Origin of the sequence: Flavobacterium sp. 9AF (assembly GCF_902506265.1) — a bacterium.
Classification (GTDB): domain Bacteria; phylum Bacteroidota; class Bacteroidia; order Flavobacteriales; family Flavobacteriaceae; genus Flavobacterium.
Map to the genome: position 1 here is coordinate 1 of NZ_LR733604.1, position 43,845 is coordinate 43,845.

At 30.4% G+C, this 43,845-nt stretch carries 30 protein-coding genes; 15 read left to right on the forward strand and 15 right to left on the reverse strand.

Annotated features, from left to right (window positions below):
- The 5 genes from ybeY to HALO113_RS16900 form a co-directional block, all read left to right on the forward strand.
- A partial coding sequence (gene ybeY / locus HALO113_RS16880; RefSeq protein ID WP_159780310.1) for an rRNA maturation RNase YbeY occupies window positions 1–285 on the forward strand: 285 nt, incomplete at its 5' end.
- Between the two features lie 107 nt (window positions 286–392).
- Window positions 393–2,270 (forward strand): tRNA uridine-5-carboxymethylaminomethyl(34) synthesis enzyme MnmG, encoded by a 1,878-nt coding sequence (gene mnmG / locus HALO113_RS16885; protein ID WP_159780311.1) that lies wholly within the window; start codon window positions 393–395, stop codon window positions 2,268–2,270.
- A 125-nt stretch (window positions 2,271–2,395) separates the two neighbouring features.
- The gene (locus tag HALO113_RS16890) at window positions 2,396–3,241 is read left to right on the forward strand and encodes a bifunctional 2-polyprenyl-6-hydroxyphenol methylase/3-demethylubiquinol 3-O-methyltransferase UbiG (RefSeq protein WP_159780312.1); all 846 of its coding nucleotides are present in this window, start codon (window positions 2,396–2,398) and stop codon (window positions 3,239–3,241) included.
- A gap of 247 nt (window positions 3,242–3,488) precedes the next feature.
- A complete protein-coding gene (locus HALO113_RS16895; RefSeq protein ID WP_159780313.1) occupies window positions 3,489–4,085 on the forward strand; it encodes an OmpH family outer membrane protein in 597 nt (198 codons plus the stop codon).
- Between the two features lie 88 nt (window positions 4,086–4,173).
- On the forward strand, window positions 4,174–6,444 hold the full coding sequence (locus HALO113_RS16900) for a helix-turn-helix domain-containing protein (RefSeq protein ID WP_159780314.1): 2,271 nt from the start codon (window positions 4,174–4,176) through the stop codon (window positions 6,442–6,444).
- On the opposite strand, the gene HALO113_RS16905 is transcribed toward HALO113_RS16900, so the two are convergent.
- Both HALO113_RS16905 and HALO113_RS16910 read right to left on the reverse strand, forming a co-directional pair.
- Window positions 6,441–6,824 (reverse strand): DoxX family protein, encoded by a 384-nt coding sequence (locus HALO113_RS16905; RefSeq protein ID WP_159780315.1) that lies wholly within the window; start codon window positions 6,822–6,824, stop codon window positions 6,441–6,443. The genes HALO113_RS16900 and HALO113_RS16905 overlap by 4 nt on opposite strands.
- Window positions 6,825–6,828: 4 nt before the next feature.
- Window positions 6,829–7,977 carry a DNA polymerase III subunit delta' gene (locus HALO113_RS16910; RefSeq protein ID WP_159780316.1) on the reverse strand — a complete coding sequence of 383 codons (1,149 nt, stop codon included), beginning with the start codon at window positions 7,975–7,977 and terminating at the stop codon, window positions 6,829–6,831.
- A gap of 562 nt (window positions 7,978–8,539) precedes the next feature.
- Here HALO113_RS16910 and HALO113_RS16915 point away from each other — a divergent pair.
- From HALO113_RS16915 to HALO113_RS16960, 10 genes are all read left to right on the forward strand, one after another.
- Window positions 8,540–8,974 carry a hypothetical protein gene (locus HALO113_RS16915; protein ID WP_159780317.1) on the forward strand — a complete coding sequence of 145 codons (435 nt, stop codon included), beginning with the start codon at window positions 8,540–8,542 and terminating at the stop codon, window positions 8,972–8,974.
- Window positions 8,975–9,005: 31 nt separating this feature from the next.
- Window positions 9,006–10,277 (forward strand): hypothetical protein, encoded by a 1,272-nt coding sequence (locus tag HALO113_RS16920; RefSeq protein WP_159780318.1) that lies wholly within the window; start codon window positions 9,006–9,008, stop codon window positions 10,275–10,277.
- A gap of 123 nt (window positions 10,278–10,400) precedes the next feature.
- Window positions 10,401–11,978, forward strand: coding sequence for a gliding motility-associated C-terminal domain-containing protein (locus tag HALO113_RS16925; RefSeq protein ID WP_159780319.1), 1,578 nt, complete (start codon window positions 10,401–10,403; stop codon window positions 11,976–11,978).
- Between the two features lie 17 nt (window positions 11,979–11,995).
- Entirely contained in the window at window positions 11,996–15,355 is a 3,360-nt protein-coding gene (locus HALO113_RS16930; protein ID WP_159780320.1) for a PorP/SprF family type IX secretion system membrane protein, read from the forward strand.
- Between the two features lie 62 nt (window positions 15,356–15,417).
- Window positions 15,418–25,965, forward strand: a complete 10,548-nt coding sequence (locus tag HALO113_RS16935) for a T9SS type B sorting domain-containing protein (protein WP_159780321.1) — start codon at window positions 15,418–15,420, stop codon at window positions 25,963–25,965.
- Between the two features lie 54 nt (window positions 25,966–26,019).
- On the forward strand, window positions 26,020–26,982 hold the full coding sequence (locus tag HALO113_RS16940) for a type IX secretion system membrane protein PorP/SprF (RefSeq protein WP_159780322.1): 963 nt from the start codon (window positions 26,020–26,022) through the stop codon (window positions 26,980–26,982).
- A gap of 85 nt (window positions 26,983–27,067) precedes the next feature.
- Window positions 27,068–28,258 (forward strand): phosphoglycerate kinase, encoded by a 1,191-nt coding sequence (pgk, locus tag HALO113_RS16945; protein WP_159780323.1) that lies wholly within the window; start codon window positions 27,068–27,070, stop codon window positions 28,256–28,258.
- A gap of 63 nt (window positions 28,259–28,321) precedes the next feature.
- On the forward strand, window positions 28,322–29,818 hold the full coding sequence (locus tag HALO113_RS16950; RefSeq protein WP_159780324.1) for a lytic transglycosylase domain-containing protein: 1,497 nt from the start codon (window positions 28,322–28,324) through the stop codon (window positions 29,816–29,818).
- Between the two features lie 12 nt (window positions 29,819–29,830).
- Window positions 29,831–30,811 carry a DUF4837 family protein gene (locus tag HALO113_RS16955; RefSeq protein WP_159780325.1) on the forward strand — a complete coding sequence of 327 codons (981 nt, stop codon included), beginning with the start codon at window positions 29,831–29,833 and terminating at the stop codon, window positions 30,809–30,811.
- Between the two features lie 70 nt (window positions 30,812–30,881).
- Entirely contained in the window at window positions 30,882–31,334 is a 453-nt protein-coding gene (locus HALO113_RS16960) for a GNAT family N-acetyltransferase (RefSeq protein ID WP_159780326.1), read from the forward strand.
- On the opposite strand, the gene HALO113_RS16965 is transcribed toward HALO113_RS16960, so the two are convergent.
- From HALO113_RS16965 to HALO113_RS17025, 13 genes are all read right to left on the reverse strand, one after another.
- Complete coding sequence (locus HALO113_RS16965; RefSeq protein ID WP_159780327.1) at window positions 31,331–32,155, reverse strand: OmpA family protein; 825 nt, start codon at window positions 32,153–32,155, stop codon at window positions 31,331–31,333. The genes HALO113_RS16960 and HALO113_RS16965 overlap by 4 nt on opposite strands.
- A 2-nt stretch (window positions 32,156–32,157) precedes the next feature.
- Window positions 32,158–33,792, reverse strand: a complete 1,635-nt coding sequence (locus HALO113_RS16970; RefSeq protein ID WP_159780328.1) for a S41 family peptidase — start codon at window positions 33,790–33,792, stop codon at window positions 32,158–32,160.
- On the reverse strand, window positions 33,792–34,607 hold the full coding sequence (locus tag HALO113_RS16975; protein WP_159780329.1) for a DUF4349 domain-containing protein: 816 nt from the start codon (window positions 34,605–34,607) through the stop codon (window positions 33,792–33,794). The genes HALO113_RS16970 and HALO113_RS16975 overlap by 1 nt, the downstream gene beginning before the upstream one ends.
- A gap of 68 nt (window positions 34,608–34,675) precedes the next feature.
- On the reverse strand, window positions 34,676–35,047 hold the full coding sequence (rnpA, locus tag HALO113_RS16980; RefSeq protein WP_159780330.1) for a ribonuclease P protein component: 372 nt from the start codon (window positions 35,045–35,047) through the stop codon (window positions 34,676–34,678).
- A gap of 388 nt (window positions 35,048–35,435) precedes the next feature.
- A complete protein-coding gene (locus tag HALO113_RS16985; RefSeq protein ID WP_159780331.1) occupies window positions 35,436–35,669 on the reverse strand; it encodes a hypothetical protein in 234 nt (77 codons plus the stop codon).
- 1 nt (window position 35,670) lies between these two features.
- Window positions 35,671–36,384: an ADP-ribosyltransferase gene (locus HALO113_RS16990; RefSeq protein WP_370519397.1), complete on the reverse strand. Its 714-nt coding sequence runs from the start codon at window positions 36,382–36,384 to the stop codon at window positions 35,671–35,673.
- Between the two features lie 51 nt (window positions 36,385–36,435).
- The gene (locus HALO113_RS16995; protein ID WP_159780332.1) at window positions 36,436–36,750 is read right to left on the reverse strand and encodes a hypothetical protein; all 315 of its coding nucleotides are present in this window, start codon (window positions 36,748–36,750) and stop codon (window positions 36,436–36,438) included.
- Between the two features lie 2 nt (window positions 36,751–36,752).
- Window positions 36,753–39,092, reverse strand: a complete 2,340-nt coding sequence (locus tag HALO113_RS17000) for a zincin-like metallopeptidase toxin domain-containing protein (RefSeq protein ID WP_159780333.1) — start codon at window positions 39,090–39,092, stop codon at window positions 36,753–36,755.
- 73 nt (window positions 39,093–39,165) lie between these two features.
- Window positions 39,166–40,203 carry a patatin-like phospholipase family protein gene (locus HALO113_RS17005; protein WP_159780334.1) on the reverse strand — a complete coding sequence of 346 codons (1,038 nt, stop codon included), beginning with the start codon at window positions 40,201–40,203 and terminating at the stop codon, window positions 39,166–39,168.
- 3 nt (window positions 40,204–40,206) lie between these two features.
- Window positions 40,207–40,533: a hypothetical protein gene (locus HALO113_RS17010; RefSeq protein ID WP_159780335.1), complete on the reverse strand. Its 327-nt coding sequence runs from the start codon at window positions 40,531–40,533 to the stop codon at window positions 40,207–40,209.
- A gap of 17 nt (window positions 40,534–40,550) precedes the next feature.
- A complete protein-coding gene (locus HALO113_RS17015) occupies window positions 40,551–41,006 on the reverse strand; it encodes a hypothetical protein (protein WP_159780336.1) in 456 nt (151 codons plus the stop codon).
- 54 nt (window positions 41,007–41,060) lie between these two features.
- Window positions 41,061–41,537, reverse strand: a complete 477-nt coding sequence (locus HALO113_RS17020) for a M15 family metallopeptidase (RefSeq protein ID WP_159780337.1) — start codon at window positions 41,535–41,537, stop codon at window positions 41,061–41,063.
- Between the two features lie 187 nt (window positions 41,538–41,724).
- Window positions 41,725–43,788, reverse strand: coding sequence for a transporter substrate-binding domain-containing protein (locus HALO113_RS17025; RefSeq protein WP_159780338.1), 2,064 nt, complete (start codon window positions 43,786–43,788; stop codon window positions 41,725–41,727).
- Window positions 43,789–43,845: the final 57 nt, after the last annotated feature.

Genomic DNA, 43,845 nt, shown 5'->3' on the forward strand with positions numbered 1-43,845 from the left:
TTACACAATATTAATATTGAGTATTTAAATCACGATACACTAACTGATATAATTAGTTTTGATTATACTGAAGACAATATAATCAGTGGAGATATTTTTATTTCTATTGAAAGAGTAAAGGAAAATGCTTTTGATTTTAATACAGATTTTCTTTCTGAATTAAAAAGAGTAATGATTCATGGTGTACTTCATTATTGTGGATATAAAGATAAAAGCAAAAAAGAGGAGCAGCTTATGCGTTCAAAAGAAGATGAAAAAATCAACATGTTCCACGTGGAACTTTAAATCTTAATTTTGCTTTTTTTGTTCCACGTGGAACAAAAAAAATTACACATAAATATGTTTCACGTGGAACACTTTTTTAACTTTTAAAAATAATTACAAAACTTAAAATGAGTTTATTTCAAAATAAATATGATGTTGTAGTTGTAGGTGGTGGACACGCAGGTTGTGAAGCTGCTGCTGCTGCTGCAAACATGGGTTGTTCTACTTTATTAGTAACGATGAGTTTGCAAAACATTGCACAAATGTCTTGTAATCCTGCTATGGGTGGAATAGCTAAAGGACAAATAGTGAGAGAAATTGATGCCTTAGGTGGTTATTCTGGAATAGTTTCTGATAAAACCGCTATTCAATTTAAAATGTTGAATAAATCAAAAGGGCCTGCAATGTGGTCGCCTCGAGTACAAAGTGACCGTATGCGTTTTGCAGAAGAATGGCGTTTGCAATTAGAGAATACACCTAATCTAGATTTTTATCAAGAAATGGTTACTGGAATTATAACAGATAATGGTAAGTTAGTAGGAGTTAAAACTGCACTTGGTATTGAAATAAAAGCAAAAGCTGTAGTTTTAACAAATGGTACTTTTTTGAATGGTCTTATTCATATTGGTGATAAACAATTTGGAGGTGGTCGTGCTGGTGAAAGTGCTTCTTTTGGAATTACTGAAGATTTAATTAAATTAGGTTTTGAATCGGGTAGAATGAAAACAGGGACACCTCCTCGAGTTGATGGTCGTTCATTAGATTATTCAAAAATGATTGAGCAACCTGGAGATGCAGTTCCTGACAAGTTTTCATATTCATCTATAACAAAACCTTTAGCAATTCAAAAATCTTGTTGGATGACTTACACATCTAATGAAGTACATGATTTACTTCGTGAAGGCTTTGATCGCAGTCCTATGTTTAATGGTAGAATTAAAAGTATTGGTCCAAGATATTGTCCTTCTATTGAAGATAAAATTAATCGTTTTGCTGATAAAGAAAGACACCAATTATTTGTGGAACCTGAAGGTTGGAATACAGTAGAAGTATATGTTAATGGTTTTTCAACATCTTTACCAGAAGATGTTCAGTTTAAAGCCATGCGTTCTGTAGCTGGTTTTGAAAATGTAAAATTTTTTAGAGCCGGTTATGCGATTGAATACGATTACTTCCCTCCTACTCAATTGCAACATACTTTAGAAACAAAATTAGTAAGTGGTTTATATTTTGCAGGACAAATTAATGGAACTACAGGTTATGAAGAAGCTGCTTCACAAGGTTTAATGGCAGGAATTAATGCTGCTTTAAAAGTACAAGAACGTGAACCCTTTATTTTAAAAAGAAACGAAGCTTATATTGGTGTTCTTATTGATGATTTAATTACTAAAGGTACTGAAGAGCCATATAGGATGTTTACTTCAAGGGCAGAATACCGCACTTTATTAAGACAGGATAATGCTGATATTAGACTTACACCTAAAGGTTATGAAATTGGTTTAGCTAAGAAAGAAAGGTTAATTAGAATGGAAGAGAAATTATCTAAATCTGAAGCTATGGTAAATTTCTTTAAAGAAACCAGCTTAAGACCTGAAGAGGCTAATTCTATTTTAAAAGAAAAAGGTTCTACAGAAATGCTTCAACCGGATAAAATGTTTAAAGTTTTTTCACGACCTCAAATTGATTTAGAAGATATTGTAAAGTTTGAAAAAGTAAAACAATATATTGAAGAAAATGATTTAGATAATGAAATTATTGAGCAAGCAGAAATTCAAGTAAAGTATTCTGGATATATAGAAAAAGAAAAAAATCATGCAGATAAATTGAATCGTTTAGAAGATGCTGTTATTCCAGATAATTTTGATTTTAACAAAATAAAGTCAATATCTATTGAAGCAAAACAAAAATTAGAAAAAATTCGTCCTAAAACCATTGCTCAAGCTTCTAGAATTAGTGGAGTTTCACCAAGTGATATTTCTGTGCTACTTATACATATGGGACGATGATGAAATTCTTTTTAGATAGTTGTATTTTAGTAATGCTGGCATATTATTTTTGAAAAATATAAAATGTTTCACGTGAAACAACTTTGTTAACCCTTATTACCACTACTCTTTTGAGTTTTATATTTATGAATTTTGAAAACAAAACCACTTATATTGAAGTTAAAGATTTTTCTGTTTCGGGAAAATCTTTTTCTTTACTAATGGATGAAGAATTAGAATTATTAAAAACTATACCTCAACCTAGCCTTTTAGACTTACCTTCTTATTATGAAAGTGAAGATTATATTTCACATACAGATCATTCAAGATCTTTATTTGAAAAAATGTATCAAATAGTTAAAAGAAGTGCTATTAAGAAAAAAGTTAATTTATTAACAAAATATTCAATCAAAGGAAAAATTTTAGATATCGGTGCTGGAACAGGAGATTTTCTAGTGGAGGCTAAAAATAAAAATTGGGATGTATTAGGTTTTGAACCTAATGAGAAAGCTAGGAAATTGGCTTTAGAGAAAGGTATAAAATTTACAGATGAATTAGAAAATCTTGAATCTAATCAATTTGACGTAATAACAATGTGGCATGTTTTAGAACATATACCCAATTTAGAATATCAAATTGAAGAACTCAAAAGATTGTTAAAACCAAATGGAATTTTATTTATCGCAGTTCCAAATTTTAAATCTTACGACGCGAAATATTATGCAGCATTTTGGGCTGCTTATGATGTACCTAGACATTTATGGCATTTTTCAAAAAAAGCTATAGAGTTGTTATTTCAAAAACAAAATATCAAATTGTTTCACGTGAAACCAATGTGGTTTGATAGTTTTTATGTGGCCATGTTATCAGAAAAATATAAGACAGGAAAAATGAATTTTATCAAAGGCTTTTTTATAGGTTTTGTATCAAATTGTAAAGGAATTGCTAATAATGAATATTCTTCCCATATTTATATATTAAAAAACCAATAAAAGCGTATTATATTAAGTATAAACAATCTTTGTGTAATTTTTATACAAAAGTATTGTTGGTTTAAAATTGTGTCTTAAAACGCTTAATTTTAAGTCGTTTTTAATAGCAAATATTTATTAGTCTTGTTAAGTTATATAATTTTTACTTATAATAAAAAATCAACAGAATTTGGTACTTCATATGGATTTACTATTTTTACGAAAAATTTCAAATAAAAAATTTTAAAAGCAAATAATAATTTAAAAAATGAAAAGAGCCTTATTAATTTTAGGAGTAGCAATTGCATTAATTTCATGTGATAAAAAAGAAGATAAAAAAGAAGATTTTAAAACAGGTTATATAGACACTGCAAAATTAATTCAGGATTATGAAAAGTTTAAAGATGAAGATGAAAAGTTTATAGTCAAATCTGAAGAAATGAAACGCCCTTTTGCAGCTAAAGCAAAAGCTTTCCAAGATGAGGCAGCTAGTTTTCAAAGAAATGCTCAAATTAAAGGAATGGCTTGGGCACAACAAAAAGGGGCAGAATTGCAACAAAGAGAACAAGAACTTTCTATAGAGCAAGAAGCTTTATTAAGACAAATTCAAGTAGAAAGCGATAGTATTCGTTCTTCAATAGTGAAAGAGTTAAAAGATTATATTAAAACATACGGTAAAAAAGAAGGTTACGATTATATATATGGTACTGGTGATGCAGCCACAATTCTGTATGCTAAAGATCCTTATGACATTACTGCTGATGTATTAAAGAAATTAAATGATGAATTTAAAGCTAAAAATGGTACTACTGACAAAAAGGAAGTAACTGAAAAATCAGATAAAAAAGAAGAAGACAAAAAATAAATATTTCAATAATAATTATAAAGCCCCAATTATAAGGGGCTTTTTTATTGGCTTACATTTAGTTATATTTGTTAAATATATCTGCCTTATGAATACATTTTCTATCGAAGCCAATTACATTTTACAATTCATTCATCAAACAAATAAATCCCTATTTATCACTGGGAAGGCTGGAACCGGAAAAACAACTCTTTTAAAAGAAATTCTTAATGTTACTTATAAAAATACAGTTGTAGTTGCTCCTACTGGTATAGCTGCTCTTAATGCTAATGGCGTTACTATCCACTCTCTTTTTCAATTACCTTTTGCTACTTTTTTACCTGATTTAAAAGAAGTTACAAATTTTTCAAGTTCTTTTAAAATTGAAAGCCGATCATCCTTAGTAAGACATTTTAAAATGAATACTTTTAAAAGGAATGTAATTAATTCAATGGAATTGCTTATTATAGATGAAGTATCAATGCTGCGAGCAGATGTTTTAGACGCAATGGATTTCATGTTAAAATTCACAAGAAGAAATGAGAAACCTTTCGGTGGTGTTCAGGTAGTATTTATTGGCGATTTACTTCAATTACCTCCAGTAATAAAGAATGAAGAGTGGGATGTTTTAAAAAATTATTATAAAGGTGTCTTTTTTTTTAATGCTCATATTATTCAAAGCAACCCTCCTTTGTACATCGAACTCTCTACCATATTTCGTCAAAAGGATACACATTTCATAGAAATACTAAATAATTTACGTACGAATAAAACTACAAAAAAAGACATTATTGCGCTTAACCAATTTGTACAACCTCATTTCAATTTAAAAAATAATCCAGGATATATTTATCTTACTACACATAATGCAAAAGCGAATGAAGTAAATCAATCTTCTCTTAATGGGTTGAAAGGTAAATCGTTTACTTTTTTACCTGAAATTGTGGGTGATTTTCCTGAAAAAATATTTCCTATAGAGGAAAGATTAGAATTAAAAATTGGTGCTCAAGTAATGTTTATAAAAAACGACCTAAATATTGATAAACAATATTTTAATGGAAAAATGGGTTTTATAGCATCAGTTAACAATAAAGAAATTTTTATTCATTTTCCTGAAGAAAATAAGACAATAGAAGTAGAAAAGTATGAGTGGCAAAACATTCGTTATAAAATTAATGAAAGTACAAAAGAACTAGAAGAAGATGTTATAGGAACTTTTGTCCACTACCCTATTAAATTAGCTTGGGCTATAACTATTCATAAAAGCCAAGGACTTACATTTGATAAGGCTGCTTTAGATGTTTCTCAAGTTTTTGCACCAGGCCAAGCGTATGTTGCCTTATCCAGACTTAAATCTCTTAAAGGTTTAGTTTTACTTACACCATTACAAATAGATGGGATTTCTAGTGATGAATTGGTGCTAAATTATGCAAATAATAAAGCTAGTGAAAAAGATTTGGAAGATACATTTATACTTGAAAAGCAACACTTCTTTTTAGATTATTTATGCAAGGGTTTTCATTTTAAAGAGTTAATTCAACAATGGAGAAATCATTTTTATAGTTATAAAACCGAAGAATCCAAAACAATTAAGTCAAAACATTATGATTGGATTCAAATGCAATATGAAAAAATGAGCGCTTTAGAAAATCATTCGGAAAATTTTATTAAACAATTAAAAAACATCTTTTTAAACAAAAATAACTTTAATAATCAATATGTTAACGAAAGATGTGAAGCTGCTTATTCTTATTTTTTCCCCATTTTAGATACGGTATATTTTGAATTATTATTTAAAATGGAAACTATAAAAAGAACAAAAAACGCAAAAGCTTATTTTAACGAATTATGCGAATTAGAAGAACTAACACACGCTTCTCTACTCTTACTTTCCAAAGCGAAAATACTAACTATATTAATAACTGAAGGAAAAGAAATTTCAAAAGAACAACTTCTTCCAAATACCTTAAAAGAATATAGAAAGACCAAAATTGACATGGCATGCTTAAAATATATAGATGAAAATAAAAACTTGTTAGATGATTCATCTTTAATATTTTACGGTAAAAATAAAGATAAAAAAAACAAAAAATCGACCACTGAAGAAACTTTAGCGCTATGGAGGCAAAATCTTTCAATATCTGATATTGCTAGAAAAAGACAACTAACAGAAACAACTATATACAATCATTTTGAAAAATTAATCAGTAACGAAATAATAGCTATTAATGAATTAATTACTGAAGATAGATTACAAGAATTAGAAATAGCTTTTAAAAAAGTAAATAATGAAACATTATCCCAAATAAAAGAAATCTATGGAGATACTTTTACTTGGGAAGAATTAAAATTATTTAGAGCTAGTTTAAAAAGGAATTAACCTAATAAATAAACAGCCATAATAGCTGGAATGAAATAAATTACAATAGTACGAGCTCCGTCATAATCTTTAGCAATTCTTTGACCAAATAGTAGAAATAATAATGTTATACATGATAATATAGCACCATAATAACCTGCTTTTGTAGAATTACTTGATAAAAGTTCAATGATTCCTGAAATACTTAAAACACCAGAAAAAATTTCTAAAACCAATAAGATAAATAAAGCTAATGGAACCGAATTCTTAAAAATTGTTCCAGCAAAGTGACTCTTTAGCCAAGAAACATTCCCTTTCCAATCTTTAATTTTGTCATAACCAGATTGTAAAAAAGTAATACTCAATAATAATAATAATAAAATAGGGGCAATTTGTATCATAATCTTATTTTTTATGTATTAATCGTGTTAATTTAATAGATAGGTCAGTTAAAATAATTTTGCTATTTCCATTTCTTTCAATATGATAAATAGCATCTTCTAACTCCTTAAAGATAAGAGTTATATTGTTTCCATCAATAAAAGGAGCAAATTTTTTTAAATCAAAATTGTTTTCTTTAGGTTCAAAAAAAACCAACTCTTCTGCTTGATAATTACTTAATAAAGCCTGTCTAAAAAAATGAATACAATAGTGTAAAAATTGCTTTTGTACTTCTCTACCTAATGCAGCAATGTTTTCACTCCATTCTATTAAGTCTTGAATAGCAGCCGCATTTCCCTTCGCTTTAAAAGCACTCCTTACCCATTGAATAAACCAAGACTCAAATGGAAATTCTTGATTATCATTATGTAAAATATGCAACGCTCTATTATAGTTTCCTTCACTTTGATGAGCAATTTTTTTAGCTAAATTTTGATCACAATTTTCTTTTTCGATAAGTGTTTTTGAAATTACATTTTCACTAAGTCCAATGAAATCAATTAATTGACATCTTGAATAAATGGTTTGTAATATATCATCTATAGATTCAGTAATTAAGATAAAAACAGTTTTATTAGGTGGTTCTTCTAAAAGTTTTAATAACTTATTAGAAGCAGCAATATTCATTTTATCGGCCATCCAAATAATCATAATTTTATATCCACCTTCATAAGATTTTAACGACAAAGCTTTATTAATTTCAGCTGCTTCATCAACACCTATTTGTCCTTGTTTATTTTGAATTCCAATTACTTTATACCAATCAAACAAACTTCCATAAGGATTCTCTTTCAAAAAACTACGCCATTCTTGTAAGAAATTAGCACTTACAGGATGTGATTTAATCGTATCATTAGTAGCAACTGGGAAAACAAAATGGAGATCAGGATGGGAATAATTTTCAAATTTTAAATTACAACTGGCATTACCAGTAGTATTCTCTTGATCCGTATTGGAACACAAAATATATTGTGCATAGGCTATAGCCATTGCTAATGTACCTGATCCTTCAGGTCCAATAAATAATTGAGCGTGCGGAATTCTTCCTAATGATACACTTCTAGTTAAGTGATTTTTAATATGTTCTTGTCCTAAAATGTCTTTGAAAAGCATGAAACAAATATAATAATTACATTTAATGAAAACTTCATTTCTTTCTTTTCTACACTTTAAATTTTTTTAAAATAGAAATAAGTTATTAACAATCTGTTTTTTAATGAATAAGCAAAAATTTTTTTTAAAGCAAATTTTAGGCAGGTGTTCAAATTGTTTTTTTAACAAATTAAAACACGAAATTCTATATTTTTATTTGTAACTTTATAAAAAAGCTTATTGATGATTATCTAAGAATTTTGCCTTTAGTCTAGATAATATTTAAAAATTAGCTAATATTTGTTAACGTTTGCAAAGTAAATTATTAGTTTTTTTAAATTTTAGAGATTAGATTTTATAAGATAAAAATTTTTGGCACGCATTTTGAAAGCACTTATATATAATTGATATATTGATTAAAAAATGAATTAACGGCAACAATGATTATGAATAAAAAATGGTTACGATAAATTTTTTTTTAAAATAATTATTAACATTTTTATCAAAATATTTTGTTAAAACATTTAAATACATATATTTGTAGTTGTTTTGCCTATTTACTGAAAAATTAACAATTTTTATTATGAGAAAATTTTACGTATGTATTATTGCATTATTTTTATTAGCATCTGCTGATGTAGTAGCTCAAAACGGACAAAAAGTAATTATTGATATCAGAGGTATCGGTACTTACCATGATCGTAAAGATTTAGAAGCAATGACAAAAGGACAATTAATGCCATTGTATCTAGAACGAGTTAAGATTTTATTTAGTGTGATTCAATATTTTGGAGTAACAAGTAAATCGGGAGTAACATTTACAGACTTAGGTATACCAGCAACAAAAGAAAACATTAAATTGTTGGATACTGAAACGGCTAACAGAGAAGAATTTTTAACAAACAATGCTGAGTTTTTGAAAGGTATTTTACCTTATTCAGATACGAAGAATATAATTAATGCTATTTTGTTTTATGAAGAAGTTTTAAAACTTGTTCATCAAGTACAAGTTGAATAGCAATTATAAAAAAACATAAAAATCAAACGTTATGAAAAAAACTATCTTATTAATTGCATTAGTTCTTTCAGGACTTTCAATACAGGCTCAAGATAATTGGGGAATTGTAGGCGGAAACAATTGGTTAAACGGTTGGTCTTCATTTAACCCAGTCGGAAAAGATTATCCGCAGACAACAAAAATCCTTACAGGAAATATTTCTTCAGATTTGACATTAACCAATCTTGAAACTTATAGTCTAGTAGGTGAAGTGTATGTTACTAACAATGCTACCCTAAAAATTGAACCTGGAACTGTTATTAGAGCTAATTCGGATCAATTTAGTGCATTAATCATAACGAAAGGTTCAAAAATCGTAGCTGAAGGACAAGTGATAAATCCTGTGGTATTTACTTCAGATAAACCAGTAAATGCCCGTAAAGCAGGAGATTGGGGTGGAATTTTTATCTTAGGTAATGCACCAATTAATACTTTTGGAAGCATGTCTAGAATCGAAAGTGGAATCCCAAGCAATTTTGTAGTAGGTGGTGGCGATAATGCAGCTGATAATTCTGGTGTGTTAAGAAATGTTAGAATTGAATTTGCAGGTAAAGGCAAAGATAGATATTCAGTTTATGATGGTTTAACACTTGTGGGTGTTGGTTCTGGATCAACTTTTGAATCTATCCAAATTAGTATGTCAAATGGTAATGCCTTCAAATTTATCGGAGGTAACCCAAAAGCATCGAAATTAGTATCTTATAGATGTAAAAACAGTGATTTCGATTTTACTCAAGGTGTTATTGCTAAAATTAACAATGGATTAGCGATAAGAAACCCTTATTTTTCAGCTAGTTCTAACTATAGAGCTGTAACTGTAGATGCATTTGTAAATAGAGATTTAACCGATTTTTCTAAACCTGTTACAAATGTTAGTTTAGATAATTTTACTATAGTAAATGAATCAGATGGGAAAGTGGCAGACGGCCTTGTGAAAGAAGCGATTTATATTAATAAAGATTGTTTATTTGACTTCAAAAACAGTGTTGTTACTGGTTTTTCTTCAGCTCTTTATTTAGATGGAAAAATTCCAGTTGAAGAAGAAGGTCTATCAAAAATTAAATTGAAAAGAATATTTATTAACAATTGCAAGAAAAATATTGTTTCTGAAAATGGTGGAGTTACAAATGATGATTTAGAAAGTTATTATGGTAATCCATCTTACGGAAATAGGTATTCAAGTACTAAGTCTGAAGACTTATTTGTAGATGCTAATAACCCAAAAACTCCTGATTTTAGAATTAAGATTGGTAGTATCAATTAAATAAATATCTAAGACAAAATAATAATATTATTTTAAACTGTTAAAATTGTAGTTCCTGAATTACTCTTTTAACAGTTTGGTTATTATAAACAATTATTGAATAAGTATTAATATTTGGTAAAGATGTGGACAAAAAGCTTAAACTATCTACTATTTTTAATTGTATTTGCAATTCATTCAAATGCTAATACAATCGAAAATAAAAATGAAAAAGAAATTGAAATAAATTCTAATTATTTATTTCAAACACCCTCTATTCAAACGGTGCGATTCCCTCCTTTTTCTTTTACTGATGCAGTAACTTTTTGTCAAAGTAGTGCTAATCCTACGCACGAATTGACATTTCAAGTGACTAATTATGCGAATCTTAGTGGAAGTAATCAATTTCAATTGTTCCTATCTGATAATGATTTTACAAATCCTACAACTGGAATTCAAATTAGCAACCCAACTATAGTTTTTACAGGAGATAATGGTACTACAACAGGAAACTATAAAGCGACATTCAGCTTTCCTGCACAAACTTATGGAAGTACATATAAAATAAGAGTGAAAGCTACTACTCTATCAAGTTTTTCAACTTCTCAAGTTTTTTCAGCGTATGATCTTATTTTTAATCAACAGATCCCTTTAAATGTTACTAATGGAAATGCTGTTATTTGTACAGGGTCAAGCTATACAATTTCTATTTTAGAAAACAATAATCCAGACCCATCTCCATTAGCTTATTCTTATTTAACGTATACATGGTATAAAAAAAATGCATCGGGTATATTTGTTGCAATCAATGGTCAAACAGGTCCTAGTTTAACGGTAACAAGTGCAGGTTTTTATTACGTTGAAGTAAATTATGGTGTTACATGTTCTAGTTCAGCATCTCCTAATACACTTGCAAAATCAGTTCAAGTTACAGTTACAGAAATAAGTAGTGGGGGTACATTACAAATTAATACTATTAACGGTGCCACTGAAGTATGTGAATCCATAGGAGTTGAATTGTTATTACAAGATAACTCTGGAAATATGGTGGCAAATGGATCTCCAATATCTTGGTTTTTAGATGGGAGTATAATACCAAATGCAAATTCAAATACCTATTTAGCTACACAAGGAGGTTCCTATACAGCTTCTTTAGATAATGGTTCTTGTACCGTTACTGTACCTAATAATCAAGCGTATGTGCTAGATGACATTACCTTTAATGCCACATTAAATGTTAATACACCATATGAATTAGAAATTGGACAAAATTTTAACGCAATTGTAACTACAGATGCCATTTCACCTTCTTTTGAATGGTATTTGAATACCAATCTTCTATCAGAAACATCTAACTCATTAAATATAGCTACAGCGGGTCAATATACAGTGATAGTTACTGAAAATTCAGGATGTATTTCTACAATAGAATTAAATTTATTAGTCATAGAACCAAGTGTTGATGAAATACCTAATCTAATAAGTCCTAATGGAGATGGTTCCAATGATAAATTTAAAGTACCATATAATTTAACAAGTTCAAATAACCTAAGCCTCGAAATATACAATTCCTCAGGAAAGCAGATTTATGCTACTGACAATTATCAAAACACATGGCCAGAAAACAATAATGATGCTTTTCAATCTAAAGCTTTTTATTATTATAAACTGTCTAAAGATAATCAGCTTATCAAAGAAGGAATTCTAACCGTAATCAAATAACCCTACAAATTAATCAATTGAAAAGTAAATACTTAAGTGTAATTCTATGTGTGTTCTTTATATCAGCATTTTCTCAAGAAAATGCTTACACCTCTTTTGATGTTTCCTTAAATAATTCGATTAAATTAAATCGTTATTTAATTAATCCTTCTTTTAGTTTTGCACGAGAGGCAGCACCCACTATTAATTTGGTAAACAAAAGACAATGGGTAAAATTTGATGATGCTCCCGTTTTTTATCATCTAAATTACCAAGGAAGAGTAAGTAATGAATCCAGATTTGGAATTGGTGCTTTTATGCAGTCAATAGGATTAGTAAAAAATGTAGGTGGATTACTAAATTACGCCATTAATGTGCCTTTACAAAAAGATGCAAATTTCACTTTTGGCCTTAATACGTATTTTACAAGTAATAGTTTTGATATTAATAGAGCTGTTACTGAAACAAGCGAACCGTTGTTTCAAAATTTAACAACTACAACCCTTATTTCTGTTAAACCCGGTTTAAATTTAAATTTCAATAATTTTGATATAGGTATTTCTGCTGATAATATAATTTCTTATAATTTGTCTACTAGTGAATCAGTTAAAGAAAATAAATCAGCATCTTTTTCAGGACATTTAATGTACACTAAAGAATTAGATAGTTACTATAATATTCTTGATGGTGCTAATTTCTCTACTATGCTAAGAGTCCAAAGTAGTAATGGTGCTACTGGGTTAGCGGCTAATTTTTTATTGGATCAAAAGGAAATGGGTTGGGTTGAAGCTGGATATAATTCTTTATATGGAGCTAATGCGGGTGTAGGAGTTGCTATTTCTGAAAAATTTCTAATAGGTTATGCTTACAATTTATCAATAAGTAATTCTTTATTCTTTGGATCAAGTCACGAATTTTCATTATCTTATAGATTTGATGAATATGATAATGCTTTTGATTACAGAAAAAGAGCGCAAAGAATAAGAGAGCGTAATGCAAAGAAAAAAGGAGCTGTTAATACTACATTTGCTAGATTAGAGCAAGAGAGAATAGATAAAGCTAGAGCAGAAAAAGAGCGTTTAGCCAAAGAAAAAGAAGAAAATGATAGATTAGCACAATTAGAAAGAGAAAGATTAGCTGCTTTAGCTCAATTAGAAAAAGAGAGATTAGCAAAAGAACAAGCCGAAAAAGATCGTTTAGCAGCATTATCGCAAGCTGAAAAAGATCGTTTAGCAAAAGAGCAAGCTGAAAAAGATCGTTTAGCTGCTTTAGCGCAGGCAGAAAAAGATCGTTTAGCAAAAGAGCAAGCTGAAAAAGATCGTTTAGCTGCTTTAGCACAGGCAGAAAAAGATCGTTTGGCTAAAGAGAAAGCAGAGAAAGATAGATTAGAAAGATTAGCAAGACAAAAAGCTGAAAATGACAAAATAGCTAAAGAAAATGCAGAGATAGATAGATTAGCTAGAGAAAAAGCAGAGAAAGATCGTTTGGCTAGAGAGAAAGCAGAGCAAGATCGTTTAGCTAAAGAAAAAGCAGAACAAGATCGTTTAGCTAGAGAAAAAGCAGAGCAAGATCGTTTAGCTAAAGAAAAAGCAGAACAAGATCGTTTAGCTAAAGAGAAGGCAGAGCAAGATCGTTTGGCTAAAGAAAAAGCAGAACAAGATCGTTTAGCTAAAGAGAAGGCAGAGCAAGATCGTTTGGCTAGAGAGAAAGCGGAACAAGATAGATTAGCTAGAGAGAAAGCAGAGCAAGATCGTTTGGCTAGAGAAAAAGCAGAGCAAGATCGTTTAGCTAGAGAAAAAGCGGAACAAGATCGTTTAGCTAGAGAGAAGGCAGAGCAAGATCGTTTAGCTAGAGAAAAAGCGGAACAAGATCGTTTAGCTAGAGAGAAAGCAGAACAAGATCGTTTAGCTAGAGAGAAAGCAGAGCAAGATCGTTTAGCTAAAGAAAAAGCAGAACAAGATCGTTTAGCTAGAGAGAAAGCAGAGCAAGATCGTTTAGCTAAAGAAAAAGCAGAGCAAGATCGTTTGGCTAGAGAGAAATCAGAACAAGATCGTTTAGCTAGAGAAAAAGCAGAACAAGATCGTTTAGCTAGAGAGAAAGCAGAACAAGATCGTTTAGCTAGAGAGAAAGCAGAGCAAGATCGTTTGGCTAGAGAGAAAGCGGAACAAGATCGTTTGGCTAGAGAGAAAGCAGAGCAAGATCGTTTGGCTAAAGAAAAAGCGGAGCAAGATAGATTAGCTAGAGAAAAAGCAGAGCAAGATCGTTTGGCTAAAGAAAAAGCAGAGCAAGATAGATTAGCTAGAGAAAAAGCAGAGCGAGATCGTTTGGCTAGAGAGAAAGCGGAGCAAGATAGATTAGCTAGAGAAAAAGCAGAGCAAGATAGATTAGCTAGAGAAAAAGCTGAGAAAGATCGTTTAGCTAGAGAGAAAGCAGAGCAAGATCGTTTGGCTAAAGAAAAAGCTGCAAATGAGAAATTATCTGTTAGTGAAAAGATTTCTAGTATAGAAAGTAAATTAAACATCTCTAATAAATTATTAGATGATTATAAGAGTGATATTGAAGAAAGAACAAAACGTTCGGATAAATTAATTAAGAGTTTAGACTCTATCGTTAAAGAAAGAGATTTAGATTTGAAAGCCTATATTGGACAAGATGATCCAAATTATAAAGGACCTGAAAGAAAATTTGTGAGTAGTTCACAACAAAATGCACAATTAAATGAACTGAAAAGTCAAATAGCAACAAATAAAAAAGTATTTGATGATTTAATTTTTGATTTTGAAAACGCAAATAGAGCTAGGTTAAATGAGTTAAAACAAAGTGGTCTAAATAGCGAGGATGCTAAACAATTGAATGATTATTATCAAAATGTATTAGATGATTTAAAAAACAAAAAGCAAAAATATATTGATCTTGAGAAAATGGCGGATTTAAAAATTCAGCAAATTAATGTCGCAAAAGAAGAAGAAAGACAACGAAGAATTAAAAAAGCAAATTTTGATACTGAAAATGAAAGAATTGAAAAAGATCAAAATAATTTAGAAAGTATTAAAAATGCTGCCTCTAGTGGACAAGCATCGCAAGGTGAAGTTACTGGAAACTTATTGGATGAAGAACCAGAAACTAATGATATTCCAATTGTGAAAAAAATGAACAATGTAGCAAGCGGTTATTATATGGTGTTAGGTAAATTTAAAGATACAAAACAAAGAGATGCATTTATTAAAAAGGTAGTTTCTGAAGGAGGAACTAGTGTAAATCAGTTCTATAATATTTATGATGCAACCTACTATGTTTTCTTAGGTAAATTTGATGAATTGCCATCTGCAACTAAAGAGTTAAGTAAACGTGGAACAAAATCATATAATAAGAAAATGAAGATTGTACAAGTGCAATAAGTTAATTGTTAATTTTATATTAAAATTTTTATTACTTTTAGAGGTCTTAAAATCTATAAACTATGAAACATAAAATTACCCTACTAAAAAAAATAGTCTTTCTCACCTTATTTTTGGTGAGTCCTTCTATTTTTGCCCAGAATTTTGTTGCTTTTAATCGGGCTTCTACCACAGCAACACCATCTGGACAAGCTACATTTCAAGGATTAAAAGGGAATATGCTCCAAATAGGAAATAATATTCTGAATAGGCAAACTAATTCCCAAAGCCCTAATAATGCCTATAATGGAACCGGTAACAATAATGGTACTAATATGCAGTACATTGATATTGACGGTGATGCATCAACTTTCAATTCTACTACTGCTGATTTAACAATTCCTGTTCCTACTCCAGGTTGTTATCAAATTAAATTTGCGGGTCTATATTGGGCTGGTGTATATAATCCAAATAATATTGGTAACCAAGTAAATCGAAATCTACTTGGTAATGTAAAATTTAAGATGCCTGGTGGAAATTATATCGATATAACTGGAGGAGTAGCTAATGTAATATTTGATTCATTTACTGCTAATCAACCAGTTTCTAGTAACAACTGGGGATATGCTGCATACTATGATGTTACTACTTTAGTTCAATCTTTGCCAGATGCTAATGGAACTTATGGGGTTGCAAATATTCAATCGGGTTTAGGAGATAATACATCAGGTGGTTGGAATTTAATTATAGTATATGAAGATCCATTAACTACCGCTAAGAATATCGATATTTTTAATGGTTTTAGTAATATTTTAAGCGGTTCTGCCCCATTAGATATTCCTATTACTGGTTTTAATGCTATTCCTATAGGACCCGTAAGGGCTCAATTAGGTTTTGGTGCTCTTGAAGGAGATAGAGCTTATACTGACGACCGTTTAAGAATCAATGGTACTAGTATGACTATTCCTACAAGGCCTGCTAATAACTTTTTTAATTCAACCATTAACGATATTAATGGTGCCTATACAGCTAGAAATATTAATAGTTCCAATTTATTAGGTTTTGACGCAGGAATTATTAATGTTACAAATCCTGGAAACGCTGTTATTGCCAATAGTGCAACAAGTGCCACAATAAGGTTAGAAACCAATAATGATTCCTATGTTTATTACATGAATGCATTTGCGATTGAAGTAATTCAACCGCAAATCAATTTAGTAAAGGTTGTTAGAGATTTATCAGGAAATGACATAGGAAATACAACTGTAGCTTTAGGCCAAGAAATATGGTATGAATTGGATTTTCAAAACATTGGAAATGATGATGCTACCAATTTTACTATTGTAGATCAATTACCTATAAATGTAAGTTTTACAAATTTGCCAGCCAATATTGTTTTACCTCCAGGTGTAACTTATACATTTAATAATGTTAATAATACGATTACTTTTACAATACCTAATAATTTAGTTACTGAGTTTGGCGCAAATTATCAAATTAGAATTCGTGTTAGAGTCGCTGAAAATTGTTATGATTTAAGAGACGCTTGTTCTAATGAAATTACAAATACGGCTTATAAAACATATTCAAGTTCTACATCTGGAAATGTTGTCGAAAATCAACAACCTAGTGCTTCAGGAATTGATGCTTGTTTATTTCCAACTCCAGGTGCAACAAACTTTATTGCTGATATTGATGATTGTACTTTTGAATCTGAAGAGGTTTTATGTGGTTCATCGGTTACATTAACTGCTGGAAGTGGCTATACATCTTATCAATGGCATAATGGTTCTCCACCTACAGCTGGAAATGCTATTCCTAATGCTACAAATCAAACATTTGTTGCTACAACAACAGGAACATATTCTGTAGTTAATACAGCTCCAGCTCCATGTTTGTCCATCGTTGAAACATTTAATGTTGTCGATTTTAATGGGGTAGTTCCTAATCCTGTCATACCTTATGCAGATCAAGTAGATATTTGTCCTGTTGACGGTTCTGAATTACCAAAAATATATTTATGTGGTGCTTCTGATTCTCAATTAATAGAATCTGGAATTTTAAATGCACAATCAATAAATTGGGAAGTATTAAATCCTAGTGCAGCTTGTATAACTAATAACCCTCCACCATCAACATGTCCTAATACAGGATGTTTACCTGGAGATTGGCAACCAGCAGGTACAGGACCAAACTTCAATGCTGTTGATGCGGGTCAATATAGAGTAACGATTACTTTCCAAAACGGATGTTTTAGAACATATTATTTTAATGTGTACAAAAATTTATTTACACCAACAGCTGTTGCAACGGATGAAATTTGTACGACACCAGGAACTATTACTGTTAACGGTGTGCCTCCTACTGGTTATGAGTTTAGTATTACAAGCTCAACTGGGCCTTGGCAACAAAATAATAACGTGTTTAATAATGTAGCTGCAGGTACCTATACAGTATATGTACAACAAATTGGTGGTGGTGTTGGAAACTGTTTATTTACTATTCCAAACGTTGTTGTAAATACTAGAAACTTTGATGTAGATGTAATTGTGCAAGATGCACTTTGTAGTGGTGATAAAGGTGAAATACGCGTTCAAGTAAACAATGTAGAACCACAATATACTTATCAATTATTACTTGGAGGAAATCCTTTCGATCTTGCAGGTCCGATTGATGTAAATGATTATACTTTCTCAAATTTAAATGCTGGAAATTATACGTTAAATGTAACAACTACAGATGGTTGTACTTATACTCAAAATATTACCATTTCAAATCCTCCTTTATTAACAGTTACTGGAGCAGTAACCATTCCTTTAACTTGTAATAATGGAGAGATTACTTTGTACCCTGTTGGAGGTACGCCTCCTTATATATATACAATTAGTGGAGACCCTGATTTATATTCAAACCCTAATTTTGATATTTCAACTCCTGGAAACTATTGTTTTACTGTAACAGATTTTAATAACTGTACGGCTCAAACATGTGTAACAATTGATGCAATTCCTGCACCAGTTTTTACAGTAACACATACAGATGTTTTATGTAATGGTGGTGCAACGGGTGAAATTGTATTTAATGTAACTAATACAAATGGCTATACAATACAATATAGTGTAACTACTCCACCAAGTGGCCCTTCTTTTGGAAATAATCCAGTTTTTTCTAATTTACCGGCAGGAACTTATGAGGCTCAGTTACAATATTCTTTAAATGGTGTTGTTTGTCCTCCAATAATTCAAACCATTGTTATTAATGAACCACCAAATGCTGTAGAAGCATCAGCTGGAGTTTCAGAATTAGCAGGTTGCGGACCTAATGGTGAAGGAATGGTAAGAATTACCAACCCTCAAGGTGGTAGTGGTACTTATGAATACAGTTTTGATGGAGGAATAAATTGGATTGCTACAAATCAAGCTTACCTTCCACCAGGTACTCATACAGTTTGTATAAGAGATGCAAACTCTATTACATGTACTTCTTGTTACCAAGTTACAATAGACCCAGCGCCTTCTGATCCAACAATTACTGTGGCGGATCCAGATTACAATTGTGATGGAACTGCAACAACTACAGTTACAGTTAATAATAATGGAGGCAATTTTGCTTACACTTATTTATTAGATGGGAATCCAAACACCAATACTCCAGCAAACATTTTTATCAACGTGCCTTGTGGACCTCATACAGTTACGGTTCAATATCAAAACTTAAATATTCCTACTTATAGTGATTTATTAAGAGAAGATTTCGGTTCTGGAGCAAATACAACCACACCAGGAATTGCTGCTGCTTATTGTTGGAATAGCCAACCTTTTCCAGCTACTACACCATGTGGAAATAATGCAATACCTGGATATTCACCAGTTTGTGGTTCTTACACAATTGAAGACAACCAATATAGCGTAACTAGTGCTATTATTCCTAATAATTGTAACTGGTACGCATATAGAGATCATACACAAATTTTAACAGGTACTCCAGATCCTAATGGTAGATTCTTAGCAGTTAATATTGGTTCAGCAGCAGGTAATTATGGTATTTTATACAGTAAAGTAATCAATAGTGTATTACCTAACCAACCAGTATTAGTTGACCTTTATTTAGCGAATCTTTTAAGAGCAGGAGTTGCTGGTGCTGATCCTGATTTTATATTGGAATTAGTTGATCCTTCAGGCAATGTAGTAGCATCTCAAGCTACTGGTATTGTAGATAATGTTACCGATGGATGGCAATTAAAAACATTATCATTAAATCCTGGAAATAACACTACACTAACTTTTAATATTCGTTCTGGAAGTATCCTTTATAACGGAAATGATGCAGCTATTGATGATATTTATGTTCGTCAAGAGCCAATTGCTTGTATTACAGCAGTTGATTTCCCAATATTAGTAGACTGTAATCAAGCTTTTTCTGCACAAATTACAAGCTTCAGCGATGTAAGTTGTAATGGAGCTAATGATGGACAAATTACTATTGCTGCTCAAAATTTTGATACACAATTTTATTATTCTTTAACAGGAGGAGCTCCATTTACGGTTTCAACTTCTTCTCCTGTAACAATTACTGGTTTAGCGGCAGGTACATATAATGTCGTAATACAATACGATTTATCTTCTACACCATGTTCATTCCCTTTCACACAAGTTATAAGCCAACCTAATGCGTTAGTGGCATCAGCAGCTTTAACTAATCCTGCAACTTGTTTAAATGGTGGTACAATTACAGCTTCTGCTTCAGGCGGAACACCTAATTATCAATATGAATTACAAGATACTTCAGGTAATGTTATTGCTCCTTATAGTTTAAGTACAAATAATGTATTTACAAATTTACCTCCAGGGGATTACATTGTAGTTGTTCAAGATGCATTATTATGTACTGATCCTATAGATGTTGCTGTAAATATCCCTGCTCCTACAGCACCTACAGCAGTAATCGATGCTTCATCAGATTTATGTTATGATGGAACGAATGGTGCTACATTAGTAGTGACTGCTTCAGGAGGAGTTGGGCCTTATAGCTATAATATTAATGGAGGAATTTTTGGACCCAATAATACTTTTTCAGTAACTCCAGGTACTTATACAATTATAGTGAGAGATGACTATGGTTGTGAAGTTACTTTACCAGCTGTTACAATTGCTCCTCAGTTAACGGCATCAGCAAATTTAACACATGGATTAGATTGTACGGCTTCTCCAGATGCAGATATCGATGTTGTTATTAATGGTGGTTCAACTAATTATACCTATCAAGTTTTATTTAATACAAATCCTTTAGGTTCTCCTGTTACATTAACAGGTGGTATAAATACATTTACTTATACTACTCCTAATCCTGGAAACTATCAGTTTGTTATTACAGATGCAATAGGTTGTACAGTTACTACTAGTACTACTACTGTAGCTCCATTACCAGTTTTAAATGTTCCTGTAGCAACGCAAACAGCATTCAATTTATGTAATGGAGATTCTAATGGAGCATTTACAGTAACTGCTACAGGTGGATTACCTCCATATGAATATAATATAGGTAGTGGTTTTACTTCAAATAATAATTTTACAGGATTAACAGCGGGAACTTATACAGTAACTGTTAGAGACGCAAATTCTTGTACACAAACTACGACAATTACTCTAAATCAGCCAGATCCGATTAACTTTACCATTGTTGAAACAGATATTCAATGTGGTGTTACAGGTACAGAGCCAGGATCTATAGATGTTATTAATGTAACGGGTGGAACATTACCTTATACATATAACATAGATAATTCTACAGGAACTTTTACAGATTCTTATAACGCACTAGCTGGAGAGGATCATTCTTTTTCTATCTTAAATTTTGGTATCTATACAGTAGAAGTTGTTGATGCTAATGGATGTGTATTGGTGCAAAATAATATAAGTATTGCTTCTCCACCTAATAGTTTAAATATTGATATTTCTACTCCAACGGCCGATTGTACTACAGGAGGAACCATTACTGTTTGTGTAAATACAGCTGTTGTAGGAGGTCCATATCATTTTGCTATTTATCAAGATTTAGCACCTGCAATTCCTCCTTATCCTACATATCCTGGTCCAGGTTATCAAAATGCTGATATTACTGACCCTACAGGTTTATGTTCAACCTTTACCAATTTAATACCTGGAGTAACATATAGTTTCATTGTTTATGATGAAAGTACAAATTGTTATTATTTCCAAACTGCAGATGGACCAGTTCCTACTCCATCAAATATAACTTCTACAATTACACCTCATAATGTAACTTGTACAGGAGCAAATGATGGAAGTGTTTCTTTTACGGTTAATGGATATTCTGGAACAGGGTTCACGTATCAAATTTATCAAGCTTTAAATAATATACCAGTTGGTGGTGTTGGAAATTATACAGGTCCAGCACCTGCGACAATTAATAATTTTGGAGTTTTATCACCAGGTCAATATTTTGTTTTATTCACTGAAGTAGGTGGACCAAATAATGGTTGTACACAAACATCTATTAACTTTACGATATCTGAATCTCCAGTGCTATTATCTGTAACCGCTGCTGTAACTCATAATGATAATTTATGTGCTGAAGCAGGACAAATTACTGTAACAGGTTCTAATGGAACACCACCTTACAGTTATCATATTGTTACTGCTGGTGCACCTGCTCCTACAACTTGGCCGGGTCAAACTTCTAATGTGTTTAGTAATTTAGCTGGTGGTTCGTATGACATTTATATACAAGATGCTAATGGTTGTATACAACCTTTTACAAGCATATTTGTACCTACAGATTCAAGTCCTGATATTACAGCGACTCTTGATCCTGCTACCTTGTGTAATTCTAATGAAGGTAATTATAGTATAACCGTTGCTACTAATGCAGCAGTTGGTGTACCACCATTTACGTATACTGTAGATACAAGTAGTCCTGTAACATTCCCATCTAATCCATACACGATTACTGGCTTAAATTCAGGTACACATACAGTTACTATTATTGATGCTAATGGTTGTACTGATACTGAAACAATAACAATCAATCCACCTTTAAATGTGAACATAATACCTTCAGTTGCAACAACTGGAAATTGTGGTGCAAGTGATGGTATAATTACGGTTAATGCTGCTGGTGGATCTGGAAATTATACATATACTATTAATCCTAATCCTGGACCAATAACATTATCTAATAATGTCTTTTCAAATGTTCCTTCTGGTAGTTATACAGTTACAGTAACCGATAATACAACGGGTTGTTCTATTCCTACGAGTGTAACATTAACGCAACCAACCAACCCATCTGCAACAAGCACTGTAGTTGATGTAACATGTAATGGTGGTTCTAACGGAATGATTACTATCAACTTAACTGGCTCTAATCCAGATGTGCCTTATACCTATGAAATTACTACGGGTCCTGTAACTTTCCTCCCACAACCAGGTAATGTATTTAGTGGTTTACCAGCGGGTAATTATGATGTAGTAATCACATCAGGAAGAGGTTGTTCGACTACTTTAAATATTGACGTTGATGAGCCATTACCAATTGTTGTACCTGCTCCAACGGTAACTGAATTTGCTTGTAACGCTGGTACTAATACAGTAAACAATGCATCAATTGTAGTGACGGGTGTAACTGGAGGTTCAGGAACATATATTAATTATGTGTTTATTGATACAGCTACAAATAATGTACTTCAATCAGGAAGTAATAATACCTACTTAGAATCTAATGTTTTAGGAGGTTCTTATACAATTAATGTATATGATAATAATGGCTGTTTAGGTTCAACTACAGCTATCATTGCTCCATTTGTTCAGATTTCAAATCCTACAGTAACTGTTACAAATGCAATTACTTGTACAAATCCAGAAGATATAACAGTAAATGTGACAACTACTGGTGGTGTACCAACAACTCTTATATATACTGTTACGGGTTATCCAACTAATAATGTGCCTTATAATGTAACGCAAACTAATAATCCTAATTTTACAGGATTAACAATCGGTAGCTATGATATATTTGTTGAAAATGCTACTACTGGTTGTGTAGTTCAAATGATACATTATGTGTTTAATCCAAATACTTTTATTGTTAATGCAACTGTTACTAATAATGTAACTTGTTTCGGTGGAAATGATGGAAGTGTTGATTTTAATTTTATTGATCAAAACCTTGTTCCTACAAATGATGCAGGACCATTTACATTCCAAATTTTTGATTCAACAAACACTTTGGTTACTTCTGGTTCAAGCCCATCTGCGGGTCCTTTTACTGTAAATAATTTAGCAGCAGGAGTATATCAATTAGTTGCTACATTAACTAACAGTCCTTATTGTCCTGCAACAATTAGTTTTACTGTAACACAACCTACCACAGCTTTAAGTATTACTGCTACTAGTACACCTATTACTTGTAATCCTGGTAATGATGGAACTATTTCTGCAGTAGGTGCTAATGGTTGGGGAGGACCTTATGAATATCAACTTGTAGGACCAGGCGTTACACCTACTTGGTCTATAACATCTAATTTTACAGGTTTAGGTGCTGGATCTTATACAGTAAGTGTTAGAGATACTGAAGGCTGTGTAATTTCTACTACTATTAATTTAGTTATTCCTACACCTATCTCTGCATCTATTTCTGCAACCCCTACTGCGTTATTATGTGTAGGAGATACAAATGCTACTATTACCGTTTCTGGAACTACAGGTGGTTTTGGAAGTGGATATTTATATACTTTAAATGATAGCAATGGACCATTTTCTGGTCCACAAACAAGCAACATATTTGCTAATATTGGAGCAGGAACATATAATGTAACAATAACAGATTCTTTCAATTGTACTTTTACAACTGCAAATGTTACTATTACAGAACCAGCTGATCAAGTTATAGCAACATTAGCTCAAATATATGATCCAACTTGTCAAACTGATGCTATTCTAGAATTAACTGCAACAGGTGGAACAGCTCCTTACAGTTATAGTAATTCTCAGAATGGTCCATTTACTACTTTCCCTGGTACATCAGTACAATTTACTCTTCCTGCAGGTACTTATCAGTATTATGTAGTTGATGCCAACAATTGTATTGTCGTTGTTTCTAATTCTATTACTGTTGAACCAGTTATTCCAGTTTCTGTTTCAGTTGATTTAGCAAATGCTTATATCTCTTGTAATGGAGGTACAACAACAGTAACAGCTGTAGCAACAAATGGTTTAGGTAATTATGTTTATACATTAAATCCTCCTGTGGCTACTGTAAATCAACCTAATCCAGGAGTATTTGAAAATGTGCCAGTGGGTACTTATACTATTGTAGTAACTGACGGGGATTGTAATGGTGTTTCTCAATCTTTTAATATTGATGAACCATCAGCAATTACAATCGACAGTCAATCTTTTACTAATATAACATGTGCAGATAATCCAACAGATGGAACAATCACGGTTGTAGCTAGTGGAGGTACAGGAACAATTCAATATTCTATTTCCTCAGCGCCTAATGAAACTGTTAATTCTGGAGTTTTCACAGATTTAGCACCAGGTACTTATTTAGTGTATATTCAAGATGAGAATGGTTGTACACCACCTCAATCGCCATTAACATTTACTATTACTTCTCCACCAGCATTTAATGTAATTAGCGTTACTCCTGTGGCTGAAGTATGTTTAGGTGATGGAGGATCTGTGCAATTTACAGTTTCTGGTGGTACTATTAATGCAACTACTGGTTATACTGCAACTGAAGGAAGTCTTACCCAAACATCTCAAACAGGTGACTTTACATTTACTAATTTATCAACAGGTGATCATCAATTCATTGTAACTGATGCGAATGGTTGTGTTACAACTGTAGAATTTAATATAGGTGAAGGTGTAGATATCCAAGCAGATTATGTTATTGATGTACTTTGTGCTAATAATGTTCCTCAGGCTACTGTAACAATCTTATATAATGATGCTTCAATAGCGCTATCAGAACTTACATTTAACTTAGATAATGGTGCAGTCATTCAACCTGGAGATAATATATTCTTAAATGTGCCAAATGGTAATCATACAGTAAGTGTTACACATACAAATGGTTGTATGCAACAAGTTAATTTTGCTATCGCTTTACCATCTGTACCTACATTAACACTTTCTCAAAGTGGGCTAAATCAATTTGCAATGTCGACTACTGGTGGTAGTTCACCATATGAATATACCATATTAAATAGTAATGGTTCTATTTTATATGTGGGTTCAAACACAAACTATTTAGTAAGTTACACAGATACTTATACTGTAATAGTTACAGACGACAATGGTTGTACAGATACTGATGCTATTTTTGTTGAATTCTTTGATGTAGATATTCCAGATTATTTTACACCTGGAGGTGATGGTAACAACGACACATGGAGTCCGAATTATTTAGATAATTATCCTAAAGCTGTTACTTATGTATTTGATAGATATAGTAGAAAAATTATAACCTTACATCCAGGTGAATCATGGGACGGAACTTACAATGGTAATGAATTACCATCTGGAGACTATTGGTATGTTCTAAAACTAAATGGTGAAACAGATGCTCGTGAGTTTGTAGGTAATTTCACACTGTATAGATAATAAAAATAACTAAGCCTATTGTAAAATAGGCTTAGTATTAAATAAAAAATTAAAATGAAAAAAGTAGCCCTGTTTTTAATACTTTTTGGTTTCAGCCAACTTAACGCTCAAGAGTTTACCATTCCTCAACAAACACAGTATTTAGCTGATAATCCTTTTTCATTGTCTCCTACTTTTGCAGGAATTGGAGATAATGCCAGAATTAGATTAAATGGATTGACACAATGGGTAGGTATAAAGGATTCGCCATTAAATCAATCTTTAGCAGCTGATTTTCGTATTGCTGATAGATCCGGAGTGGGAATTTTTGCTTATAATGATAGAAATGGTAATACTAGACAATATGGAGCAAAGCTTTCCTTTGCACAACATTTAATATTAGATTACGATAGTGAGCAATATCTTTCTCTAGGTATATCTTTCAATTTAAATCATTTTAGAATCGATATTGAAAATTTTAGTAATCAATTAGACCCTGCGATAAACGGAGATAGAGCAAATCAAAATTATAATTTTGATATTGGTTTCTTATACCGTTACAAAGATTTCTTTTTCAGTTATAACGCTTCCAATATTTTAGACAAAAACATCCGTGAAATCAACACTCTGTTAGAGATTGAACCAGATTTGTTATTAAATCACCAATTGTATTTTGGTGGTAAATTAAGAAGAGCAGGTTCTACTTTTGAAATTGAACCCTCTGCTTTAGTACAGTATTTCCAAAGTGACGGCCGTTCAACAACCGATTTAAATATAAAATTCAAAAAGCATTTTTATGAAGATTATTTCTGGATTGGTGCAACAGCACGTTTTTTAAACGAACAGTCATTAACACCTGTTACTGTTGGACCCGTTGTAGGAGGTAGAAAGAGTAATTTTTATTTTGGTTATTCTTATCAAATTAATACAAACGAATTATTATCATATAATTCAGGTACACACATGATTACTATTGGTTTTGATTTCTTACAAAGTTTAAGTAATTGTCCTTGTACTCAAAATAGGATTGTATATTAAAAATTTTACAATTACATTTGAAGTTTACTATAGTTCATATTTTTGAATTATAGTAAACTTTAACTATTAAATATCCAATTTGTAAATGAAAACACTACAAGACTTCAGTTTTAAAAATCAAAAAGCTATTATTAGAGTTGATTTTAATGTTCCTTTAGATGAAAATTTTAACGTTACTGATACAACTCGAATTGAAGCAGCTAAACCTACAATTGATAAAATTATTGCTGATGGTGGTAGTGTTATTTTAATGAGTCATCTAGGAAGACCTAAAGGTTTTGAAGATCAGTTTTCCTTAAAGCATATTGTACCTTCAGTTGAGGCAATTTTAGGTACTCAGATTTCTTTTATAAATGATTGTATAGGGGATGAGGTTGAAAAAGTAGTTTCTGAAATGAGAACGGGAGATATTTTATTACTCGAAAATTTACGTTTTTATAGTGAAGAAGAAAAGGGAGATGTTTCCTTTGCTGAAAAATTAGCTAAACTTGGTGATATTTATGTTAATGATGCTTTTGGTACTGCGCACAGAGCACATGCATCGACCACTATTATTGCTCAATTTTTTTCAAATAAAAAATGTTTTGGTTATTTATTAGCTAAAGAAATTGAAAGTATCAACAAAGTACTTACCGATTCTGTTAAACCAGTTACAGCCATTTTAGGTGGAAGTAAAGTATCTTCAAAAATAACTGTAATTGAAAATATCTTAGATAAAGTAAACCATATGATTATTGGAGGTGGTATGACTTTTACCTTTATTAAGGCTTTAGGTGGTTCAATAGGTAATTCTATATGTGAGGATGATAAATTAGATTTAGCTATAGATATTTTAAAGCAAGCTAAAGAGAAAGGTGTGCAAATCCATTTACCTGTTGACGTTGTTGCAGCTGATGCCTTTTCTAATGATGCGAATACCCAAATTGTAGACGTAAAACAAATACCTGAAGGATGGCAAGGATTAGATGCTGGACCAAAATCATTGGCAATTTTCGATCGTATTTTGAATGATTCAAAAACCATCTTGTGGAATGGACCATTAGGAGTTTTTGAAATGGAAACCTTTTCGAAAGGAACCATCCAACTTGGTGAATCTATTGCAGAAGCAACTAAAAAAGGAGCTTTTTCATTAGTTGGAGGTGGTGATAGTGTAGCTGCTGTTAAACAATTTGGCTTAGAACCTAAAATGAGTTATGTTTCAACTGGTGGTGGTGCCATGTTAGAAATGTTAGAAGGCAGTATTTTACCCGGTATAGCTGCCATTTTAAATGATTAGTGATTTGAATATATAAATATATTAGTTGAAGTAATATGCCCCTAACAAACTAAAACTAAAAAGATGAATAGATTTAAAATTATAGTTGGATTATTTTTAACATCCTTAAGTTTTGCACAAGAATTAAAAAAAGAAGTTGTTGATGTTGCTGTTGTAAAATCTAATTATTTAGATTCGATTAAAGCTTCATTTAATAGCCATAATACTAGTAATTGTATTGATCAAAGATGGTTAGCCGAATTAACAAATGAAGATATCTTTGAAGAAATTTATTCGGATGTAATTGAAACGGATATCGATTCATTGGTTACTTTTGATTTACCAACTGATGTTTTAAAGAAAAGATTAAAAGCTCTTGATGATAAATCTCCTTTTAATATAGAATATAATCCTGCATTAGAAAATGTAATAAAGAATTTCTTAAAGAAACGTCAAAGTGCATATGAGCGTTTAATGGCAATTTCTGAATATTACTTTCCTATGTTTGAAGAACATTTAGCTAAATATAATGTGCCACTTGAAATTAAATATTTAGCGATTGTTGAATCTGCATTAAACCCTAAAGCTAAATCTAGAGTTGGTGCCACTGGATTATGGCAATTTATGTATCCAACAGGGAAACAATATGACTTAGAGGTCAATTCATTTGTAGATGAAAGATATGATCCTTTAAAAGCTACTGAAGCTGCTTGTCAATATTTATCAAGTTTATATCAGATTTTTGGTGATTGGAGTATGGTTTTAGCATCTTATAATGCTGGACCTGGTAATGTGTCTAAAGCAATTAGACGATCTGGAGGAAGTCAAAATTATTGGAATATTAGAAAAAATCTTCCAAGAGAAACAGCTAACTACGTGCCAGCTTTCCTTGCAACGATGTATATTTATGAATACCATAAAGAACATAATTTTAAGCCCAAGAAAGCACCTTTAACTTATTTTGAAACAGATACTATTATGATTAAACGAAGAATTTCGTTTGAACAAATTTCAGAATTATTAGATGTGCCAATGGAGCAAATTACATTTCTAAATCCTATTTATAAATTAGATATTATACCTTATCAAGAAGACAAAGCCCATTTTTTAAGATTGCCAAAAGATAAGTTAGGTATTTTTGTTTCAAACGAAGAAAAAATATATGCTTATGTTGATTTCTTAGATACTTTCAAAGAAAAAACAATTTTACCGACTGAGACAAATGAAGCTATAGTTAGTAATACAAAATACCATAAAATTAGAAAAGGAGAAAGTTTAGGTTTAATTGCTAATAAATACAACGTTTCTGTAAGCCAATTAAAAAAATGGAATGGTATAAGAGGTAATTCAATACAAGCAGGAAAAAAAATAAAAATTATTTCTTCCGTTCATATCTCTTCTAATAGCACAGAAAATAACAATCAAAACACTGAAAATCAAATATATAGAGTAAGAAAGGGAGATTCTTTATATTCTATAGCAAAAAAATTTCCTGGCATTTCTGCCGAAGATATAAAAAAATGGAACGGTATTAGTGGTAATAATATTCGACCCGGAATGACACTAAATATTAACGGATAAAAAACCGATTAAATGAAAAAAATAGCTTTTGCTTTGTTAATGTTACCTTTTTTAATTTCTTGCAACGAAAGTAAAGAAGACAAGAAATCAATGATGACAGAATCTAATGGTAAAATCAATAACATTTCTATTATTATTGATGAAGATCTTTGGAATGGTGAAATAGGTGATAGCATTAGGAAAAAATTTGCTGCACCTGTTGACGGATTGCAAAATGAAGAGCCTCAGTTTACCTTAAATCAATATCCAACTAAGATTTTTGAAGGTTTTGTTAGGAATAGTAGAAATGTAATTGTTGTTGAAAAATCAAAACAAAGTGGTTATTCGACCAAGAAAAATGAATTTGCTAAACCTCAACAAGTATTTTATATAGTTGGAAAGAATAAAGATGAAATTCTAAACACATTAGAAAAGAAAGCGGACGAAATTATCGAATCTATCAAAAATGGTGAAATAGTTGAAAACCAAATGAGAATGAAAAAAGCTTCAATATCGGATGAGAAAGTAAGAGAACGATTTGGAGTTTCCTTAACCATAGGTCATGGCTATAAATATGATATGGTAAAAGATAATTTTTTATGGATTAGAAAAGAGTTCTCAACGGGTTATAACAGTATTTTAGTTTATGAAATGCCAATTAATATAATAGAAAATGATTCTACCTTAGTTAATAATATTGTGAAGATGAGAGATTCAATCGGAAAACAATTTATTCATGGAACTCTTGATAATACTTGGATGGTGACTGAAGAAGACTATGCACCAAACTTTTTCAATGTTTCAATAGCAGGAAGAAAAACTTATGAAACAAAAGGGAATTGGTATTTAAAAAATGATTTTATGGCTGGTCCATTTATAAATTTTGCTATAAAAGATGAAAAGAATAATCGTTTCTTAGTTTTAGAAGGTTTTACATATAATCCTTCTAAATCAAAAAGAGATCTCGTTTTTGAATTAGAAGCGATTATAAAATCAATTAAATTCTTAAAATAAATTTTATATTTACTAAATAATTTCAATCTCATCGGGCTTTAAGTTTGATGAGATTTTTTTTAAAACAATCATGAATAATTCAATTCAATTTAAAATAAAGCGATTTAAAGAACTTTCTTTAGGCGAACTATATGATTTACTTAAGCTTCGATCAGAAGTGTTTGTAGTGGAACAAAACTGCGTTTATTTAGATATAGATGGTAAAGACAGTAAAGCTATTCATGTGTTAGGATTCTATAAAGAGGAATTAGTTGCTTACACACGAGTTTTTAATAAAGGAGATTATTTTAATGAAGCATCAATTGGTAGAGTAGTGGTTCATCCCGATTATCGGGATAAAAAATGGGGCTTTCAATTAATGGAAACTTCGATTGAAACCGTTAAAGTTTTTTTTAATCAAACTGAAATTACAATTTCAGCACAACAATATTTAACAAAATTCTATGAATCTTTAGGTTTTATACAAACAAGCGATATGTATTTAGAAGATGATATACCACATGTAGAAATGAAAAAGAGCTAATTCACTTTAGTTATCACTATTTCAACTCTTCTATCATATAATTGTCCTTTTCCTAAGGGTTGACTGTTCCCATAGCCTTTGTGATTCATTCGCTCTTTTTTTATTTTCTTTTTAAAGAGGTATTCATAAACAGTAATTGCTCTATTTATTGAAAGTTCTCTTTTTTTAGTATCGCGATCAATTGCTTCTTTTTGAAATGAAGGTATACAACAGACATGACCCTGAATTTCAAATTCAATATTTTTAAATTTTTGCAATTGTTTGGCTAAACGATCTAATTCCTTTTTGGCTTCTTGTGAGAGTTTGCTACTGCCTCTATCGAATAGTAATTTCTCTAAATAAATACGGTCACCTATAACTGGATTTTCAGGTATTGTATTGTAAACACCAGGAATTTTTAAGGTTTCTATAGAAATAGGTTTGTAATTAATAACCACATCAACGCGTCTGTTTTTTGATCTTATTTCAGGTATGTTTTCTAAAATATCATCATCAATAAGGATTCTTCCTTTACCTTCAATGGTAATTATAATTTTATTTCTTATCCCGTTATCTAATAATTTATTTTTTACCGTATGTGCTCTATTGCTAGATAATTTGTAATTGTATTCGTCTTTTCCTCTGTCGTCGCAATAACCGAATATTTCAATAGTTTTTATTGTAGTGGTATCTAGTTTTTTAATAAAATTGAGCAATGCAACCGTTTGTTTTTCTTTTAAAACAGATTTATCAAAATCAAAATAGATAGAATGTACTTCTTCTTCTTGTGCTATTAAATTTAACGAGGTTAATAGTAATAAAAGAAGCACATATTTTTTCATTGTTATAATTTTAAGAGGGATCGATATTGATTTAAATCATTCAAAACAGCCTTCGCTTTATTAATTTCAATATCGTTTTGAGTATAATATTCGTAAAGACCTTCTTTATATTGATAACGAGTAATTAATTCTTCTTGTAATAATTTTTTAAAATCTTCCTTGCTTTTAGTTACTTCTATATCCTGACTTTTTTCTAACGCATTTTGTAGCGCTTTATATTCATTAGTTATTGAAGCATCAATTTTTTCTTTTTTTGCTTTGTCTAATAAATCTTTTAAGGCTTTACCTGTTTGACTATCTAAGCTATATTTATCTTGCTTGATAAAAGTTTTAAAACCTGTAAAATCTGTTTCAGATATTGTTGGAATGCCTGTTTGATTTGGATTCTTATAATACAAGGTAGTTGCATAATCAAAAACAGCATCATTTTTTACTAAAGCATCTGATACTGCACTTTTCTTTGTTTCTTCAACTACAACATCTGGTAAAACACCACCGCCATCGTAAACCGTTCTACCTCCTTTTGTTTTAAATGCATTAAAATTACTTTTATCAATTTTTATCGCTTTTCCATTGGCATCTTTATGGGCATAATCTAAAGCTTGGATACATCTTCCCGATGGCGTATAATATCTGGAAATGGTTACTTTTACTTGTGTTCCATAGGAAAGATTTAAGGGACGTTGTACTAAACCTTTACCGAAACTTCTATTACCAACCACTACAGCTCGGTCTAAATCTTGTAAAGCTCCTGAAACAATTTCCGATGCGGAAGCACTGCTACCATTAATTAAAACAGCTAAAGGAATTTCTAAATCAACTGGAGCATTGTTCGTTTTATAAGTGTTGTTGTGTTTTTCATTTTTAGATTTTGTCGTTACTATAACTTCTCCTTTTGGCACAAACAAATTGCAAATATTTACAGCTTCATGCAATAAACCACCTGGATTATCCCTTAAATCGAGAATAATTTTAGTGGCTCCTTTTGCTTTTAATTCTAAAAGTGCGGCTTTGGTTTCACTACTGGCTTTTTCTGTAAATTTTGATAAGACAATATATCCCGTTTTATCCTCTAATATACTATAGAAAGGTACTGCTTTAACCTCAACCTCATCTAAAATAATGGTCGTATTTTGCTTTTTACCTTGTCTTTCAAAAGTAATAGCAACTTTGGTGTTTTTTGTTCCTCTTAATAATTGTGATGCGTCTTCTTTATATTCTTTTAAATTAATATCACCAATTTGTGTTATCTCATCTCCCGCTTTTAAACCTGCTTTATCTGCAGGAAAACCTTTGTAAATTTCTTTTAAAAATACACGACCGTCTTTACGTTGTACTACAGCTCCTATGCCTGTATATTCACCTGTATTGTTGATTTTAAATTTTAAAACATCTTGTTCGTTAAAGAAAACCGTATAGGGATCCAAATCGGCTAACATGTTTTTAAGCGCAATATCCATCAATTCTCCTGGATTTGTTTCGTCTACATAGTTTTGATTTACCGTTTTAAAGGCTTCTGTAAATATTTCTATTTGTTTGGCAATTTCAAAAAAGTCGTTTTTAAAACTTACCGCTGTAAATAAAAAAGCTAAGCTTAAGAATGTGATAATATATTTTTTTGCTAAAAATCGTTTCATTATAGTTTCTTTTTATTTCTAATTTTTCTTCGCACAAAAATGAAAAGTATTACGAAAATAAGGATAAATGGCCAAATATGAAGCATACCTAAAAATAAACTTGATAAACCATTGAAACCTGAAGTAATTGCGTTCCACATTTTACTACCATATGAAACTGTTGTTCCTGTTCCTTCTGCTTTTTCCGTGTACATTTCTATAGAAATAGTACTCATAGCCACTCTATTTTCAAGATATTTTAGTTTACCTTGTGCAACTTCAATTTCTTCTCGGATAGCAGATAATTCCTTTTCAATTTCTAAAATCTCACTTACTTTATTGGCTTTTTTTAGAATTTCTAGATATCTGTTTTCCAATGTGTGTTTTGCTTTTAAACGAGCAGTTACATCTACAAATTCTTCGGTAACATCTTGAGCTGAAATTTCTTTTATATCAAAATGACTTACTCCTTTACCAATATCATTAATAAAAGCATCAAAATACGCATTAGGAACGCGTAGTGTTATGTTACGGTAAACTGTATTGTAGTCAGTCCCAGCGTTATCATTTTGTATGTATGCTTTATAATTTTTTGTTGTTTTATACAGGCTTTCATAACTCGCTTTCAAATCTTGAGTTTGATAACGCAAACGAGCGTTCTTAATGATTTTTGTATCATTAGAACTAAATTCTTCCGATTTATTAACTGTAACTGATTCTGATTCATCGGCAATAGTATAGGAAAAAGTTTTTTCATCCAGCATTTCAACACCAGCTTCTTCTTTACAAGAAGAAAACGTTATACACAAAATAAGAATCCAAAAGAATGATTTCATAAGCTAAGGAATTATATTATACTACATTAAATATAAAATCAATGTATCACAAAAACTTAGCCAAAAACTTATTTTTTTATCTCTGCAATAAATTTTTCAAACAATAAAATGGTTTTTTGATGGATTTCCGAATAAGGTAAACGGTCTTTGGTTTGATAAAAAAACATAATGGCATATTTTTTTTCTATATTTTCCAATAAAATATGTTTGTTTAAACGATAGCATTCCCTTAGAACACGTTTGTAATAATTGCGATCAACTGCTTTTTTAAAATACTTTTTGGATACCGAAACACCAAATTTTAAAACTTCATTATCAGATGGATTTTCCACAAAAACTATGCGTAGAGGATATTTCGCTACCGATTTTCCTTCTGAAAAGAGTAAATCGATAGTGGTTTTGCTTTTGAGTTTTTCGTTTTTTGGATATTTGAAGTTCATATTTTTTTAAAAAAGGCTGTAAAGATAGGTAGAAAAACAAGAGATTGTCTAAAAAGTCTTAATTTGTCATTCTGAATTTATTTAACTTTGTTGAATCTTCGATTTCGGAATCTAATATTAGTTCAAAATCAAATAATTTATAGAAGCTGAAACAAGTTCCGCGTGACAAGATTATACTTTTTGGACAGCTTTTTGTTTTGCACTTGGGTTTTAAACTGTTTCCCATATTTTACAATGCCTTTGGCAAGATAATATGAAATTGTTCCTAAACTTACACAAAAACTAATTATTCCCCAGTGATTTACAAACCATTTACCCGCTTCTGTTTTGTTCTAGAAAGTAAAAAAGCTACTCGAAAGTAGCTTTTGATTATATATATTGATTTAAATTAATCATCAGAATATTTTTCTAAATAATCTTTTTGTTGTTCTAGTGTTAATTGATTCCATTCAATAGTTGAAATTTTTTTTCTAATTATATTAATTTCCTTTATCTTTTCATAATTATCTTTGATAAATTTTTCAGTTTCTATTTCCGTTAAATAGGGGTTATTTAATTTCTCAGAAATATATTTATATTTTTCTAATTCTAAATATAATCTCTCTAACTCTTGTTTTTCCATTTTATAATTCTTTTAAAATTATTGTTTTTATTGGTGTTACATAATCTTCGGGACTAGTTGTTATTTTTATATCTTTTACAAAGAAAGTAGTTTTTGATTTAAAAACAACCTCTTTTTCAATTTGCAATGTTGATATAGGTTCAATTAACTTGCCATTTTTTGACTCAATTCTTATAAGAACCGTATAGGCTCTTTTTCTCATTGCTTTTCCAATAGCATCAGGATCATAACTACTAGAAGTGAAATGTTTATTAGTAACTATTTCATTTATTTTATAATACTTTTCAATTTGACTTTCTGAGAGATATTCAATTCTATATAACAATGAACTTGATTCATAATTTGGTAATTTATCTAAAGCTTTATTCATTAATCTTTCTTGAACTCTAAATTCCTTTGTCATTTCTATCTCACCTCTTAATGATCTATTCAAATTTTTATAACCAGCGTTAGTTGTGTAATACCTTAAGACAGCTTCTTCTTCTAAGGTTAGTAAGTTTGGAAAAACGTGTGGGACTTTTTTATATTTTAAGTCTTCTAAATGTTTTACAAAATCTTTATTCTCAAATATAATTTCTAAATCAATATCGTCATCAACCCTTTTACTTTCCTCAATTAACTCCTCAATTTGTTTGGCAAGTTCAGGTTCGTTTTGCAGTTGGGTTTTAAACTGTTTCCCATATTTTACAATGCCTTTGGCAAGATAATATGAAATTGTTCCTAAAGTTACACAAAAAAATAAGCTACTCGAAAGTAGCTTATGAAATTAATCTCTAGGTAAACCCACTCTAAAATAACCTCTTTCATCTTTTTCTATATCAAAAAATAATGTGTTAAAATTCATGTAAAAGAGTGGTTCACCAGTTTCATCAGATATAGTTAAGATATCTATATTATTAAAAATTGCTTTAATGCTAACATTCCAAGTTGGCATAATTTTATTTTTATTTTTGCCAGAAATGATTTTATCTGCTTTTTGATACAAAGCACCTTCTACACAATCTTCAGAATAGAATTTACCTTTTACATCTTTCATAACTTTTTTAGCTTTTGCTAATATTTGTTCTTCTGTATATTTCATAATTAAATTTTTTTTATAATTTCTGGTTGTTTAGCTATTTTTCTAACACGATTAACATAATCTAAAGCATGTTGTAATTCTTCTTTTGTCCATAAATTTCTTTCTTTCCAAATTTCATTAAAAACATAGGTTTCTTTTTCCCATGATGCTAAAGTAAGATATTCATCGCCGATTTCTAAATAATGTTTAACATGTGATTTTTCATGAAAAGCTAAATATTCAGTGGGGTTTTCTGTTAAAAACAACTGCTTAGTTTGTGGGTGGAAACCACCTCCATATCCTTCTTTTCTTATGAAATAGAAAAAATCTCTTGGGTTTTCAAATAATATCCCACCATCAATGAATGATTTAAATTTTTTTAAAGTAGCTTTGTTTTGAATCTTTTTACCTCCTTTATTTAGTAATAAATCATCCTCAAAAATGGGTTCAATTCCTTTTTGTCTTAATTCACCTTTGTATTTCCTTATTTTGGATTCACTCATTAATTTACCTCCTGTAATTTCATTTGTTTTTGGAGGTTTACTCATCAAATCTGCATCATCCAATACCCTCTTACTTTCCTCAATTAACTCCTCAATTTGTTTGGCAAGTTCAGGTTCGTTTTGCAGTTGGGTTTTAAACTGTTTCCCATATTTTACAATGCCTTTGGCAAGATAATATGAAATTGTTCCTACACTTATACAAAAACTAATTATTCCCCAGTGGTTTACAAACCATTTTCCCGCTTCTGTTTTATTGAGTCGATGACGCAAATCTGGGTTTAATAGTGCTAAATTAATAGTACTAATGGTAATATCCAAAATGGCAAACAATCTTGCAGCTCCTTTTATTCCTGCTAAAAGCGCACCACCACTTAATAAAATACTTAGTACATCTACTATCGCTAAAGCAGCATCGGTTACATCACTCCATTCTGTGGCATCTCCTAGATATTTTCCATATAAGGCAATAAAAGGAATGTTTTCAATTTCATTGTAATTTTCGTCTAATTTATGAATATAAACAATATCTAAAGGATGAAATTGATTACTTTGCTTTTTGGGGTTATTTATCTCAATATCGTCTTGAAATAGATTTATTAAACTTACCACATTAAACCCTAATGAAGGTAATTGTAATTCATTTGTTAACGCTACTTTTCCTTCTTCATCTCCATATAAAATATTAGTTTCGATATGAGAATTATCGCTTAGTGTAAATTTTCTTGCTTTTTCAATATTTTGTTTGCTATACACAAATGTAATAGCTGTTAAATAGATACAAAATGCTTTTGTTAAGAGCTCATCACTAAAACCATTATATAAAGAAATTAGTTTCTTAGGGTTGGCATAAAAATAATTATATACTTTTTGACTGTCTAATTTTTGTAAAATAGAAGTAATCGCAGCAGTATAATCTTGAAGAATACTCGTAACATCAGCCAAATTAAGTCTGAATACATTTTCAATCGTTTCATTGAAATCCAATTGTTTTGCTGCAAAATACGGTATATTTTGATATAACCATTCCAAATCTCTATAATCGAGGCCATCATATTGTTTTGTTTTTTTATTGGCAACTCTTTGTTTAATCGATTGGATGTTTTTTACAAATGAATCTGCTACAAGTTTTTCAAAATTTGGGTTAGGATATTTTCTACCAACTATTTTGATGAAGGCATAGAAGTCTTCATAATTAGAAGAACTTATGGTAAAAGCAATGTTATCTATATTGTCTTTTTCATAGACCAAAGCTTTACCTACATAATAAAAATGTAGCTTATAACTTAACCGTCTTTTTTTATAGTCAAATTCAAATTCTAATCCACCCGAATAATCGCCTTCAAAATCTTTACCAATATTTACTAGATTTGTGTCCTCTTGGTACAATTTACCTTCTAATTGTAAAACTCTATCACCTTGAGGTGTTTTATACACTAAAGGGATTTCGGTTTCAACCGTTTCATAGCTATCATATTTTGTAGGAACATTTGCCATTCTGTCAAACTTAGCTTCTTCTCCAAAAGAAATAATATTGGAAACTAGATGTGTGTATTTACCAATAAAGTCTTTGTAGTTAAATGTAGCATCTTTCCCGTTTTTAATAAATTCGGCTAGTTTAACAAAGTCGATATTTTTATCGACATATTCAGCTTTATAAAAAGCACTTCTTTTTCCTAGAGGTGATTCCAACGCAATTTCATTGGAAATTTGCCTTGCTGTTTGATGTGTTTTTATTCCCTCTAAAGGGCTATTTCCGATAAACCCCTTTTTGACTTGCTCAAAAGTCAGTCTTTGGTTCATAGGTTGGTTGAGCAAGTCAAAAAAAGATTTGCTTGGCTCATCGAGTTCATTTAAATTCATGATCTGTGTGTAATTTTGTTATTTTGCGTGTAAGTATAAATGAAACTCAATGTGCACCTCGAATCTCTTTATTTTATTTGTATTTTACTAATTTTCTTGCAATTTCATTTAATGTTTTTCGGTTTTGGTCTATAAAATACAAACCCGCTTGTATGAGTTCGTAAATATTCTTTTTTGAAGTGTCATCCATTTCTGGTGATGCATTTCGTAATTGTGGCATTAATCGATAATAATTCCTTTTGTTTCTTGGGCCAAGCGATTCATACATTTTAGACAAATGGTAATTTACTGTTTCCGCATTGGCAGATAATAAAATATCAATTAATGGAGAAATCCATTTGATTTTTCCTGCATTTTCAAATTTTTCAAAGGTGTAGGGTTTTAAAACTTCTCCTGTTCCTATAGAAATAATAATCATATCATTAATGTCTGGATAATCAATTTTTTGCGAATCGTGTAATACTTTTGAAAAAGGTATTTTTCGAGCTTCAGCATAGGCACACATTGCGGGATTATTCGCATACACACCACCATCAATCAATGTAAATTCTTGATCATAAAGCGATTTAATTTTTGCAGGTTCAAAATAAGTTGGTGCTGCACTAGTTGCTCTACAAACGTCTCTTACATAAAAATTTTCTAAGGGTGTGAAAGCTTCATGACTGCAAAAAAACTTGGATTTTCTCTGATTGATGTCATAAGTTGTAATTAAACAAGGTTTAATCAACTCATTTAATTTCAAATCGCCAAAAACTTCTTTTAATTGACGTTCCAAATTGCGTTGAGAAATTTTTTCATTAAATAAACCAAACGGATTGATTATTTCTTCCCAAAAAGACACATTAAATATAGAATCTCCTTTTTTTGCATACAAATCAAGTGCTGCTTCTACTGAGAATTTTGCACTTTTGGTGTTATCTGGAAATAAGAGAATAGCTGTTAATAAACCACCCGTACTGCTTCCTGCAACTAAATCAAAATAATCGCCAATTTTTGCATTTGGATTGTCTATACGTTGTAATTCTTCTTGTATATATTTCAAAATTACAGCTGTAATTATTCCTCTTATGCCACCACCATCTAAACTTAATATTCTGATTTTTTTTGCCATTTTTTATTTAATAACGGTTGTGACTACAATATCAAATATGGTTTTTATAATAGTATTTTTAATATTGTTTAGTCTAATTTTCGATATTCCAGCTGTTTGTAATGCTTTTAAAGCAATAATATCTTTTTGACTTTTTAATAGCCATTCCAATTCTTCTTTAGTAATTGAACCTTCAGCTAGCAATAGGATCCATCTTTTTAATTTTTCTTCTGATTCCTTTAAAAAATGAGTAATATCTTTTTGTACTTCCGGTTTAAATTCTTTGTATTTTTCTCCAAGTAAGGATAAAAGAGCTTCTTTTAAATCCTTGATTAATTTTTCGATATCCATGATTGTTTATTTGTTTGTTATTGTGAAATAATAGCTAATAAATTGTCTTTAGAAGTTTTGTCTTTTTTAACTTCATATTCAATGAGTAGATTGTATGCTTCTTCTATTTGTTTTTTTGCTTCTATTACAAATGCGGGAGAAAGATTTTGCTTTTCTTTCCAACGTTTAAAAAATCCTGATACTAAATTTTTTTCTGAATTTGTCATTATCGACCACATTGAAAAAGTAATTTCGTTATTGGGTTTGTTTTTTTCATATTCTTTTAATTTTTCCATATCTAAAAGAATTTTTTCTACTTTCTCTTGTTGATCTGGATAAGGTGTAACAGCATTATCCATAAGTAGAAGTGTTTCCACTTTTAATTCTGTTGTTTTCTGATAGGAATATTGATCGTAAACAGCTGTTTGAATTGCTTTGCAACTTGTGAATAGTACTAAAAAACTCAGCGCAATTTTAATTTTAAATGTTCTCATATTGTTTATTTTATTTGTTTATTGTCTCTACTAAGAAATATTTCTTTTATTGGTTTATAAAATTACGTAATCATTTTCATCTTTTTTTAATTTTGAAAGTTTTCTCCAATCATTATAACCTTTTTTTTCGAAATGAGGTAAATCTTTGAAGTTTTTCCAATTGCCTCCCCAATTCCATCCAAATTTCGCAAAGATCTTCACACATTCAAACCAATCTGCCACTTGGTCGTTATCCCAATCTTTCAATGTATCCCAAGAAGCTTGTTTGTTATCGATTATTAAGCAGATATCTACCGCAAAGCCATAGTTGTGAATAGATTGACCCCCTTTTGCTCGTGTGAGTTTTTTGCCCTTTTTTGTTCTTCCAATATTATATAAATCATCTTGTTCTTTGAAAGTTCTTAAGCCCTGAGTGATTCTTATTTTTGCTTTTCCAGTAAGTGCTTTATTACATTCTTCGATAATATTCTTAACTTCATTTCTCACACTGGGATGTAATTTTTTTATTCTTTGTTCTGTATATTTATCCATTATGTTTCTCTTTATTGAATACAAATATACAAGAAAATAATCTAATAAACAAATATTATAAAGAAAAAAATCATATAATTTTTAAACAAAAAGAAATTAGTCTTAATTGTTCGGATTTTGATATATATTTAATAAAATCTTCCATTTCTATAAATTAATAGAACAAAAAAAAGTAGCTGTAGAAAAGCTATGTGGTTTTAAAAATATATCTAGAAAGTAATGGTTTTAGCAAATTTCTATCGATAGGTTTAGAAATAAAGTCATCACAACCTGCTTCAATAGCTTTTTGAATATCTTCATCTGTTGAATAGGCTGTTTGTGCTATAACAGGAAGCTTAGGTCTAATTTGTTTTATTTTTTTTGTAGCCTCATAACCATCCATAATAGGCATTTTAATATCCATTAAAACTAAATCAATTTGTTGGTTGCCCAAACAGATGTCAACGGCTTTTTTTCCGTTTTCTGCTCTATGAATCACAAAGTTAAATTCAGGCATTTTGGTTAAAATTGTTTTTAGAAATAGAAAATTAACATCTCCATCTTCAGCAATTAAGATGATATGTTTTTCTGGTTTTTCATGAAATGATTTATAGGTGTTTGTAGTTTCAATGTTTCCTTTTTTAGCTGGAATATAGGGTAAGGTTAAAGTAAAGACAGTTCCTTGATTTTCTATTGTTTCAAATTTAATATTACCACCTAATAAGTCGGCATTTTTTTTAGCTATGGAAAGTCCTAACCCTAGTCCACCAAGATTTTTTGAAATTTCTTTTTCCGATTGTGTAAAAATATTAAAAATGGTTTCCTTGTCTTTTTTCTTAATTCCAATTCCAGTATCCTGTATATCTATAATAATTTCATTATTTTCAACCCCATACCGAATCAAAATACTTCCTTCATTGGTAAACTTAATGGAATTATCTATTAAATGAAGTAATATTTTGAAAAGCTTTGATTTGTCAATTAAAACAACATCAATATTTTGATTTAGTTTGTTTTCTATTAGAAATTGAACATTTTTTTCTTTAGCTTTTAAATAGTATTTTTTATAAATACTTTCAAATAATGCATCTAAATCTATCTCTTCCGGTTTAATTGTAATTTTTTCAGTTTGTAATTTTGCTATTTCTAATATATTATCAATACTATTAATTAAATCTTTGCCATTTGAAGATATTATTTTGGCATATTCTTTTTGTTCTTCAATAGTTAAGTTTTCTTTATTTAATAATTCTGAAAAACCTATAATTCCATTCATAGGGGTTCTAATTTCATGCGAAATATTTTGAATAAAAACCGTTTTCAAACGATCACTTTCTTCGGCTTTTTCTTTGGCAATTCTCAGTTGTCTTGTTTTTTGTTTGATTTTGTATTTTAAAAACCTATTTATCGAAACAATAACAATAAGAATAAATACGATGCTTGTTGTAATTATTATCCAGAACCCCATTTTTTCATAAAAAGGAGTAATTACATTGAAAAGCCAATTGTCTATTATAAGTTTCTTTTCATTTTGAGAAATATTATGAATACTTTTATTAATTATAGATTGTAAAACCTTATCATCTTTAATTACGGCTAAACCTGGGCTATAAGAAAAATCAAGTTCTGAACTGATAGCTACATTTTGTAAATTATTTTTGCTAATGAGATATTTAATAACTGCTTTTGGACCAACATAAGCATCATATTCGCCATTATTTACTTTTTCTAAGCATTCTAATTCATCTTTTGCATAACCAATCGATAGGTTAGGATATTTAGTATGAATTATTTCTGTTATAGAATATTGATAAGGTAATATTAATTTTTTTGTACCAAAATTTTTCAAATTTTGAATTGGCTCTTGATCCTTCTTTTGTACAATGGTGTGTTTAGATTCAAAAAGAGGTGGATAAAAAACCAAGTATTCTTCTTTATCTTTGGTTTGCTGTATCTCAAGAATTATATCAATTTTTTTATTTTTCGCATCGTTAAGTACTTTTTCCCAATCTGAATAATATACTTTTTTAAATTTATAATTTATTTTATTTTCTATTAGCTCGAGAAAACTAATAAATATACCATCCATTTTGCTTTGTTCGTTTATAAATTGATAAGGTGGATAATAGGGAAAAACAGCAACTTTTATTGTGTCCCTGTTTCTTAAATACTCTTTTTCTTTATTGGATAATTGATGAGAATTTGAACATGAAATTACGCAACACAATAAAAGTATTGTTATGATACAATAAAAAAGTTTTTTTAACATCATAAAACTAATTTCATATTAGTAAATATATGAAGAATTTTAATACAAATTGATAAATAT

Excerpts from the sequence above, each read along its gene's own strand:
- mnmG (WP_159780311.1), top strand. The coding sequence starts at position 393 with ATGAGTTTATTTCAAAATAAATATGATGTTGTAGTTGTAGGTGGTGGA.
- HALO113_RS16890 (WP_159780312.1), top strand. The coding sequence starts at position 2,396 with ATGAATTTTGAAAACAAAACCACTTATATTGAAGTTAAAGATTTTTCT.
- HALO113_RS16895 (WP_159780313.1), top strand. The coding sequence starts at position 3,489 with ATGAAAAGAGCCTTATTAATTTTAGGAGTAGCAATTGCATTAATTTCA.
- HALO113_RS16900 (WP_159780314.1), top strand. The coding sequence starts at position 4,174 with ATGAATACATTTTCTATCGAAGCCAATTACATTTTACAATTCATTCAT.
- HALO113_RS16905 (WP_159780315.1), bottom strand. The coding sequence starts at position 6,824 with ATGATACAAATTGCCCCTATTTTATTATTATTATTATTGAGTATTACT.
- HALO113_RS16910 (WP_159780316.1), bottom strand. The coding sequence starts at position 7,977 with ATGCTTTTCAAAGACATTTTAGGACAAGAACATATTAAAAATCACTTA.
- HALO113_RS16915 (WP_159780317.1), top strand. The coding sequence starts at position 8,540 with ATGAGAAAATTTTACGTATGTATTATTGCATTATTTTTATTAGCATCT.
- HALO113_RS16920 (WP_159780318.1), top strand. The coding sequence starts at position 9,006 with ATGAAAAAAACTATCTTATTAATTGCATTAGTTCTTTCAGGACTTTCA.
- HALO113_RS16925 (WP_159780319.1), top strand. The coding sequence starts at position 10,401 with ATGTGGACAAAAAGCTTAAACTATCTACTATTTTTAATTGTATTTGCA.
- HALO113_RS16935 (WP_159780321.1), top strand. The coding sequence starts at position 15,418 with ATGAAACATAAAATTACCCTACTAAAAAAAATAGTCTTTCTCACCTTA.
- HALO113_RS16940 (WP_159780322.1), top strand. The coding sequence starts at position 26,020 with ATGAAAAAAGTAGCCCTGTTTTTAATACTTTTTGGTTTCAGCCAACTT.
- pgk (WP_159780323.1), top strand. The coding sequence starts at position 27,068 with ATGAAAACACTACAAGACTTCAGTTTTAAAAATCAAAAAGCTATTATT.
- HALO113_RS16950 (WP_159780324.1), top strand. The coding sequence starts at position 28,322 with ATGAATAGATTTAAAATTATAGTTGGATTATTTTTAACATCCTTAAGT.
- HALO113_RS16955 (WP_159780325.1), top strand. The coding sequence starts at position 29,831 with ATGAAAAAAATAGCTTTTGCTTTGTTAATGTTACCTTTTTTAATTTCT.
- HALO113_RS16960 (WP_159780326.1), top strand. The coding sequence starts at position 30,882 with ATGAATAATTCAATTCAATTTAAAATAAAGCGATTTAAAGAACTTTCT.
- HALO113_RS16965 (WP_159780327.1), bottom strand. The coding sequence starts at position 32,155 with ATGAAAAAATATGTGCTTCTTTTATTACTATTAACCTCGTTAAATTTA.
- HALO113_RS16970 (WP_159780328.1), bottom strand. The coding sequence starts at position 33,792 with ATGAAACGATTTTTAGCAAAAAAATATATTATCACATTCTTAAGCTTA.
- HALO113_RS16975 (WP_159780329.1), bottom strand. The coding sequence starts at position 34,607 with ATGAAATCATTCTTTTGGATTCTTATTTTGTGTATAACGTTTTCTTCT.
- rnpA (WP_159780330.1), bottom strand. The coding sequence starts at position 35,047 with ATGAACTTCAAATATCCAAAAAACGAAAAACTCAAAAGCAAAACCACT.
- HALO113_RS16985 (WP_159780331.1), bottom strand. The coding sequence starts at position 35,669 with ATGGAAAAACAAGAGTTAGAGAGATTATATTTAGAATTAGAAAAATAT.
- HALO113_RS16995 (WP_159780332.1), bottom strand. The coding sequence starts at position 36,750 with ATGAAATATACAGAAGAACAAATATTAGCAAAAGCTAAAAAAGTTATG.
- HALO113_RS17000 (WP_159780333.1), bottom strand. The coding sequence starts at position 39,092 with ATGAATTTAAATGAACTCGATGAGCCAAGCAAATCTTTTTTTGACTTG.
- HALO113_RS17005 (WP_159780334.1), bottom strand. The coding sequence starts at position 40,203 with ATGGCAAAAAAAATCAGAATATTAAGTTTAGATGGTGGTGGCATAAGA.
- HALO113_RS17010 (WP_159780335.1), bottom strand. The coding sequence starts at position 40,533 with ATGGATATCGAAAAATTAATCAAGGATTTAAAAGAAGCTCTTTTATCC.
- HALO113_RS17015 (WP_159780336.1), bottom strand. The coding sequence starts at position 41,006 with ATGAGAACATTTAAAATTAAAATTGCGCTGAGTTTTTTAGTACTATTC.
- HALO113_RS17020 (WP_159780337.1), bottom strand. The coding sequence starts at position 41,537 with ATGGATAAATATACAGAACAAAGAATAAAAAAATTACATCCCAGTGTG.
- HALO113_RS17025 (WP_159780338.1), bottom strand. The coding sequence starts at position 43,788 with ATGATGTTAAAAAAACTTTTTTATTGTATCATAACAATACTTTTATTG.